This window comes from Variovorax sp., from assembly GCF_965279555.1.
Lineage (GTDB): Bacteria > Pseudomonadota > Gammaproteobacteria > Burkholderiales > Burkholderiaceae_C > Variovorax.
Window position 1 is genome coordinate 4541243 of the sequence record NZ_OZ257247.1, and the last position, 57260, is coordinate 4598502.

Below are 57260 nucleotides of genomic sequence, written 5' to 3' on the forward strand. Positions count from 1 at the left end.
CCGGGGCCGGGATATCCGCCCGGCGGCGGACTCACTTTCTTTTGCTTCGCCAAAAGAAAGTAAGCAAAGAAAAGGCGACCCCACTGTCTGCGACCCTCCGCTTCGCTACGGGCAACCTGCGGTGCTCGCGTTTCGCGGGGTCTCGCAGAACTCGCTTCGCTCAAACAGCTGCGAGCCCTGATCCGCGAAACGCTCCGCTCCTCGGCGCAGCCAGAGGGGTGGGAGCGGGAACCGACACGGGCCTTTGCTTCGCTCGGCCCTATGTGGCGCAGCCGCTGCGCGGCTGCGCCGTTCGCGCCGAGCGCAGCGATGGCGTGTTCGGTTTCCAACTCCCTTCTGGCTGCGCCGAGGAGCGCAGACGTAGGCGGGATCAGGGCCGCAGCTGTTTGAGCGAAGCGAGTTCTGTGGACCCCCGCCGTAGTCGAGCACCGCAGGTTGCCCGCAGCGAAGCGGAGGGACGCAGACAGCAGGGTCGCCTTTCTTTTGCCTACTTTTCTTTGGCGAAGCAAAGAAAAGTAGGTCGCCCGCCGGGGCGAGACCCGGCCTCGGAACACAAGACGAAGAGAGGCCTTCATCTCACTCCTCCTGCGCAAAGCCAAGAAAAAGCGCATCGAACTTTTCATCGACCGGCAGCCCGTCGCAAGCCATCCGTACCCCGGCTTCGCCAGCAGGATCACCAAGCCAAAGAGACGCCCCCTCCATCGGCAGCTCAAGCACCTCCACACGCACCGCGCGCACAGCCTCACCGGCAGGAAGAAACACCCGCTGCAGCACAGCATCGAACCGCAGCGCATCCAGATCTCCTTCAAGCCCTTCAAGCGCAGCCTGAGTAGCCCGAATCCACCACTGCAGCGCGGCAATCAACGCCTCGCCGCGGAGATCCGTCCCGGCGGATCCATCCAGCTCCACAGCCAGCGTGAAAGGAAAGTACCGCCCCACCCCATCCACGGAAGGCATCAACACCCCGATCCACCCACGCTCGCCAGCGACCCCAGGCCCCAGCGCAAAGCACCAGATCGGCGCCTCCAGATACCGCTCCATCCAATCGGCATGCCGGTCCTTCAGCCGCGCCAGCCCACGCTGCAGCCACTGGTCCCACACGGAACGAAACGCTTCGGGCAAACGACGATGCGCAAAGTCCCCCATCCCCGGCAACTTGCCGAACCACCCTGGCAGGTCCGCCGAGGCAAAGATGGAAGAAGCTGCGCTCACAGCCCCTCCGGACAAGAAAACTCCCGCAGCTCGCGCAACCGGATCGGATGCTGCACGCTGTTGGTGGTCACCTCGAATCGCGTCTTGCGAGCGCCGATCTGGAAGGTGATGAAAAATTTCTCCGGCGCATCGCCCGCTTCGAGCTGCCCGTCGTCGAGCGCACGGAACAGGGCCCAAGGTCCGTCCACAGCCGCGCCCGAACTGCCAGTGGTCGAAGGCGGGCTCACCTGGATGCGCACCTGGTTGCTGCCCTTCGGCCCCGGCCACTGCACCGCCATAGGCACCACGGGACCATGCGCGTACTTCACGAGCTGGCCGTCCACGTCGAGGATGAACTGGGTGATGCCTGCGTCCATCTCCACCGGCTTGAAGTCCAGCCGCATCGACGGGCCCCGGCCGCCGCCGCGGAAGAAGATGTCCTTGATGCGCGCCGCGCGTTCGAACTGCGCGAGCGCCTGCGTGGTGATCGCGCCGCGCTCGGCCACGGGCTTGTAGCGCCAGGGCCGGGTGCTGGTGTCGACCAGCGCGGCCAGGCGCTTCTGGAAGAAGTCGTCCATCAGGCCGCCGGGGCCGAACATCTGGCCGAAGTCTTCGGGCAGCACGTCGCGCTTGCTGTTGCCCACGAACGGGTAGCGGCCCGCGATGGCGCGCGCGCAGAACTCGGCCACGGGGCGCAGGTCCTGGCTCAGGTTGCCGCGCTCCGCCGTCTGCGCCTGCGCGGCGCCGGACTGGCTCAGGTTCTCGACCATCGAGCGCACGGGCTCGGGCAGCCGGCCCGCGTCCGACTTGAGCTTGCCCGCCACGTCGCCGGGCGGCGGCGAGGTGCGGCCCTTCACTGCCGTGTCGACCGCGTTGAGGTACACGTACACCTCGTTGAAGAGCTTGAGCGCATCGTCGATGGGCGCCGGCTGGTTGGGGCCGCCGGCGGTGACGAGGCGGCGCAGCGGCTCGAAGCGGTCGTCCACGATGCTCTCGATGCGCTTGCCCGGTGCCACCTGGCGGCCGGGGTCGCTGCCGAACAGGTCTTCCAGGCCCTTGCGCGTGTTGCGCACTGTCTCGGTCGCCTTGCTGACCACGTCCTTGTTGGCGTCGGCCGCCGGTATCAGCGTGGTCTGCCTGACCACCGCGCGCAGGAAGTTCGCGAGCGGGGAATCGACGCCCGAGAGAATGCGCGCGGTCTCGATGTTCTTCTCCAGGCCGGTGGCGCGAATCAGGCGCACGTCGGCGAGCAACGCTTCCCACTGCTTGACGTATTCCTCCAGGTAGAGGCGGCGCACGCGGTCGGTCAGCGCGCCGAGCGCGGCCACGTCGCGCAGGCGGTCGGCGGCGTTGCGGTCTTGCCCCAGCACCCACGGGTCTTCGTTGGCGAGCAGGCCGGTGAGCACGGTCACTTCGTTCTGGAAGCGCTTGTGATAACCGTCGTAGGTGAACATGCCCGGCACGCCCTCGGTCAGCGGCTTGCCGCTGATGCGCTCGAACACCAGCGGACCCGAGGGACCGGTGGCGGTGGCCACGCTGAAGGCCGGGATGTCCTTGGTGGCGCGCTGGCGCTTCAGGCGGCTGAACACGCGCTGCTCCAGCGGGTAGCTCGCGAGCACGGCGCGCACGCTGCGCACCAGGTTCTCGTCCATCTTCAGCGGCGAGCGCGGCGGGCCTTGGGCGATCAGCACGTCGAGCTGGTCTTCGAGCGCCTTGCGCTGGTCTTCGGGAATGCCGCGATCGAGGTTGCGCGACCAGTCGAGCGTGATCCAGGCCTTCAGCGCCTCGGGGTCGAAGTGCTCGGACTGGTAGAGCATCAGGTAGCTCTTGAGCGCCTCGTAGGTGTACTCGAGGTTGTCTTTCTGCGCGGTGCGCAGCTGGTCTTCGATGCGCTTGGCGATCTGCGGCAGGAAGGCGTCGTTGAGCGCGCGCTGGTGCGTGAGCATGGCGGCTGCGTCGAGCTTGTCGCCCTGGTAGAGGCCCAGCGTCATCGACAGCGGCTCATTGCCGTCGTGGTTGTCGGGCGTCTTCCAGATGTCGCGCAGGCTCTGCAGCACGGGCGCGACTTCCACCAGGTTCTGCACCCGCGCGGGCAGCGCCGCCAGGTTCTGCCGGGCGGGCTCGACGCGGGCTTCGACCGACTTCAGGTAGTTCATGTTCTGCAGCGTGCTGTAGCCCCAGGCCGCGAGCAGGCCGACGGTGACCAGCGTCATCGCCGTCACGCCGATCACGCGCAGCGTGTGGCGGCGGCGCTCCAGCTTCACGTCGGCACCGGCCAGGCGCTGCTCGGGGAACACCACCTCGCGCAGCAGCGAGGTGAGGAAGTAGCTGCGCCCGCTGCTTTTCTGCGGCGCGAGCATCGCGCGCTCGATGCCGAAGCTGCGCGCCAGGCTGCCCATCACGCGGTCGATCGGGCTGCCTTCCTGCGTGCCGCTGGTGAAGTACACGCCGCGCACCCACGGCGGCTGCGCGAAGCGCGAGCCGGTGAACACCTGCTCCAGCAGGTCGGACAGCAGCGGGCCGACGGAGCCGAACTGCGCCGGAAAACCGAAGATCGCCGCGCGGCGCGTGCCGTCGGTCTCGCGCTGCATGCGCGCGATGAGGCCGTCGTTCACGCGGTTGTGCAGCAGCGCGAACTCTCGGTTGAAGGCCGTGGAGAGACCCTTCTCTTCGACCTGCACGTTCTCGTCCGCCGGCAGCGTGAAGCCGAAGACCTGCGCGCGCTGTTCCTTGCCCAGGTCGTCGAAGTAGTCGGTGAAGCCGTAGAGCAGGTCGCTCTTGGTGACGAGCACGTACACCGGCAGCCGGGTGGTGAGCTTGCTGTCGAGTTCGAGCAGCCGCGCGCGGATCGACGCCGCGAGCTGGCTGCGCGCCTCCGGCCCCTGGCTCAGCAGGTCGGCCACGCTCACGGTCAGGAACACGCCGTTCAGCGGCCGGCGCGGGCGCGCCTTCTTCAGCAGGCCGAGGAAGCCTTCCCATGCGCTCTTGTCTTCCGACTGGTGGCTGTCCTGCGTGGTGTAGCGCCCGGCGGTGTCGATGAGCACCGCCTCGTCGGTGAACCACCAGTCGCAGTTGCGCGTGCCGCCCACGCCGCGAATGGCGCCGGGGCCGAACTTCTCGGCGAGCGGAAAGCTCAGGCCGGAGTTGACCAGCGCGGTGGTCTTGCCCGCACCGGGCGCGCCGATGAACACGTACCACGGCAGGTCGTAGAGGTAGCTGCCGCCCGAGATCGACATCCAGTCGCGCCAGCCCGGCTTCTTGCCGGCCGCATGCAGGCGCATCTGCTTGAGCGTGGCCACGGCTTCGCTGAAGCGGGTATCGAGGATCTTCTGCTCGCCGTTGACGGGCGCGTCGGTCTTGGCGGCGGGCGCCTTCATGAGGCCGTCTGTCAGGTGCTGGCTCGCACGGCGCGCACGCCAGCGGCGGTACAGCGCGCGCAGCACCACGACGAGCACGATGACGCCGATGACGATGGCGCGCGTCATTTCGCTTTCGAGCGGCGCGAGCGAACCGATCTTCACCAGCGGGCCGATCCACCAGACCAGCAGCGCGACGACGATGAGCGCGAGCAGTGTCAGCAGCAGCGGGCTGAACAGGAAGCCGAAGATTTTCTTGATCATTTCGTCGCTCCTGGAACGGGAGCAGCCGATGTGGCGGCAGCGAGCCGGTCGGGTTCGCTCAGCAGCACGATGTCGACGCGGCGGTTCTTCGCGCGGTTGGCGGGCGTGTCGTTGGCGGCCACGGGTTCGGCGTCGGCCTTGCCGTCGGAGCGCATGCGCGCCGGATCGACCAGCGTGCTCAACGCGCCCTTCACCGCGTCGGCACGCGCGGCCGACAGGTGCCAGTTGGACGGATAGCGCAGCGAGCGGATCGGCTGGTTGTCGGAGTGGCCGGTGATCAGCACCTCGCCCTTCACCTCGGCCAGCGCCTGCCCGATGCGGCGCAGCACCGGCAGCGACTGCGCCATCGGCTCGGCGCTGCCGGAGCCGAAGAAGGAATCGCCGCGCAGGCGCACCACGCTGCGATCGGCCTCGTCGGTCACGGTGACCAGGCCCTGCTTGATCTCCGGCTCCAGGAAGCGTGCCAGGCGCGGCGTCTTCGCCGGCAGGGCCGGCGGCGCGATCTGGATGTCGGGCGCGCGCAGGCTCGACACCGCGGCATAGGTGGTGTCGGAGCGGTAGTTGAGCGTGAGCCGCAGGCCGAACCACGCGAGCGCCAGCAGCAGCGCGAAGCCGGCCGCGAACACCCAAAGCGGCAGCGATTCGCGCAGCCGCACCGTGCCCGCGCCCTGCCCGCGCCAGTGCGGAGAAAGCTCGGGCTCGACGGCAGGGCGGTCCTTCGCGATCAGGTCGGCCAGACGCTGGCGCACCGAGTCGAGCTGCGCGCGGCCGTTGTCGACAACACGGTAGCGGCCCTCGAAGCCGAGCGCGAGCACGCTGTAGATCAGCTCCAGAAGCTGGCGGTGCGTGGGCACGTCCTGCGCGAGCTTGGCGAGTAGCTGGAACACCTTCTCTCCGCCCCAGGTCTCGTTGTGGAACTGCACCAGCAGGCTCTGCTTGTTCCAGCCGGCCTGCACGCCCCAGGGCGTGTTGGCCACCGCCTCGTCGAGCGCGGTGCACAGCACGTAGCGCGCGGCAAGCACCGATTCGTTGCTCACGCCGGCGCGGCGCGCATTGGCGTCGAACTGGTTCACCGCATCGGCGGTGGAGGCGCGCAGGGCCGGCACGTTGGGCGGCTGCGCGAGGTTGCGCAATTTGGCCGTAAGCACCAGCAGCTTGCCGGCGGCCGACACCAGCGGGTTGAGCAGCCCCAGTTCGCCGACCTCGGCCGCGGGCGTCGGATCGGCGCCGCCGAAGAACGGCGCAGGCGCGGGCGGCGTGCCACCCGGCGTGCGCGGCTTGGGCTTGATGACCGTGCGTTCGGACTCGAACGCCGAGAAGGGGTCTGGAGTGGTCATGAGCGTATCGCCCAAAAAGCGAGATCGAGGCCGGGGAAATCGCCGGCGATGTGCATCGCGATGCCGCCCGACTGCTCGAGCTGGCGCCACAGGTCGCTGTTGCGTGTTTCGAGCTCGAAGTAGTTGGCACCCGTGTGGAACGGAATCTGGCGCGGCGCGACCGGCATCGGCGTGAGCGTGACGCCCGGCAGCGCCAGGTTCACGAGGTCGCGGATGCGCTCCACCGGGCCGATCTTCACCTGCGTGGGAAAGCGCGCGCGCAGCGCCTCGCCGGGCATGTTCGCGTTCACCGCGAGCACGAAGGTCGCCTTGCGCTGCAGTTCCACGTCCGTCACCATCGCCACGCGCACGCCGTGCTTGCGGTCGTGCAGTTCGATGCGGATCGCCGACTGCTCCAGCACCATCGACAGGCTGCGGCGCAGGTCGTCCATGACCGGGCGGAAGCTCGTCGCGAGGTCGTCGTGGATGTACGGCCCGAAGCGCGCCACGCGGCGCGAATCGCGAAAGCTCGCCAGGTCGCCGGCCAGCCCGAGCGCATGCTCGAAGAAATGTTGCGGATGCAGCATGGCGCTTCTGGCCAGGTGCGCGAACACCGCCTCGTTGCGGTTGACGGCCTGCAGCAGCATGAAGTCGGCGATCTCGGCCACGCCGCCGGTGCCGCCCTGCGTCATGCGGCCGGCAAGCGCCTCGCCGCGCTGGCGCAAGAGGCCCAGCAGTTCGTCGAGCCAGGCGCGGATCACCGCATGGCCGGCCACGTCGAGCAGCGGCGGCAGCATCGCGCGGTCGAGCAGCACCTGGTTGTCGACGCGGCGCTCCAGCACGCGGGCGATGCCGAGCGTGGTCCAGGCATCGGTGGCTTCGCCGGCGCGCATCAGCCGCGTGTGGAGCTGGCCCAGCTGCAGCATGGCGGTGCGCTCGCCGGCGGTGTTGGAGTCGGGCACCTCCGACTCGAGCACGCGGTGGCGCACCAGTTCCTCGTAGTCTTCCGCGTCGGCCTCGCGCGCGCCGGCGCGGCGCAGCGGCAGCGCGAGCACCACGGCCTCGTCGCGCATGCCGGCGGGTATGTCGATGGGCTCGGGCAGCGGGTCGACCGCCGGCATGTCGAACACGGTGCCGTCGCCGAACACGCCCGCCGCCCGCACCAGCGCGAGCTTGCCGAGCGTGAGCGCGGCGGCATCGATCTCGAGCTCGGCAAAGCCCCAGGCGTAGGGCGTGGTCGCGCGCAGCAGCACATGCCGCGCATGGTCGGCATGGCGCTCGCTTTGCTGCAGGTGCTGAGGCTGCAGCAGCATCCCCTCGCTCCACACCACTTTTGTTCGCCAGCTCATCCACGCTCCGTCAACGGCAAGGGTGCCGGAAAAGAAGCACGGAGTTTCAGGCGCGGGACGCGGCGGGCAAATCCGCCTTAAGGCCTAGGCGCGGGGGTTTGGTGGTACGGCGAAGGGACTAGGGCCCGTCGCGGGGCTTCAGCGATTCGGCGCGCGCAATGCCTCGACCTGCTCCGCATAGGTCTTCTCGATGCGCTGCAGCCGCTGTTCGCGCGCGGCCTCGTTGACCCACGACGCGGCCATGGCGCGCTGCTTGCCCAACTGGTACTCCAGCCGGGCTTCGGGCAGCAACGCGCTGTCGTCGGCCTCTACGTAGCCGTAGCCCGCGCGCAGGTTCTTCAGCACCTCGCGCTCGGCATCGCCGCGCGGGCCCTTGGCCTTGCCGTAGCCGGTCAGGAAGTTCTGCAGCCGCGCCTGGAACTCGGGCGGGTAGCTGCGCCGCACCACCATCGGCGCGCCCGGCGGCGGCTCGGACTCCCACACCACCTGCAGCCGCTCGGCCTCCACCGGGAACTGCTGCCTGAAGCGCTCGAAGTCGGTGGTGTTGTTGGTGGCCACGTCGGCGTCGCCGTTGGCCACGGCGAGCGCGGTGGCTTGGTGGGTGCCGACGAACTCGCTGAGGAAGCGGGTTTCCATCTGGATGTTGTTAGGCAGGAAGAACTGGCTCTGCGGCACGATGAAGCCGGTCACCGAGCGGCTGTCGCCGCGCGCGAGCCGCCAGCGCTGCGGCTCGGCGAGCAGCCCGGCCAGCGTGTTGAGAGGCCCGGCCTTGCGCATGAGCAGCACCGCCCGGTGCTGAGGAATCCCGGGCTGCTTGGCGATCTGCGCCACCACCTTCATGCGCCTCTGCATCACGGCGTCGAGCGCCATCTTGGCCGACAGGAAGGCCATGTCGATCTCGTCGCGGCCGATGGCGCGGTCGAGCTCTTCATACGACGGCACCGAATACGCGCTGACGGGAAGGCCGAGCGAGCGGCTCATGTCGGCCATCAGCGGCGTCCACAGCGCCCGCGACTCGACGGTGCCGCCCAGCGGCAGCACGCCGAAGCGCACTTCGCGCAACACACCGGGCACGCCCTTGGCGGGCACCGGCGGGGCGGGCGGCGCCGCATTGGCGCCCTGCGCGGTGGCCGTGGCGGGCACTGCCAGCATCGCGGCCGACGCGGCGAGCAGCAGCGTCGCGGCAAGCAGGCGCACGGCCGGGCGGGACATCAGGGGGTCACGTCCTTGAGCACGCCGACCTGCTCGGCGTAGCCACTGTCGATGCGCTGCAGGCGGGCTTCGCGCGCGGCGTCGTTCACCCACTGCGCGGTCATGGCGTTCTGCCGGGCCAGTTGCCAGGCCAGCCTGGCGGCGGGCTCCAGCGAGCTGTTGTCGGCCGGCAGGAAGCCGGCCAGGTCGTGCAGCGACTTGAGCACCACCCGCTCGGCGTCGCCGCGCGGACCCTTGGCGCGGCCGTAGCTGGTCAGGAAGACCTGCACGCGCTTGCGCAGCTCGGGCGGGTATTCGCGCCGCACCACGATCTGCGCATGCGGAATGAGGTCCGACTGCCACAGCACCTGCAGCCGCTCGGCCTCGGCCGGAAAGCGCTGCTTGAAGCGCTCGAAGTCGGCCGTGTTGTTGGTGGCCACGTCGGCCTCGCTGTTGGCCACGGCCAGCGCGGTGGCCTGGTGGGTGCCGACGATCTCGCTGAGGAAGCGCGTCTCCATCGCGATGTGGTTCGGCAGGAAGAGCTGCAGCTGCGGCACGATGAAGCCCGACACCGACTGCTTCTCGCCGCGCGCCAGCCGCCAGCGCTCGGGCTGGGCCAGCAGGTCTTTCAGCGAATTGAAGGGCGGCGCCTTGCGCGCCAGCAGCAGCGCGCGGTAACCGGGCAGGCCGTCGTGCCGCACCACCTGCGCCACCACCTTCATGCGGCGCTGGGTGACGGCGTCCAGCGCCATCTTGCCGGACAGGAAGGCCATGTCGACCTCGTCGCGCTGGATGGCCTGCTCCAGCGCCTCGTACGAATTGACGGACAGCACGCTCACCGGCCGGTCGATGGCGCGGCTGAGTTCGGCCAGCAGCGGGTCCCAGTCGCTGCGCGACTCGAAGGCACCGCCCAGCGGCAGGATGCCGAAGCGCACCGGCGGCTCTCGCGCGGTGCCCTGGGCAGAGGCGAGCAACGGCGCCAAGCCAACGAGCAAGCCCATCGCCGCCGCGCGCAGGGCAACTGGAAACAGGGCAGTAAGGCGCAATGAAACCAGCATTTTCTTGACCGGATGGCATGGGTTCGCCGAAGGGCGGCGGGTCTGACATGGGCTGTGCGGACGCCATTAAATAGCAATTGCGAGCAACTTTCGTGATGTTTTTCCTGCTTCCCTGTTCGCTCCGGCACCCCTAAGCTCGGACCTCCATGCGTCCGAAGCCCTCATGAACTGGAACTTCCGCGTCCTCCGCGGGTTGGCCCGCCTCACTTTCGCGCAGCAGCTGATCCTGCTGGCGCTGGTGCCGGCGGCCCTGGCCACGCTGGCGGCCATCGCGGTGCTGACGCGCCAGCACCTGGGCAACCTCACCGAGCTGATGCGGGCCAACGCGCAGACGGTGGCGCTGCAGGTGGCCACGGTGGCGCAGGCCCCGCTGGCGCGCATGGACCGCCGCGCGCTGCAGCGCACCGCGCAGTCGGGCACCTACCAGCCGCACGTGCAGCAGGTGCAGATCTGGACCGAGGACGGCGAGATCGTCGCCAACTCCGAGACCACCGACCGCGCACGCGGCCAGGGCCTGCAGGTGGTGGTGCCGATCGTGGGCGACGACGGCCGCCACAACGGCAAGGTGATGGTCGAGATCAGCCTGGGTGCGGTGGAAAGCGCACGGCGCTCGGTCTGGCTCAACGTGGTGCTGGTGCTGGCCTTCAGCCTGGTTGGCGTGGGCCTGGCGGGCTGGTGGGCGGCGCGCCGCATCAGCGAGCCGATACGTGCGCTGGGCAAGGCGGTCGACCGGCTGGGCGCTGGCGAGGACGCGAGCGTGGTGGTCGAGGGCACGTCGGAGGTGCGCCACCTGCAGCACGGCTTCAACCAGGCAGCGCGCGCGCTGGCCGAGAGCCACCGGCTGCTGCAGAGCCGCATCAACGAGGCCACCGCCGAGCTGGCGCGCAAGAACCAGCAGCTGGAGGTAGCGAGCCAGGCCAAGACCCGGCTGCTGGCCGCCGCCAGCCATGACCTGCGCCAGCCGCTGCACGCGCTCACGCTGTTCTCCGACGGACTGGCCAACGGCGAGACCGACCCGGTGAAGCTGCAGCGCATCGGCCACATCCGCGAATGCGTGGATTCGCTCGACCGGCTGTTCTCCGAACTGCTGAACCTGTCGCAGCTCGACGCCGGCGTGCTGCAGCCGCAGTGGGCCGACTTTCCGCTGGACCGGCTGTTCGACGAGATCAGCCGCAACTTCCGCCCGGTGGCCGAACAGCAGGGCCTGCGGCTGGTGGTGCGCAAGACCGACGTGTGGGTGCGCTGCGACTACGTGATGCTCTCGCGCATCCTGAACAACCTGGTGTCGAACTCGCTGCGCCACACCATCGAGGGCGGCGTGCTGATCGGCGCACGGCGGCGCGGCAAGGGCGTGCGCATCGACGTGGTCGACACCGGCGTGGGCATCGCGCTGCAGCATCAGGCGCGGGTGTTCGAGGAGTTCTACCAGGTAGAGCCCACCGGCAGGCAGGCGGCGCGCGGCGCGCGCGGCATGGGACTGGGCCTGGCCACGGTGCAGCGGCTGGCGGACCTGCTGAACACCCGCGTCGAGCTCAGCTCGAAGCTGCACAAGGGCACATGCGTGCGGGTGCTGGTGCGCTCGGCGCCGGCCGCGCTGCCGGTGCCGGCCCTGTCGGCCGCCCTGGCCGGCGTAGAGGAGGAAGAAAGCCTGGCCAACGTGCGCATCCTGGTGATCGACGATGAGCGAACCATCCTCGAAGGCCTGGCCGTGGTGCTCTCCAACTGGGGCGCCGAGGTGCTGCCCGCGCAGACCCGCGCCGAGGCGCTGGCCATGGCCGACGGCTGGGCGCAGCCGCCCGACGTGGTCATCAGCGACCTGCTGCTGCAGGGCGGCGACAACGGACTCGACGTGATCGCGGCGCTGGAGCGGCACCCGCGCGGCATAGGCCCCGGCACCGCGCGGCTGCTGGTGACGGGCGAGACCAAGCCCGACCGGCTGCGCGAGGTGGCCAACGCGGGCATCACGGTGCTTTACAAGCCGGTGTCGCCGCGCGTGCTGCGCCAGGCCATCCAGGCGCAGCGCGCCGCCGCCGCGGCGCTGCTGGCGGACGTCTGACGACACACCCGGGGTAAGTGCGCGGGTAGTCCGTCGGACATAGGCCGAGCGGCTGCCGCACAGTGATATTCGTCACACGGGCAGGCCGCCGCGGGTACTGACATAAGCCCTCCGCCTTATCGCAAGAAGCAGGGGCGGTCCTTACATTGGATCATCGCCCCTTGCTGCGGAAGCAGTCCATGTTCGTTGCCGTTTCCCACATCTTCGCGCTGTTCCGCGGACGTCCAGGACGCCCCGCGAAGCCGCGCGCGGGCATGTGGCGCGCCGTGCTGGCGTTCATGGCAACGTCGGCCGCGTCAGCCACGGGCCTGGCGGCGGCCTCCAGCCTCACCGTGCTGATGGGCGACGACATACCGGCGTCCTCGGAGTTCGTGCAGCAGCTGCGCGCCGACCAGGAACCCGGCAGCCGCTTCGACCTGGTGCGGCTGCCGGCCGGCGGGGCCGCGCCATCTTCTGAACCACAGGTGGCGCTGGACGCCGGCACCGACCCCGATCGCGCCGCCAACGCGGGCGTGCGCACCCGCGGCCTGCGCGGCGCATCGGCCGACGCCCCATTGACCATGGCCGTCGGCCCGGCCGCCGCGCGCGCCGCCGTCGAGCGGCCCGGCCAGGAGCCGCTGGTGCTCGCGATGCTGAGCCGGCTCGACTACGAGACGCTCAAGGCCGCGAGCCCGGCGGCCCTGCGGCGCGGCGACCGCCGCGTGGGCGTGCTGCTGCGCGACCCGGCCATGACCGACCAGCTCGCGCTGATGAGCGCGGTGCTGCCGCAGAAGCACCGCGTGGGCGTGGTGGCCACGCCCGAGTCGGAGCCGCTGGTGCGCGAGCTGCAGCGCGCCGCGCAGGTGGCCAACCCGGCCTGGGACGTGCGCATCGAATACGCGCCCGACGCCCGCTCGCTGGCCGCCGCGCTGCGCATCGTGGTGCCGCAGAGCGATGCGCTGATGGTGCTGCCCGACCTGATCGGCGACAACCAGGCGGCCACGCTCTCGGTGCTGCGCGCGGGTGCCGGCGCGGGTCTTCCGGTGTTCGGCACCAGCGAAGGGCTGGTGCGCTCGGGCGGCCTGGCCGCGGCGGTGTCGACGCCGTCGCAGCTCGCCCATCAGGCACGGTTGCTCGGCCAGAAGGTGGCGGCGGCGAATGCGAACGGAAGCAACAACAACGGCCCGCTGGTGGAAGCGGCGACGCCCGCCAGCGTGCGCATCAACGCCACCGTGGCACGCGGACTCGGCCTGCGCCTGCCGGAGGAACGGGAGCTGGCCGAGCGAATCGCGGCGCCGCGATGAGCACCGCCGCGCAGCCCTCCGAAGGCACGCTGCCGGCCGTGGCGGCGGTCGACGCCGTGCCTTCCGGAACGGTACCGGAGGCGGCCCCTGCCCCATCGCCGCCGCCGACCCACACGCTCATCGTGCGCGGCAACCTGCAGAACGACCTGTTCCGCCTCGGCGTGGTGCCGTGCGCGGCGGTGGCGCTGGCGCTCACCGGCTGGTTCACGCACAGCCGGCTGCAGACGCTGGAGGCCGCGTTCGACGCCGAAGGCCAGGCCGTGGCGAGGCAGGTGGCGGCCATGTCCGACCTGAGCCTGTATGCAGGCGACCTGCCCGCGCTGCAGAACGTGGCCAATGCCGCGTTGCGCGGCGGGCAGGTGACGCGGGTGGAAATCAGCAACAGCGCGGGCGTGTTCGTCACGGCCGGGCCCAAGACCACCTCGCTCGCGCGGCTGCGCATGTTCACCTCGCCGGTCACGCTGCGCGAGGCCTCGCGCGCCAGCGCCTTCGCGCCCGCGGGCTCCACCGCGGCGGGCGACACGCCCATCGGCCTGGTGCAGACCTTCCGCGACACCACGGCCTACACGCGCGAGCGCAGCCGCTCGCTCATTGCCGGCATCGGCATCGCGATGGTGGCGCTGATCGCGGCCTGGGCCTCGGTGCGCCACATGGCGCGCACGGTGGCGCGGCCGCTGCGGCGCGTGTCGCGCACCGTCGCCGCGCTGGAGACCGGGCAGTTCGACGTGCGCTGCGGCGTGGTCGAGGGCGGCACGCGCGGCACGCACGAGTTGGCCGTGCTGGCGCACGACATCGACCGGCTCGCCGAGCGGCTGCAGCACAACCGCCAGGTCAGCGAGGAGCGCGTGCGCGAGGCCACCGCCGTGGCGCTGCAGCGCATGGCCGAGGCCGAGCAGGCGGCGCTGTCGCGCGCACGTTTCCTGGCCGCCGCCAGCCACGACCTGCGCCAGCCGCTGCATGCCATGGGCCTGTTCATCGACGGCCTGCTGCCGGGCGCCACGCCGGCGCAGCGCCCGGCCGTGCTGCGGCTGCAGGAAAGCACCGAGTTCATGGGCGTGCTGCTCGACGACCTGCTCGAGATCTCGCGGCTCGACGCGCAGGTGCTCACGCCGGCGATCGCCAAGGTTTCGCTGGACGCGCTGTTCGACCAGATCGATGCGCAGCATGCCGCCGCCGCTGCAGAGGCGCGCGTGCGCCTGCGCTGGAGCGACCGGGGCCTGGCGGTGCGCACCGACGCGGCGATGCTGCGGCGCATCGTCGGCAACCTGGTGAGCAACGCGCTGCGCCATGCGCCCGAAGGCGGCACCGTGCTGGTGGCCGCGCGGCGCTGCGCGGCGGGCGTGCGCATCGAGGTGCGCGACAACGGCGTGGGCATCGCGCCCATCCACCAGGGCCGCATCTTCGAGGAGTTCTACCAGGTGGCCAACACCGAGCGCGACCGCCGGCGCGGCTTCGGGCTGGGGCTGGCGATCTGCGCGCGCATCGCCACGCTGCTGGGCACGCGCATCACCGTGCGCTCGGCTCTGCAGGCCGGCAGCACCTTCGCCTTCACCCTGCCCGCCGCGCGCGCCGCCGACGCGGTGCCGCCCGAGCCGCCGCAGTTCGCGCCCACGCCGCTGGCCGGCCTGCGCTGCCTGGTGGTGGACGACGACCCCGCCATCCTCGACGGCACCCGCACGCTGCTGGCGCAATGGGGCTGCCAGGCCGAATGCGTGACCACCGGCGCCGAGGCCATCGCGCGGCTGGCCGGCGACGACGTGCGCTACGACGCAGTGCTGTGCGACCTGCAGCTGGCGGGCGACGACGACGGCGTGGACGTGCTGGATGCCGCCAAGCGCCTGCAGCCCGATGCGCTCGCGGTGCTGGTGTCGGGCGCGACCGGGCCCGAGGTGCTGCAGCGGCTGCGCCAGGGCGGCGTGATGCTGCTGACCAAGCCGGTGGCACCCGCCAAGCTGCGCGCACTGCTCACCACGCGTCGGCAGGTGCACGCGAGCTGAGCGAACGACCAGGGCAGCCGCTGGGCGGCTGCGTCAGAAGTCCGCGCAGCCGTTGCGCTTTTCGGTGTCGACGCAGCTCGAGAGATTGGGCCGCGAGCGCACGCGCGACCATTCGCGCGCCAGCACGTCGCCGGCCTGCGCCGCGCGGTCGCCGTCGAGCGGGCCGGTCGCGTAGCAGATCGGCGGCGGGCCCATGTTGCGGTCGTACAGCCAGGTGCTGGGCAGGTCGCGCACCGCATCGGGCAGCGGCAGGTTGGCCGGCGCGCTGACGAGCAGGTTGCCCGGCACCACATTGACCGCGTAGCCCTCGGCCGAGGTGAATGCGCCGTTGATCGGGTACAGGCCCGGCAGGCTGCCCGGCAGCGCCGGCGAACTCACGAAGCCGAAGAAGCCACGCCCGGTGTCGCCCAGGATCAGCCCGCCGATGCCGTAGCTGAACAGCGGGTTCGGAAAGCCGAAGGGCCGGCTCGCATTGCCGATGACCACCGTGGCCACCGGCTGCTGCGTGTAGATGAAGTGGTTGGCCCCGGCGGGAATGCTCACGGCGCACAGGCCCGAGTAGGCGCAGTGGTACAGGTTGGGATAGATGCCCGAGCCCTGCAGGCCGCCGCGCGTCTCGCCCACCCAGGTGTCGGCCCACACGCGCCACGGCGCGCCGGTGATGGCGTAGCCGCCGAGGTTCTGCAGGCGCGCGCCCGCCACCAGGTCGGTGCCGCCGGTGCTGCTCACGTTGGTGCCCAGCAGCAGGTCGCCGCTGAGGGTGCGCACGAACACCGTGTCGGCGGCCATCGAGGTGGCCGACGCCACCTGCGGCGCATTGCCCGCGGCATCGAAGCCGGTGACCGACACCGACCCCAGCTGCACGGTGTCGACATCCACATAGCGGAAGGCTCCGGCCGCGCCGCCGCCGACGGTGGCCGCGCTGACGTTGTTCGATGCCTGGTCGAGCAGCACGCTGCCGCCGGTGGAGCGCGCCATCAGCGTGCCGGCGGTGATCGGCGCGGCGGCGGTCTGCGTGATGTTGCCGCGCGAGAGCAGCCCGATCTTCGGTGCCGTGAGCGCGCCGCCGAGGTTGATGTTGCCGCCGCCCTCGTTCTGCAGCGTGAGCGCCGAAGACAGCGCCAGCGGGCCGACGACATCGATGTCCGCCGCATGCGCGTTGCTGCCCACCACGATGGTCGGCGCGTCGAGCCGGCTGAACTCGTCGGCCGACACCGCGAAGCCGGTGGCCGCCGTACCGCCGAGCGTGACCGTATTGGCCGTGCGGTCCACCGCGTTGCCGGTGGCCGCGTCCACGCCGCCGGGGCGCAGGTCGAGCACCCGGCCCGCATGTACGTTGCCGCCGATGACGACGGCGTCGCTCGTGCCGTCGTTGCTCGCGCGCAGCACCACGTCGCGGTTGCCGCTCACCTGCGCGCCCTTGCCGATGTTCACGCCCGTGCCGTTGGCCTGCGACTCGCCCGCGATGTCGATGTTGCCCACGCCCAGCGTCGTCACCAGCGTGTTGCCCGCGAGCAGCACGCCGCCCGACGGCGCATCCTGCGGGCCGGGCGTGACGAGGCCGCGGATGCCGATGTTGCCGTCCACGCTGCGAAGCGTGGCGCCGTTGATCTCCACGCTCTGCACCGCCAGCTGCGACTGGCTGTAGTTGTAGCTCGCGCCCACGCCCAGGATGTCGATGTCGCCGCTGGTCGTGAGGATCTGGCTGGGCGCCGTGCCGCCCTGGATGCGCACGCCGTCGCCGTGCTGGCCCACGCCCGAGATCGACACGTCGCCCGTGCTGCTCTGGATGCTGATGCCCGTGAGGTCGACCGTGGCCTGCGTGTTGAAGATGGACGGCGGCAGCGTGCGCCTGCCGCTGATCCGCACCGAGCCGCCGGGGCCGGCGTCGCCCAGCGCGGTGGTGCGCGTGTCGATGCTGGTGCCGTTCATCGTGACGGCCGGATTGCTGCTCGCGCCGGCATCCGCGTTCATCGTCACGTTGCCGCCGTTGGTGTTGATGACGCCGTTGTAGTTGATGGCGCCGCCCTGCCCGCCCACGCCCGCGTTGAACACCACGTTGAGCGCGCCCGAGTTCGACTGGATGCTCGCGCCGCCGCTGGTGCCGATGCTGTGCGCCGCATCGAGCTCGAAGGTCAGCGGCGCGGCGCCCTTGCTGCGCACGATGGCCGCGCCGGCCGCGAAGGTGATGTTGCCGTCCGTCGGGATGCCGCCGGTGCCGGTGGTGATGGTCACGCTGGTGCCGCCGTCCAGCGCGGCGTTGATGTCGCCGTCCTGCACGGTCGAGTTCGCCAGCGGATCGAAGGGATTGCCGGTGAGGCTGCCCGAGGCGGTGCCGTGCGCGATGTTGACGTTGTACGGATCGATCACCCAGGTGCCGGCCGTGCCCATGGGCGCGGAGGCGTCGACGCGCAGGCCCAGCAGCTCGAAGTGCTGCGCGGAGGTTTCGATGGTGCCCCCGTTGCCGCCCGCGCTGCCGCCGCGCGCCGACAGGCTGCCGTAGCCGCGCAGCGTGTCGCCCGCGACCACCCGCACCGTGCCGCCGTTGCCGGTGGCCGAGCCCGCATCCGCGCGCAGGCTGGCCGGCGCGTCGATGGCAATCGCGTTGCTGCCCCGGATGTCGATGGTGCCGGCCTGGCTCGCGCCGCCCGCGTCGATGGTGGTCAGGTCGCTGTAGACATCGCTCACCAGCACGTTGCGCCCGGTGATGCTGACCGTGCCGCCGGCACCGGTGGCGCTGGAGGTGTCGATGAACGCGTTGGTGGCGTTCGATGGAGCTTCGGAACGGCTGAACGTGCGCGCCAGCACCACGTCGCCGCCGCGGCCGTCGATCGACACGGTGCCGCCCTCGGCGCGCACGGTCTCGCCGGCCTCCATGGAAATGGTGACCGCCGAGGGCGCCTGCCCCTGCGTCACGCCTGCGTTGCTCGCACTGAAGCCCTGGCCGCCCGCGGTGCCCGCGATCGACACGTCGCGCCCCTTGCCGGCCGTGATGCTGCCGCCGTTGATGTCCACGCCGTCGCCCGCGCCGTAGCCGACTCCGGTGCCGTTGTTGGCGGCCTGTGCCGAGGTCAGGAAGGCGTCGCTCGCGGTCAGGCCCTGCAGGTTGGCGCCGGTACCGTCGATGCCCACGCGCCCGCCGGCGTCGATGACCGCGCCGCGCAGCGTCACGCCGGACGTGACGGCCACCGTCACGTCGGGTGCCGACATGCTGCCGTCGGGCCCGTAGGGCGTCACCGTGCTGCCGTACACGGCGCCCGGGTCGTCGGTCGTCCAGCTGCGCGAGCCGCCGATCACGCTGACGTCGCCGCTGCCGGTGCGCAGCTGCGTCGCTCCGCCTTCGGTGCCGGCGAGCAGCACGCCATTGGCGCCGATGCCGCCCTGGCCGTCGATGGCGATGCCGCCGGCGCCGGTGCCGAGGCTGCTGCCGCGCACCTCCACGCCGTCGGAGCTGACGTAGTAGTCGGCCGTGCCGCTGGCCTGCCGGCTCACGCCCTGCCCGCGCAGCACGATGGCGCCGCTGCCGCCGCATCCGCCCGCGCCGGTGGCGCAGGTCGAGAGCGAACTGTCGATGAGCGTGATGCCGGCCACGCCGCTGCTGTTGCCGCCGTCGTCGACGGACACGCCGCCCACCGCGCGGCCGGAGTCGGCGTTGCCCTGGCCGTAGAAGCGGATGCTGCCGCCGTTGGTGGCGATGCTCGCGTTGTCCATGCGGATGGCGCCGCCGATCTCGTTGGCATCGGCGTTGGCGTCGAAGTTCACGCCGAGCGCACCGGCTTTAGACATGATCGATGCACCGCTGTTCATGGCGATGCCGTTGGCCGAATCCACCGTGAGGCGTGCATCGCGGCCTTCGGACTTCAGCACCTGCACGCCGTCCTGGAACACCACGTCGGAGTTGCCTTCGGTGAGCGCCGTGCGCAGGTTGACGTCGGTCGAACGGCCCAGCGTGGTGCCGATGGTGGCCGCGCCGACGTGCGTGCCGTTGGCCGCTTCGCCATAGCCGTTCGGGTTGTAGGCGGCCACCTTGCCGTCCACGCTCAGCGTGCCGCGCGACAGCACGTTCCAGCTGCCGTTGGCGCCCGTGGCGCCGCCCGCCGCATCGATGCGCGCGGCTGGCGTCACTTCGAGCTGGCCGCCCGAGGTGCCGATGGTGCCGCCGTTGCCGCTGCCCGCACCGCGCGCGGAAAGGCTGCCCGAGACGTGCGTGAAGCCGCCGTCGATGTCGATAGTGCCGCCGGCGCCGTTCGCGCCCGTCGCATCGGCGGAGATGCTGGCGTCCGGCGCCATGCTCACAGCGCTGGCGCCCTGCACCGTTACCGTGCCGCCAGCGCCGCTGCCGCTCGCGTTCACGCTGCCGCCGGCCAGCCGGACGTAGTCGCCGCGCAGCGTGACCGAGCCGCCGGTGCTGCCCGAGGCGCCCGCCGCGCTCGCGCCGGTGCCGGCATCGATGGTGCCGCCGACCTGCATCTCGTTGTTGCTGCCCAGCGCGTGGCCGGCATCGAGCACGATCTCGCCGTTGCGCGTGGACAGCGAACGCGCCTGGATCACGCCCGTCTGGCTCACCACCAGTTGGCGCGCATCGACGTTGGCAGCCGCCATCAGCACCACGCGCCCGCCGTCGGCCGTGACCTTGCCGCTGTTCGCAAGCTGCGCCACAGCCGTCGGGTCGGCAGCCTGCAGGTCGGCGAGCTTGAACTTGGTCTGCCCGTCGGCAGGGATGTTGAAGGTGGTGAGGCCGTCGCCGTCGAAGTCGAGGTTCAGCGTCACCTTGCTGGCCGACACCAGGCCCACCGAGCCGCGCGCAACGTTGATCTCGCCCTCGTTGCGCACCACGCCGCCGAGCAGCGCCACCGTGCCGTTGGGCGAGGTGGTGGTGATCGACGCGCCGCCCTCCACCTTCACCTGGGCCATGCTGCCCTCGGGGCCGAAGAAGAGAAGCTGCTCGTTCCTGCCGATGGCCTTGTCCTCGGAACCGGCGGGCATGAAGTTGCTGTTGGCGATGTCGAGCGTCGAGGCCACCAGCCCGCCCACGCTCACCGACGAGCCCTTGCCGAACACGATGCCGCTCGGGTTGATGAGGAACACGCTGCCGCCCGGCAGGTTCGGGTTGCTCGCGAGCGTGGTGCGCAGCGTGCCGTCGATGCGCGACGCCTGGATGCTCATGCCGTCGCCCACCACGCGGTTCAGCAGCACGGCCGAGGTGCTCGGCTGCGAGATGCTGACCACGCCGTTCGCCCCTATCGAGAAGCTCTGCCAGTTGACGATGCCGCGCTGCAGCGGCTGCACGATGTTCATCACGCCGGTGCCCTGCGTCATCGTGACGCCGCCGGCAATGGGCGTGAAGCCCATGGGCAGCACCTGGGCCATGGCCGGTGCGGCGCCCGCGCACACGAGTGACAGCGCGAGCGGACGCAGCTGCAGCCGCCGTTGTCGTGAAAACCTGTTGCGTTGCTTCATGGTCAGAACGCCTTGATGAGCTGCACGTAGAGACGCGGGTTGCGGCCACCGCCGTCGGTCAGCGCGGGTGGCGTGCCGGCGCGCCAGGCCAGCGTCGCGTTGATCGAGAAATTGCCAGGGCGCGACCAGCTCAGGCCCACGCCGTAGCCGCGCAGGCTGTGGCTGTTGATGCCGTCGTAGGGCGTCGGGTTGCGCACGATCTTTCCGCGCGCGGCATCGTAGAAGACGAAGGGCGTGAGTTCTTCATTGAGCGACCAGCGCCACTCCACCGTGCCGATCAGGCCCTGGTCCACCAGCAGTTCGCCGGACGGGTAGGCGCGCACCGCGCGCGCGCCGCCGAGCGCGAGTTTTTCCGAGGCGTCGAGGTTCTTGCTGGCCCACTGGCCGCCCAGCGACAGGTACAGCGAATGGCGCGGCACGATGGCCTGCAGGCGCGAGAACTGGAAGCTCAGCTTGGTGAAGCCGCCTTCGGTGTTGTGGCCGGTGATGCTGCGGTCGAAGTCGCGGCTCTCGGCATCTCGGATCGACAGGTTGCCGTGATACAGCGTGCCCGAGCTGGCCCAGTAACCGCCGCCCAGCAGTTCGTCGCGCCGCTCCCAGGTCCAGCCCAGGCTCAGGCCGTTGACGCGCTTCTTCGAGGTGAAGTCGGCCGCGCGAAGCTCGTCGGTCAGGTCCTTCACGTCCACGCCCAGGCGCAGGAACAGGTTCTGCTGGCGCTGCCGGATGAGCGGATAGCTCAGCGAGAAGTCGAGCACGTTGGCGCGGCCCCGTGCGTCGAGGTCGGTGAACTGCCCGCCCAGCTCGTAGCTCACGCGCGACAGGCCCACGCCCGCGCGCAGCCCGCTGGTGCCGATGGGCGCTTCGTAGGCGATGCGGCCGAACTGCAGCGCGTTGCTGTCGGACACCATCACGCGCATGTCGAGGTTGTCGCCGATGCCGAAGGGGCTGAGCCAGCGGGCCGTGCCGCCCACGCGGTAGCGGCCCGATTCCTTGGTGCCGTGGTTGTCGCCCTCGGCGGTGAAGGCCCAGCGCGGCGCGGGTGCCACCTCGACGGACAGGTCGGTGGTGCCGGCCTGCGTGCCTTCCTGCAGGCCGGAGGAAACCTTGATGCCCGGTTGGTCGGACAACAGCAGCATCGCGCGTTCGTAGGCCGGCGCGCTGACGGCTTCGCCGGGCTGAAGCGGCGCGAGAAAGCCGCGCACGCGCGCCTCGGCGATGGGCGCGTCGGGCGCGACGACGACGTCGACCTTGCCGAGGCGGCCTTCGATGACGCTGATCTCGACGATGCCGTCGCGCACGGTCTGCACGGGCACCACGGCCTGGGCGAGGAAGTAGCCGCGTTCCTTGTAGCGGGCAGTGATGGCCTTGGCGAGTTCTTCGAGCTCGGAGAGCGTGACGTCGCGGCCGATGTAGGGCGAGGTGATGGCTTGCAGCTCTTCGTTGCTCAACGCCTTGACGCCGTTGAGGCGCAGGTCGTTGAGCCTGAACGATGCGCCGGCGGGTTTCGGCGGCGCGGGCAGGCTTTGCGGTGCGACCGTGCCTGGTGCTTGTGCCAGGGGCCGATCGCAAGTGCCGCAGGGGTCTTGTGTAGAGAGCAGCGTGCCGGGTTCGGCCTCTGCTGCGTGCGTGCGTTGGGCTGCCAGCAGCAGCGCCGCGCTCACCAGCGTCGTGACTGCGAAAGCCGTGGGGGTCAGGCGTTGGCGGGCTTGCATCTCAGTGCTCTGTCCTGCGTTGTGCTGCTGTTGTTCCGGGGCGTGTGCACAGGGCACGCTGCCGGTTCGCGGCTGATCAACAAGTGCTCTGAACGGTCACGACGGCGGGGTGCCTTGCGCAGCGAAATAAAGGAGGAGGCCGAAGGCCGGGGGACATTCGCGGAGCAAGGTACCCCGTCGGCGTGATCGCACCCCGAACCAGGAACGTCAAATGCAAAACAGGACTTCATGTCACCCCCCCACCGTAAGACGCCAGTTGCCGATCAGGTTGAACGGCGCCCAGAAGAAGGGATGGGACATCTTGGGGTCCTTCAACACGGCAAGCTGCCCCGCCTGCATCGCCTTCTGTATGTCGCGGCCCTTGGCAAGCTCGCCATAGAGCGTGCTCATGAGCACCGCAGTGGCGTCGTCGGACACCGGCCACAGCGAAGCGATCAGGCTCGAGCTGCCGGCCGAGAGAAACGAGCGCGTGAAACCCAGCACCTCGTCGCCCTGCGCGATGCGCCCCAGCCCCGACTCGCAGGCCGACAGCGTGACCAGCGCGGTGCCGTCCATCGGCAGGCCGAGGATCTCGTGCGCCTCCAGGAAATTCTGCTTGCCGCCCTCGTTCGCCAGCAGGATGCGCGAATACAGCGGATCGACCGCGTCGGCCTCCGCGTGCGCGGCCACGTGCATCAGCGGCGAGCGCGAGGCCACGTCGCGGAACTGCGTCTTGGTGGCGGCGGCGCCCATGTACACCGTGTTGCGCGGGAACAGCTGCGCGAGCTGCTTCACCTCGGTCTCGGCGCCGGGCAGGTCGTACTTGTCCTCGATGCGCGGATTGCCGAAGGCGGTGAGCGATGCGTTCACGCGCGGCGTGCGCTGCGCGAGCTGCACCGCGATGCTGATCGACGGCGCCACGGCCACCGGGTGCGTCTCGATGACGTAGCGGCCTTCCAGCCGCAGCGCCTGGAACGGCAGGTAGTGCAACGGCCCGTGCGGCACCACGATCAGCCGTTGTCCGGGTGCCAGGCCCAGCGGCCCGAGCAGCGCGGCGCCGAGCTTGTCGGCATTCGTGATGGCGGTGCGGCGGCCGCGCACGATGGAGTTGCGAAAGGTCTCGACCAGCTCGTTGAGTTCGTCGCGCTTCACCGCCACGGTTTTCTCGGTGATGCTGTTCGCGCTCACCACCCACACCACCAGCCGGTCGGGCAGCGAATGGAACTGCACCACGCGTTCGTCGGGCGCCAGCGTGGCCTGCAGCGCCGGCAGGTCGATGGTGTTGGCGGCCTGCTCGTTGATCTTCGCGCGGCCGCGCACCGCGTCGAGCAGCGCGCGCGAGCGGCTGTGCTCGCTCACCTCGAAGGCCTGGCGCGCATCGCCCGCGTCGCTGTAGACGGCCACGCCGCGCTCGAACACCGTCTGCAGGTCCGAGAACAGGCCCATCTTGAATTCTTCGCTGCGGAACTTCGCGCGCACCTTGTCGACGTCGCCGAGCGCGCGGCCCACGGCCTCGGCCGCGGCCTGCTTCTGGCCCAGCGCGAGCTCGCTGCGCGCCACGCCGTCCCACGCCCAGAGGCGGTAGTACTCGGTGTCGGCACCGACCTGGCGCGCGGTGAGTGCGCGGTAGGCATCGCGCGCCTCGGCCGGCTTGTTCTCGGCCAGCAGCAGGCGTGCGCGCGTGCGGTCGAGCTGCGCGGTGAGCGGCGCATCCTTCGGCGGCGCCATGGTGCCGATCACCTCGCGCGCCCGCGCGGTGTCGCCCGCTTCGATCAGCGCATTGACCAGCGAGGCCTGCACCAGCGGCGCATAGCGCGACGAGCTGTTGGCCAGCGCCTCGTCATAGCTGAGCACCGCGCCGGAAAAATCGCCGCGGCGCGTGCGCACGTCGCCGATCACCTTCTGCACCGGGCCGACCACCAGCTTGGGGTCGCGCGCCTGATGGCGCAGCGCCTCGCGCGCGAATTCCTCTGCCTTCTCGAGCTGGCCCGAGTAGCTGTAGACGATGGCCAGGTCGCGATTGGCCATGGCCATGAGGTTGGGGTCGTTGGTGGCGTTGGCCAGGTGCAGCGCCTTGCTGGCGGCACGCACGCTCTGGCGGAACTCGCCGGCCTCGGCCAATGCCACGGCCTGGCTGCAGTACTGGTAGCCGGAGAGCTTGACGCTGTCCTGCCCGTAGAGCACCGCGCCTTCGCTGGTCAGGGCCAGCAGGGTGTCGGTGTCGTCGAGGCGGGCCTGCTCCATGCGGTCGGCGGCGGCCTCGGCGTTGGTCGGAGCCTGGGCGCGTTGCTGCTGCGCCCATGCCGGGGAACCGAAGCCGGAGGCAAGAACGCCCGCAAGACCCAGCGCCACCGCAAGGCCCGCACGGCGACATGCGGGACGCTCCCATCCCCTACTGGAAAACCAAGCCATTGGACCCCCGCGTCGGGCCCATGCACCCGCTGAAAGCGGGCGACCGGCGCCTCGGAAGTGGGCGCCGTTCAGGCCTCGGGGCGGAGTCTAGGAGCGGCTACCTGCCGCGCCTATTCGCAATACGGTCTAGCGCAAACGAACTAGAACCAGTCGCTCAGGCAGGTACCGCATCGACGTTCGCGCGGTCCCAGTGCCGGTGCCTGGCGATGGCCGCGATGAAGTCGTTCGCCACCTGCGTCGCGGCAGTGGTGTCGCCCATGTTGGTGACGGGCGTCGCAGCCACCACCACGCCGGCGGGCGCGTCGGCCGGCGGCATGTCCGCCGCGATGCCCAGCGTGGACAGCAGCCGCACGCCCTCGCCCACGGTGCAGATCGCCTTGCAGTGCTTGTAGGCCTCGAGCACGAAGTGCACCGCGTCGCCGATGCCGCTCATGGCCGCGGCGCTCTCGCTGCCCGCGGGCACCAGCACGGCGTCGAACATGACCGACGGCGTGTTGGCGAAGGTCATGTCGACATCGATCTGCCGCTTCGACGCGCTTGCCACGGTGCCCAGCCTCGGGCCCACCGTCTTGCATTGCGCGCCGGCCTGTTCGAGCGCGTCGCGGATCGGCTTGAGCGAAGCCGAGTCGACGCCGTCGGCCACCAGGATCGCGATCTTGCGCGTGCGGATGGAGCCGTCGCCGGTGTCGGCCATGCTGAGCGCGCGCGACTCCTCGATCGGCAGCGTCATGCGGTGTTCGCGAAAGCCCGCGCGGCCTGCCGCCGCCTTGGCGTCGGGCTCGCCGATGCCCAGCGGCTCGGCCACGCGGCGCGCGAGCTTCTCGTCCACGTGCGCAAGGTTGTCGACCACGCGCTGGCGGATGGCCGGCACCTCCAGTTTCGAAAGCTCGAAGCGGAAGGCCGCGATGATGTGTTCCTTCTCGGCCGCGCTCTGGCTGTTGAAGAACAGGCGCGCCTGCGTGAAGTGATCGTCGAAGGACGCGCTGCGGCGGCGCACCTTCGGCGGATCGATTTCTTCAGGGAACGACTGGAAACCGTGGCTGCCGCCGTCCACGCGAAACTCGGCGCCGCTGCCCAGCGTGTTGGGCTCGTAGGCTACCTGGCCGCGCGCGATGGTCTGGCGGTGCATGCCGTCGCGCTGCATGTTGTGGAACGGGCACACGGCCTTGTTGATCGGCAGTTCGTGGAAGTTGGCACCGCCCAGGCGCGAGATCTGCGTGTCGGTGTACGAGAACAGGCGCCCCTGCAGCAGCGGGTCGTTGCTGAAGTCGATGCCCGGCACCACGTGGCCCGGGTGGAAGGCCACCTGCTCGGTCTCCGCGAAGAAGTTGTCGGGGTTGCGGTTGAGCACCAGCCGTCCGATCTTCTGCACGGGCACCATCTCTTCGGGAATGAGCTTGGTGGGGTCGAGCAGGTCGAAGCCCAGCGAGTGTTCCTTGTCCTGCGGAATCATCTGCACGCCGAGTTCCCATTCGGGGAAGTCGCCGTTCTCGATGGCTTCCCACAGGTCGCGGCGGTGGAAGTCGGCATCCTTGCCGGCAATCTTCTGCGCCTCGTCCCACACCAGGCCATGAATGCCGAGCTTGGGCTTCCAGTGGAACTTCACGAAGTGGCTCTCGCCGCGGCTGTTGATGAAGCGGAAGGTATGGACGCCGAAGCCCTCCATCATGCGCAGGCTGCGCGGAATGGCACGGTCGCTCATGGCCCACATCAGCATGTGGGTGCTCTCGGGCATGAGCGAGGCGAAGTCCCAGAAGGTGTCGTGCGCGCTCGCGGCCTGCGGCATCTCGTGGTGCGGCTCGGGCTTGACGGCGTGGATGAGGTCGGGGAACTTCATCGCGTCCTGGATGAAGAACACCGGAATGTTGTTGCCCACGAGGTCGTAGTTGCCTTCGCGGGTGTAGAACTTGACGGCAAAGCCGCGCACGTCGCGCACCGTATCGGCGGATCCGCGCGAGCCGGCCACGGTCGAGAAGCGCACGAAAACGGGCGTCTTCTGGTCGGGGTCCTGCAGAAAGTCGGCGCAGGTGAACTGCGACATCGACTTGTAGACCTGGAAGTAGCCGTGCGCGGCGGAACCGCGCGCATGCACCACGCGCTCCGGAATGCGCTCGTGGTCGAAGTGGGTGATCTTCTCGCGCAGGATGAAATCTTCGAGCAGCGTGGGCCCGCGCACACCCGCCTTGAGCGAGTTGTGGTTGTCGGGAATCTGCAGGCCCTGGTTGGTGGTCAGGGTCGGCGGATGCTCGACGGTGAAGCCTTCGAGCTGCTGCTGCTTGGCGCTGCTGCCGTCGCCCGCCTTGGCGGCGCTTGCGCGGCGGCCGGCCGCGGCCTTGTTCTGTGGCGTCATCGGGGATTTGCTGGAGTCTTTCATGGGAAGGGCGCTCAGCCCATTTCGTTGTTGTCCAGGAACATGTCGAGCACGTTCACCAGAGCGATCAGGCATATGCATCCGGCCACCGCGGCGACGGCCCACACAAGGATTTCGTCCCCCCACACACCGGTGAGCGAGTCGAACAGCGTTGAAAACTCCATGATTCCCTCCGAGGAACAAGTACAGCCGTACACACAATGCAAGCTGTTCGCAAGGTTATGTTTGGTGAGCGCAGTAACCCGTAGTGGCCCCCCGCCCCCCTCTGTGGGAGAACAAGCGCGCAGGCGGTAGGAGCGCGCCGACAGCGCATGGCGGCGGCCTACGCCGGGTCGCGCGTCCTGGATGCGTGGCTGTGCAACCTGCGTCGCATAGCATGCGCAGAGGTGGCACTCATCGTGCTTGTCACCAGTGCCCGGGCCACTCCAGGGAAGAAAGAACTCCATGCAGATCAGGATCGGTTTCGACATCGAGCTCGGCGTCACTGCCCCCACGGCATTGATCTACATGCTGCAGGTGCATCCGTCGCGCGCCGGCGACTTGCAGGACGGCGAGCACATCACCATCAGCCCGCCGCTGGTGACGGACCACTACACCGACAGCTTCGGCAACCAGTGCGCGCGGGTGCATGTGCCCTTCGGCGTGAGCAGGGTGCGGCTGCGCAACCATGCGACGGTGTACGACACCGGCTGGCCGGATGCCGTCGACTTCGGTGCGGTGGAGCACGCAACGGCCGACCTGCCCGTGGAGACGCTGCCTTTCGTGCTGCCCAGCCGCTACTGCGAGGTAGACAGCGAACTGCTGGCATTCGCATGGGCCAACTTCTCGAGCGTGACGCCCGGCTGGGCGCGCGTGCAGGCGATCTGCGACTTCGTGCACCGGCACCTGCGCTTCGACTACCAGAACGCGCGCGCCACCCGCACCGCGCTGGAGGGCTACCGCGAACGCACGGGCGTGTGCCGCGACTTCGCACACCTGGCGATCACGCTGTGCCGCTGCATGAACATTCCCGCGCGCTACGTGACGGGCTACCTCGGCGACATCGGCATTCCGCCGGTTCGCTACCCGATGGACTTCAGCGCCTGGTTCGAGGTGTACCTGGGCAACCGCTGGCACACCTTCGACGCGCGGCACAACACGCCGCGCATCGGGCGCGTGGTGATCGCACGCGGCCGCGACGCGGCGGACGTGCCCATCACGATGGTGTTCGGTGCGAACACGCTGGAGCGCTTCGATGTGACGACGGAAGAAGTGCTGTAGCCGGCTTGTCTTCCTTCGCTGGGCGCTACTTGCCGCTGTAGCCCAGCAGCTTCATCGCAGCCGCCAGCCCCTTGCGGCTGCGCTCCATCGCAGCCCACGGCTTGTTGCCCGTCGCGAAGCGTTCGGCCGCGTTGCCGACCTTCCATTGGTCGGCGGCCGTAAGCGTGGGCAACTCGTCCCACGCCACCGGCACCGACACTCCGAGCCCCGGCCGCGAGCGCGCCGACCACGCGCTCACCGTGGTGGCGCCGAAGCCGTTGCGCAGGTAGTCGACAAACACCTTGCCCACCCGGTTGCGCGGCCCGCTCTTGGCCACGAAGCGCGACGGAATGGTCTCGGCCAGGTGCGCCACCACCGCCTGCGAGAAGCCCTTGACCATGTCCCAGTCGTACTGCCGGCGCAGCGGCACCACCACGTGCAGCCCCTTGCCACCGCTGGTCTTCAGGAACGAAGGCAGGCCCAGTTCGTCGAGCAGGGTGCGCACCAGAATGGCCGCCTCCTGTATCTGCGGCCATGCGACGCCTTCGCCGGGGTCGAGGTCGAAGGTCATGCGGTCGGGCTTGCCGATGGCGCGCGAGGTGGCGTTCCAGGTGTGCAGCTCGATCACGTTCATCTGCGCCGCGCCTAGCAGCCCGGTCTTGGTGTCGATCTGCAGCAGAGGCTCGTGGCCGGGGTCGAGCGCGGGATCGAGCAGGCGCACGCCGGGGATCTCGCTGTTCTGCAGATGCTTCTGGAAGAACAGCTCGCCGCCCACGCCCTCGGGCGCGCGCACCAGCGACACGGGCCGTCCGCGCAGGTGCGGCAGCATGAGCGTGGCCACGCTGTCGTAGTAGGCCGCGAGCTGGCCCTTGGTGATGCCGCTGTGCTTGTCGATCACGCGGTCGGCGTGGGTGATCTTCTGGGCCATGGGGGTGCTCTTTCTTTCCTCCGGCTGCTCACGGCGGATATCGCGCGCGGGCTTGTCGGCGCGCAGGCCCTGGAACACGGCGTGCCGCACGCGGTCTTCGCGCGTCCACTCGCCGAACGAGACCTCGGCCACGAGCGTGGGCTTGACCCACTGTGCCTTGACGCCGCGCGGCTGGGGCGAGAACGGGCAGTCGTCGGTCGCCAGCTTGTCGAGCCTGGCCTTGATGTCGGCCAGGCGCCTCGCGTCGAAGCCGGTGCCGACGTTGCCGCAGTAGCGCAGCCGGCCGGTGGCCTCGTCGTGCACGCCCAGCAGCAAGGCGCCGAAGCCGGCACGCGTGCCCTTGGGCGCGGTGTAGCCACCGATCACGAACTCCTGGCGCTGCTGGTTCTTGAGCTTGATCCAGTCGGGCGAACGGCGCGACACATAAGGCGAGCCCTTGCGCTTGCCGACGATGCCCTCGAAGCCGATGCGCGCGGACGACGCGAGCAGATCGCCCGGCGCGGCGTCGAAGGCCTCGCTCAGGCGCAGCGGCGGGGGTGGTTTCTTGCCGAGCAGCTTGGCGAGCCGCGCGCGGCGTTCCTCGACCGGCATGTCGCGCAGGTCTTCGCCGTCGAGAAAGGGCGCGTCGAACAGCCAATAGACGATGGCCGATGTCGTGCCGCTGTCGAAGGCGTTCTGCAGGGCCTGGAAGTCGGGTGCGCCGTTCTTGCCTTCCACCGTTATCTCGCCGTCGAGCCATGCCGCGCCGGTGGGCAGCTTCGCGAGCGCCTCGGCGAGCGCGGGCAGCTTCGCGGTCCAGTCGTGGCCGTTGCGGGTGAAGCAGCGGACCTTGCCCTTGTCGATGCGTGCTAGCAGGCGGTAGCCGTCGAATTTCAGCTCGTAGAGCCAGTCGCCGGGCGATGCGGGCGGCGACGCCGCGAGGGTGGCGAGCTGGGGCTGCAAGCTGGCGGGAAGCGCTGCCTTCTTCACCGCCTTCTTCGCTGGCTGCGCCACCTCGTCCACGCCGCGCCCGCTCAGCACGCTCGCCGGCTGCGCTTCGAGCACGTCGTAGTCGGCGAGCGGACGCGCCTCGGCGTCGCGCTCCTTGATGAGCAGCCAGGGCTCGTGCGACTCATCGCCCTTGCCGTGCATGCGCACCAGCGTCCAGTGGCCGTGCAGCTTCTCGCCGCGCAGCTCGAACTTGAGCTTGCCGGCCGCGAGCGACTTGCGCGCGTCGCCCTCGGGCAGCCAGTCGCCGCGGTCCCAGACGATGACGCTGCCCGCGCCGTACTGCTTCGGCGGGATGGTGCCTTCGAAGCCGGCATAGGAAATCGGATGGTCTTCGACGTGCACCGCCATGCGCTTCACGGTCGGGTCGAGGCACGGCCCCTTCGGCACCGCCCAGCTCTTGAGCGTGCCGTCGAGTTCGAGCCTGAAGTCGTAGTGCAGATGGCTCGCGTGGTGCTTCTGGATCACGAAAGAAAGCACGCCCTTGCCCGCCTGGCCGCCGGCCTTGGGCTCCGGCGTGCGCGAGAAGTCGCGCTTGCCGTGGTAGCGCGCCAGAGCCTTGAGCGCTGTCGATGCCGTCGTGCCCATGGCCGCCGTGCTCCGTCGATCAGGCCGCGCGGCGGTGGCGCACCGGCGCCTTGCGCGCGGCCTTGGCGGCCGGCTTGCGCTTCTTCGCGGCGGCCTTGGGAGGCGGTGCTTCTTCTTCCTCGTCGTCCTCTTCGTCGGCTGCCGCCTTGGCCGTCTTTGCGCCCTTGCCGCGCAGGCTGCGCTGCAGCAGTTCGGTCAGGTCGATGATCTTCGCGCCGCGCCCCTCGGTGGACTGCGATTCCTCGGGCTGCGGCTGCGTCACGGTCTCGGTCTGGCCGGCCTTCACCTTCTTGTCGACCAGCCGCAGGATCTCGTCCTTGAACTCGTCTTTGAACTCGCCGGGGTCCCAGTCGGTGCTCATGTCGTCGACCAGTTCCTTGGCCATCTTCAGTTCGCGCTCGCTCAGGCCGGCCTTCTTCACGTCTTCGGAAGGCAGCGGCAGGTCGGCCCAGGGGCGGATGTCGGCGCCCCAGCGCAGCAGGTTCAGCACGAGGCCGGGACCCGAGGGCACCAGCACGGCAAGGTGCTGCTTGGTCTGGATGACGACGCGCGCCACGCCCACGCGGCCGCTGCGCTGCAGGGTCTCGCGCAGCAGCGCGTAGACCTTGGCGCCGCGGTTGATGGGCGCCACGTAGTAGGGCCGCTCGAGGTAGACGAAGGGAATGCCGTCGGCCGGCACGAAGGTCTCTATCTCGATGGTCTGCGTGGTCTTGGGGTAGGCGTCGGCAATTTCCTTGTCGCTGAGCACGACATACTCGCCGTCCTCGTACTCGATGCCCTTGACGATCTGCTCGCGCGCGATTTCCTTGCCGGTCTTCTTGTTGATGCGCTTGTAGCCGACCGGGTCCATGGTGCGCTTGTCGAGCCAGTCGAAATCGATGCCGTGGTCGGTGGTGGCCGAATACAGCGCGACCGGAATGTGGACGAGGCCGAAGCTGATGGCGCCCTTCCACAGGACGCGCGGCGCGGGGGCTTTTTTAGAGACGGGCATGGGCACACTCCTTCAGGCTTGGAATGTGCGCCCCCCGGGTGCGCGGGCGGTGTAGGAGCGCGGCCCCAGCCGCCGTCAGGCCGCGCCGGCCAGGGGGCCCAGCTGGCGCTCGCTGGGGCGTGCGAAGTAGAACCACTCGGTACCGGGCAGCGCGAGCGCGTTGGGAAACACGATGAAGCCGTCTTCGGGCGCGCTGAGCAGCGTGCCGTCGTGGCGCATGCCGATGGGTTCGCCGCGCGCCACTTCGTCGAAGGTGGCCCAGTCGCGCACGAAGCTGTCGTCCTCGTGCAGGCGGTCGGTCACGCTGGCCAGCCGCAGCAGCCTGGGCGGCTTCGCCGGGCCGGCCGACAGACCCGGCGGCAGCGCGGCCATGCCCAGCAGCGCGAGCGTGCGGCGGATGGCGCGCCAGGCCACCTCGGGCGCCTGCGGGTCCAGGTGCTGGCCGCATTCGAGCGTGACGCCGTAGCCGCCGCGGCTGCGGATGTATTCGTTGGTGCCGCGGCCGAAGTCGAGCGCGGCCTCGTCGGCCGGGGTGCCGCCCGCGCGCTGCGCGAGGCCGGCGGCGTAGATGTCGAGCCAGCCTTCCACCACGATGGGCGTGCCGATGTGCAGCGCGAGCTGGCCTTCCTCGAAGGAGCGGGCAAAGGGCTCCAGCGTGCCGGTGTTGTCGCGCGGGCCGATCATGGCGAAGGCCTCGCCCTCGCTCTGGAAGGAGTGCAGGTCGAGCAGCACTTCGTGGCGCGCGATCAGCGGGGCCAGCACGTTGGTCACGCGGGCTTCGTAGTCGGCCGGCGCCTCGGTGGGGCGAAACAGGCGGTTGAGGTTGCGCTCGCCTTCGCGCTGCAGGAGCCGGCGCGCGAGCGGATTGGCGACCGGCACCAGGGTGAGTTCGCCGCGCTGCAGGCGCAGCGTGCCGTCCTCGAATTCGGCCAGGATGCGCTCGATGCCCAGCGTGCCGGAGACTTCGTCGCCATGCACGCCGCCCAGCACGAGCAGGCGGGGCCCGGGATTCAGCGAGGCGAAGGAATGGATGCGCAGGCTGTCGGTGGCTGCGCCGTCGAATGGATCGGAGGACATGCGGGGATTATTGCGGAGCCCCTTCCCTGTGCGCAAAGGCGCTATTCATTCCATAGCACCACGGCCTCCCATGTCCGCCTACAGGGGCTGCCTTGCGTGTCCTACCGGAGCGGCAACGGACGCGGCCCAGGCTCGAAGTTCATCGAAGCGAAGGAGCCCACATGAACAAGAACAGCAAGGCCCAGCCGGCCGCGCCCCGGAAGAGCACGGACGGCGGCAAGACCAAGGTGGCGCAAGAAGGCGAATCGTCGCCGCGACTGCCGCATGAGCGCGACCAGTCGTCCGACAGCCAGCAGACGCCCGACGGCCGTCCGACCGAAGTGGGCCGCCAGGCCCATGAAGACGTGGAACGCGGCCTGGTCGACACCGACCGCGGCCTGGAGGCCAACCGCGTCTACAAGGACGGGAAGCTCAAGCGCTGACCACGCCGGCCAGCTGCTTGCGCATGTCGCCGATGACGGCGCCGTAGTCCTTGGCGTTGAAGATCGCGCTGCCCGCCACGAAGGTGTCGGCGCCGGCGGAGGCCACGCGCGCGATGTTGTCCACCTTGATGCCGCCGTCCACCTCGAGGCGGATGTCGCGGCCGCTCTGCTCGATACGCTTGCGCGCCATCTCGATCTTGCGCAGGGCCGAGTCGATGAAGCTCTGGCCGCCGAAGCCGGGGTTCACGCTCATGATGAGGATCAGGTCGATGTCGTCGATGGCCCAGTCGAGCGCTTCCAGGCCCAGGCCCGGGTTGAACACCAGCCCCGCCTTGCAACCGGCCGCCTTGATGGCCTGGATGCTGCGGTGCACGTGCGGCGACGCATCGGGGTGGAAGCTGATGTAGTCGGCACCCGCCTGCGCGAAGGAGGCGGCCAGCGCGTCGACCGGCTGGATCATCAGGTGCACGTCGATCGGCACCGGGGTGCCGTCGGCAGTCTTGGCGTAGGGCTTGAGCGCCTGGCAGATCATCGGGCCGAAGGTCAGGTTCGGCACGTAGTGGTTGTCCATCACGTCGAAATGGATCCAGTCGGCGCCGGCCGCGATCACGTCGGTCAGTTCTTTGCCGAGGTGCGCGAAGTCGGCGGACAGGATGGAGGGCGCGATGCGGAACGGGGTGCTCATAACCCCTGATTCTCGCAGCCGCCGGAAGTCCGACCAAGGGCCTCCGTTACCATGCGCCCCATGTCACTCAGCCCCTTCAGCGTACAGGTCGAACCGCGCTTCCTGGCCGACCAGTCGTCCGCCAAGGACAATACCTACACCTTTTCCTATACGGTGACAGTCACGAACACGGGTTCTGTGGCCGCCCAGCTGATCGCGCGCCACTGGCTGATCAACGATGCCTCGGGCCATGCGCAGGAGGTCAAGGGCCTCGGCGTAATCGGCCAGCAGCCGCTGCTGGCGCCCGGCGAATCTTTCCGTTACACCAGCGGCTGCCGCCTGCAGGCACCCAGCGGCACGATGCACGGCAGCTTTTTCGTGGTGACCGAGGAAGGCGAGCGTTTCGACGTTCCCATTCCCATGTTCGTGCTGGAAGCCGACATCGGCGGTGCCCCCGTCTCCCGTGTCCTGCACTGAGCACGGCGCCGCCCTCTTCTCCTTTTTCTCTCCCCGCCCCCCGACATGGCTGCCGCATCGCGCGACTTGCAGGGGCTGCTTGCCGGCCTCGACCCGACGGCCGATGTGGCGCAGCGCCACATCTGGCTCATCAACATCTTCGACTGGCTGCGCGGTGACCGCGCCTCGCCGCAGGCGGCCATGGGCCGCGTCCAGCTGCTGCTCGACGCCATCGAGGCGCGGCCGGAGCTGCGCGAGCGGCTGCGCGCCTGGTGGCGCGCATTCACGCAGTCGGTCGACCTGACCACGCTGCTGGCGGACTACGGCTTCGCGCCGCGCACCGCCTTCGCCAGCGAATTGGGCGAGCGGCTGCGCCGCAAGATCCTGCCCGGCACGCCCGAGACCACCGATGCGTCCGACCTGTTCCGCATGGTGCTGCCCGGCGTGTTCGACGCCGGCTGGATCGCGCTGCTCGACGAAACGCAGCTCGCGCGCATCGGCGCGCTGCTGGCCACCTCGGCCACGGATGCCGCCATCGACGACGACGGCGCGCCGCGCTGGCGCCACACGGTGATGGACGCCGTGACCTACTGCGCCAGCCAGGTGGTGGCCACCGGCTTCTCGCCCGAGCTGCGGCTGCGCATGAGCCCCGAGCTCGTCGCGGCCCGCCCGTTCCACGCGTTGATGGCCGACCTCGACGGACTGCGCGAGCAGATGTTCGCGCAGCCGCGCGACGACGCCGCGCTGCAGGCGGCCTTCGTGGTCTTTCGCGACCGGCTCGACGCCTGCCGCGCCGTGACCTCTTCGGTCTACACGCACCTGGAGGACAACGGCATCTCGGTGGGCCTGGTGTTCCGGCTGCGCCAGTTGCGCGAGCGCGTGCTGCGCATCCGCGAGCTGCTCGACTGCCTGATGTCGCCCAGCCCCGCGCCCAGCGTGGCGCGGCTGATCGGCCGGCTGGTGCTGGCGGGCGGCGAGCGCAACAGCATCCGCGCGCTGATCGCGTCCAACTCGTCGATGCTGGCCGCCAAGGTGACCGAGCGCAGCGCCGAGACCGGCGAGCACTACATCACCCGCGACCGCGCCAGCTACGCGCAGATGGTGAAGAAGGCCGCGGGCGGCGGCGCGCTCACTTCCATCACGGTGCTGCTGAAGTTCGGCATCTATGCGCTGGGCCTCTCGGCCTTCTGGAGCGGCCTGGCTGCGGGCCTGATGTATGCGGCGAGCTTCGTCGCCATCCAGCTGCTGCACCTGACGCTGGCCACCAAGCAGCCCGCGATGACCGCGCCGGCGCTGGCGGCGCGGCTGCGCGACATCAAGTCGGACGAGGCGGTCGACAGCTTCGTCGACGAGGTGGCCAACCTGGTGCGCTCCCAGGTGGCGGCGGTGCTGGGCAACGTGCTGGTGGTGGTGCCGGCGATGGCGGCAGTGGCGCTGCTGATCCAGCTGGCAACCGGCCGGCCGCTGCTCGACGCGGCGCATGCGGCGGCCACGCTGAATTCGCTGTCGCTGGCCGGCCCGACCGCGCTTTATGCGGCATTCACCGGCATCCTGCTGTTTTCGGCAAGCATCATCGCCGGATGGACAGAAAACGCCTTTGTCCTGCACAGACTGGACTCCGCCATGCGTTACAACCCTCGCATCGGCGCTTTTCTGGGTGCCGCACGGGCTCGCCGCTGGGCCGACTTCATGCGCACGCACATCTCAGGCTTCGCCTCCAATATTTCGCTGGGACTCATGCTCGGACTGCTGCCCGCGTTCGCGGGTTTCTTCGGGCTCGGGCTGGATGTGCGCCACGTGACACTGTCGGCCGGGCAGATTGCCGCGGCTGCGGCGTCCACCGGGCTGTCGGTGCTGCAGCAACCCGCGCTGTGGTGGGCGGTGGCGGCCATTCCCGTGATCGGCGCGCTCAATGTGAGCGTGAGTTTCTACTTCGCTTTCCGGCTGGCGCTGCGCGCGCACAGCGTGAGCCTGAATGACCGCGCGCGCATCCGCAGCGCGATCTGGGCGCGCTGGCGCAGCCGGCCGGTGAGCTTCTTCCTACCTGCATGAACCTGACGAGCTTCCTCAACGACCTGCTGGGCTTCTGGTCCGAATGGGTACGCCCCTCGGCAGGCCTGCCCACCGTGCTGTGGTCGCTGCTGCTGGCGGCGGCCGCGGCTTCCGGCCACCTGGTGCAGCGCTACCTGGGCCTGCCCAAGGTGATCGGCTACTCGCTGGTGGGGGCAGTGGTCGGCTTTGCCGGCTTCGAGGGCGCGATCTGGCCGCTGCGCGGCATCAGCCTCTTTTTGCTGGAGCTGGGCGCGGCCGTGGTGCTGTTCGAGGCCGGCGGCCGGCTGCCGTTGCGCTGGTTCCGCCACAACCCGATGGTGCTGGTGCAGAGCCTGCTCGAAGCCACGCTCACCTACTTCGGCGTGTACTGGATATTGACGCTGCTGGGCCTGCCCGAGCCAGTGGCCAACCCGATCGCGCTGATGGCCATCGTGGCCTCGCCGGCGGTGCTCAGCCGCGTGATCATCGACACCCGCGCCGCCGGCCCGGTGACCGAACGCGCCATGACGCTGGCCACGCTCAACACCTTCTACGCGCTGGCGCTGGGCTATGCGCAGGCCGGGCTGATCGAGCGCGCGCCGCAAACGGTGCTGCAGCAGCTCTATCCGGTGGCCGTGGTGCTGGGCCTGTCTTTCGTGGTGGGCGGCATCATGGCGCTGGCGCTGCGCTCGGCGCTGCGGGTGATGAGCCCGACCAGCGAGAACACGTCGATCCTGCTGCTGGCGATCATCGCGGCAGGCGCGGCGCTCACCGCGCACATCGGCGGATCGGCGCCGCTTGCCGCGCTGATCGGCGGCGTGCTGCTCAAGACGCTCAATCCCAAGCCCTGGGCCTGGCAGCGCCAGCTGGGCACGGCGGCGTCGCTGCTCACCATGCTGATGTTCGTGCTGGTGTCGATCGTGGCCGCGCAGGCCGACTGGACCCTGCCGGTGGCCAGCGTGGTGCTGGCCGTGATCGGCGTGCGCCTGCTGACCAAGATCGCGGGCGTGGCCATCGCCAACCCCGGCAGCGGCGCAAGCTGGAAGCAGGCCTTCTGGGTCGGCTGCGCGATGTCGCCGCTGTCGTCGATAGCGCTGCTCATCGCCTCCAATTTCGCCACCGCCTCGCCCCTGCTGGGCACCATGATCACGCAGGTGGCCCTGCCTTCGATCCTGCTGATGGAAGTGGTGGGCGCGGTGCTCGCCACCGTGGCCATCCACGCGGTCGGGGAGAGTTCGGTGCCCTGGGCGCCCCAGGCCTTCAGCACCACCGAGGACACGCAGCGATGAGCATCGGCAACAACGCAGCCACCCCCATCGATCCGGACAGCGACGACGTGCGCTCCGCCCCGCTGCCCTCGGATCCCGAGAGCCGCATGGTCAAGCTGGAGCCCTTCAACAAGTCGCAGGCGCTGTCGCTCGGCGTGGAGCTGGAGCTGCAGCTCGTGAACACGCACGACTACGACCTCGCGCCGTACGCCGAAGACATGCTGCGGCTGATGGCGCAGACGCCGCTGCCCGGCAGCGTGGTGCCCGAGATGACCTCGAGCATGATCGAGATCTCGACCGACATCTGCCATTCGGCGCAAGACGTGATCACGCAGCTTTCGCCGATTCGCGAGGCGCTGATCCGCAATGCCGACAAGCTCAACATCGCGGTGGTGGGCGGCGGCACGCATGCCTTCCAGCAGTGGCACGAGCGCCGCATCTACGACAAGCCGCGCTTTCGCGAGCTGTCGGAGCTGTACGGCTACCTGAGCAAGCAGTTCACCATCTTCGGCCAGCACGTGCACATCGGCTGCCCCGACGCCGACGCGGCGCTGCTCATGCTGCACCGCATGTCGCGCTACATCCCGCACTTCATCGCGCTGTCGGCGTCTTCGCCCTTCGTGCAGGGGCAGGACACGCAGTTCGACTCGGCACGGCTGAACTCGGTGTTCGCGTTTCCGCTGTCGGGCCGCGCGCCCTTCACGCTGAGCTGGAAGGAATTCGAGGCGTATTTCGAGCGCATGACCCGCACCGGCGTCGTGCGCAGCATGAAAGACTTCTACTGGGACATCCGCCCCAAGCCCGAGTTCGGCACCATCGAGATCCGCGTGTTCGACACGCCGCTCACGGTGGAGCGCGCCGCCGCGCTCGCGGGCTACGTGCAGTCATTGGCCGCGTGGTTCCTGCAGGAGCAGCCCTTCGAGCCGACGGAAGACGACTACCTCGTCTACACCTACAACCGCTTCCAGGCCTGCCGCTTCGGCCTGGACGCGGTGTACGTCGACCCCGCCAGCGGCCAGCACATGCCGCTGCGAGACCACATCCTGATGACGATGACGCAGCTCGAGTGGCACAGCGAGGCGCTCAACGCCACGCAGGCACTGGGCGAACTGCGCACCAGCGTGGAAGCCAACCGCAACGACGCGCGGTGGCTGCGCGAGAAGCAGGGGAAAGAGCGGCTGCTGGCGGAGGTGGTGCGGCAGGCGGCGCTGAGGTTCCGGGGCGAGGCCTGAGGGAGCCCGCCTGCGCACCCCTTATGCTCACCCCCCATGGGTGAATTCGACCTGATCACACGCTACTTCAAGCGCCCCGCCATGCGCTCTCCGCTGGGCGTGGGCGACGACTGCGCCTTGCTCGCGCCCGCGGCGGGCATGCAGCTCGCGGTGTCCTCCGACATGCTGGTCGAAGGCCGGCACTTTCTCTCCACCGTCGATCCGGCGCGGCTCGGCCACAAGGCGCTGGCGGTGAACCTCAGCGACCTGGCCGCCTGCGGCGCAAAGCCGCTGGCCTTCACGCTGGCGCTGGCGCTGCCCGGCGTCGACGAACCCTGGCTCGAAGGCTTCTCGCGCGGCCTGTTCGCGCTGGCCGACGCGCACGGCTGCGAGCTGGTGGGCGGCGACACAACGCGCGGCCCGCTGAACATCTGCATCACGGTGTTCGGCGAAGTGCCGGCCGGCGCGGCGCTGCTGCGCTCCGGCGCGCGCGCGGGCGACGACATCTGGGTCAGCGGCACGCTGGGCGACGCGCGCCTGGCGCTCGAAGTGTTCCGCGGCACGGTGTCGCTGTCGGCCGAGGCTTTCGAATCGGCGCGCGCGCGCATGGAGCAGCCCACGCCGCGCGTGGCGCTGGGGCAGGCGCTGCGCGGCATCGCGTCTTCGGCGGTGGACGTGAGCGACGGGCTGATCGGCGACCTGGGCCACATCCTCGCGTCGAGCAAGGTGGGCGCCACGCTGGACGCCGATGCGGCCACCGGCCTGATCGCCGCCGAGGTGCCGGGCCTGGGCACCGCCATCCTGCGCACCTGCGCGCTCTCGGGCGGCGACGACTACGAACTGGTCTTCACCGCGCCGCCTTCAGCGCGCGCGGCGGTCGAGCAGGCCGGCCTCGACAGCGCGACGCCCGTGGCGCGCATCGGCCGCATCGAGCCCGAAGCGGGCCTGCGCATCGTCGACGCGGCCGGCGCGCCGGTGCCGCAGCGCTTCGGCTCCTTCGATCATTTCGTCTAGCGCCTGCTTCGAACAATAGCTACAGCGAGCGCTTCAATGCCTCGATGAAGGCGCGCGCCGCAGCCGAGAGCGAGTGGCCGCGCTTGGTAACGATGGAAATGTCGCGCGACACACGCGGCGCGCTGAGCATCTTGATGACCAGCGACGGATCGGACTGCGCGCGCGCGAAGGCCGAGGGCATGATCGACGCGCCCATGCCCGCAGCAGTCATCCAGATCGCGGTCGACAGGAACGACACCTCGTTCACCACGTCGAGCGTCACGCCCGCTTCGGCCGCGGTGCCCTCGATCAGCGGGCGTACGCCGTAGCCCGGCCGCACCGTGATGACGGGGTGCCGGCCCAGGTCGTTCCAGCGCACCACGCGGGCCTTGGCCAGCGGATGGTCGTTGCGGCACACCAGTGCCAGGTGGTCGCGCATGAGGCGCTGCACTTCGACCTCGGCACCGGGGCGCTCTGGCGTACCAATACCGAAGTCCACATGCTCGCCGATGATGCGCGAGATGAACTGGTCGGGCGCGCAGTCGTTCACCAGCACGCGCACGCCCGGATGCTGCTCGGCGAAGGCGCGGATCGCGTCGGGCAGCAGGAAGCCGGCGAGCGTGGGCGTGATGGCCAGCGTGACGCGGCCTCGCTCCAGCGTGGCCAGTTCGCGGAAGTCGGCCGAGAGCGAATCGACGTCGCGCAGGATGCGCTCGACGGTGACCATCATCTGCTCGGCCGCGGCGGTCGGCTTGAGCGAACGGGTGGTGCGATCGAACAGGCGTGTGTCCAGGCCGTCCTCGAGTTGGCGGATCAGCATGCTCACCGCCGACTGCGTCACGAACAGCCGCTGCGCCGCCGTGCTGAGCTTGCGCAGCTGGTAAACCGCGAGAAATGCGCGCAGCTGGCGGATCGTAGGACTGAAGTTCGCATTCATCAGCAAAGATGATATTTGATTCGAAATTTCTTGATTTACGAATGAATCCTGCCATCGTTCAATTCGTGACGACCACCATCGCACCCAAGGAATCTCGATGCCAGCATCCATCGCCCGCGGGCCCGGAGTGCTTCGTCGGCAGTTGATGCTGACCGCCGCCTGCGCCCTGCTGGGCGGTGCGGCCCTCGCGCAGGCGCCGGCGCCGTCTGCCACTGGTGACTTTCCCAACAAGCCGATCCGCATGGTCGTGACCTTTCCGCCCGGCGGCAGCGCCGACGCGGTGATACGCATGCTGGTGCCGCGCCTGAACGAGAAGCTGGGCCAGCCGGTGGTGGTCGACAACCGCCCTGGCGCGGGCGGCAACGTAGGCCTGTCGCTGGTGGCCAAGGCGCCGGCCGACGGCTACACGCTGGGCCTGGGCGCGGCCGGCGCGCTGGCCGCCAACGTGAACCTCTATCCGCAGATGCCCTTCGACCCGGTCAAGGACTTCAAGCCGGTGGCCATGGTCGCGGCCACGCCTTTCGTGATCGTGGGACACCCTTCCACACCGGCGCGCACGCTGCGCGAGCTGATCGCGCTGGCCAGGGCCAAACCCGGCATGCTGTCGATCGGGCACGGCGGCAACGGCACGGCCATGCACCTGTCGGCCGCGCTGTTCGCGCAGATGGCCGACGTGAAGCTGGTCGAGGTTCCCTACCGCGGCTCGGGGCCGGCGGCGCTCGATGCCATCGCGGGGCAGATTCCGCTTGCGCTGGTCGACCTGCCGGCTTCGCTGCAGCAGATCAAGGCGGGCAAGCTGGTCGCCTTCGCGGTGACCAGCGCGCAGCGCGTGCCGATGCTGCCCGACGTACCCACGGTGGCCGAGGCCGGGCTGCCCGGCTACGACTCGACCGGCTGGTTCGGCGTGGTTGCGCCGGCCAGCACGCCCGCGCCCATCGTGACGCGGCTCAACGCCGAGATCAACGCCGCCCTGGGTGACGAGCAGATCAAGGCCTCGATTCGCAACCTGGGCGCCGAGCCCGCGCCGGCCTCGAGCGAGGCCTTCGAGGCGTACATCCAATCCGAGACGAAGAAGTGGGCCAAGGTGATCCAGGCCGCCCACATCCGGCTCGACTGACACGCTCTTCTTTTTGCCGTGAACATGACAGACAACACCGCAGCCGCACTGACTGCCGACGTGATGATCGTCGGCGCGGGCCCCGTGGGGCTCACGCTGGCCATGGACCTCGCCTCGCGCGGCGTCTCCGTGATCATCTGCGAGACCCGCAGCTTCGCCGAGCCGCCGAACGTGAAATGCAACCACGTGGCCTCGCGCACGATGGAGCAGTTCCGCCGCCTGGGCGTGGCGCAGAAGCTGCGCGATGCAGGGTTGCCGGCCGACTACCCCAACGACGTGGTGTTCCGCACCACCGTGACCGGCACCGAGCTCACGCGCATTCCGATCCCGTGCCGGCGCGACCGCTACACCGACACCGCGGGCCCCGACGGCTGGTGGCCCACGCCCGAGCCGCCTCACCGCATCAACCAGATCTACCTGGAGCCCATCCTGCTGAAGCACACGGCGGCGCTGCCGGGCGTGCAACTGCTGAACCGCACGCAGTTCGCGGGCTTCACGCAGGACGACGACGACGTGACGGCGATCGCCACCGACATGGACAGCGGCGTCACCCGCACTATCCGCTGCCGCTACATGGTGGGCTGCGACGGCGGTGCTTCCGGCGTGCGCAAGCAGATCGGCGCCAGGCTCGAGGGCACGGCCGTGATCCAGCGCGTGCAGTCGACCTTCATCCGCGCGCCGCAACTGCGCGCCATGCTGCCCGGCAAGCCGGCGTGGTCTTGCTACGCGATGAACCCGCGCCGCTGCGGCACGATGTTCGCCATCGACGGCCGCGAGACCTGGCTGGTGCACAACCACCTGAACGCCGAGGAACCCGAGTTCGATTCGGTCGACCGCGATGCGTCGCTGCGCGCCATCCTCGGCGTGGGGCCCGACTTCGAGTACGAGATCATCAGCAAGGAAGACTGGGTCGGCCGCCGCCTGGTGGCCGACCGCTTCCGCGAAGGCCGGGTGTTCCTGGCCGGCGACGCGGCCCACCTGTGGGTGCCGTATGCGGGCTACGGCATGAACGCCGGCGTTGCCGACGCGCTGAACCTCTCGTGGCTGCTGGGCGCGGTGCTGCAGGGCTGGGGCGACGAGGCCATGCTCGACGCCTACGAGGCCGAGCGCCTGCCGATCACCGAGCAGGTGTCGCGCTTCGCGATGGACCACGCGCAAAAGATGATCCGCGCGCGCCGCGCGGTGCCGCCGAACATCGAGGAACCGGGCCCCGCGGGCGACGCGCTGCGCGCCGAGATCGGGAACGAGGCCTACGAGCTGAACGTGCAGCAGTTCTGCTGCGCCGGGCTGAACTTCGGCTACTTCTACAGCGGCTCGCCGATCATCGTCGCGGACGGCGAGCACACGGCGCCGGACTATTCGATGGGCGCGTTCACGCCCTCCACCGTGCCGGGCTGCCGCGCGCCGCACTTCTGGCTGGCAGACGGCCGCTCGCTGTACGACGCCTTCGGGCCGGGCTACACGATGCTGCGCTTCGACCGCAGCGTCGATGTGCGTCCGCTGGAGCGCGCCGCGGCCGCCTACAGCATGCCGCTCACCGTGCTGGACATCGAGACCGAAGAAGTGCCCAGCGTCTACACCCACCGCCTGGTGCTGTGCCGCGCCGACCAGCATGTGGCCTGGCGCGGCGCGCACCTGCCGGCCGAGGTGTACGACCTGGTGGGCACGCTGCGCGGCGAGGGGCGCCGGATACTCTCGCGCCGGCGGGCCCTGGCCTGGGAAGGCGTGGTCGCCTGAACCAGCCTCACTACCAGCCGCGCCCGGCAGCCACCGCGCGCCAGGCCAGCCACACGGCCAGCGCCGGGGCGAGCGCGAAGCTCGCGAACAGCCAGACCGCCGCCGAGCGCGCGCCTTCCACGCCGCCGGGCGTGGTGAGCCCCGCCGCGTTCGCCACCAGGCCCGCCACCGCCGCGCCCACGGCCATGCCGTAGAGCTGCACCGTGGTGATCGAGGCAGAGGCCAGGCCTTCCTCGCCCTTGGGCGCCAGCGACATCACGCGCGTCAGCAGGTGCGGCCAACCGATGCCCACGCCGAGCCCCACGGCCGCCAGCGCGACCGCGACGACCAGCGTCTCCAGGCTTGCGCCGAACATGCCCGCCGACGGCAGCAGCCATGCCAGCGCCACCAGCCCCAGCGTGCAGATCACCGGCCCGGCGCGCAGCATGCGGTCGGCGCCGGCACCGCTGCGGCCCGAGGACAGCAGCGAGCCCGCGCTCCAGCCGCCGGCCATCGCCGCCGTGAGGTAGCCCGCCGCAAGCGGCGTGTGGCCGTGCAGCAGCTGCAGGAAATAAGGCACGAAGATTTCGGTGGTGGTGCCGATCAGCAGCAGCGCCACGCTTGCATAGATGGCACCGAGCGGCGCGCGCATGGAGTAGGCGCCGCTCGGCAGCACCCGCACCGCGGCGCTGCGGTCGATGCGCGTGGCGACAAAGCCGATGGCCAGGCCCAGCGCCACGCCGACGGCCTGCCAGAGCAGGTCGGACAGCAATCCGCTGGCCGCGATCACCAGAACCGAGGTAGCGAGCAGCCCGATCTGTGGCGCCGGCACACGCGGCATGGTGGCGGGCCGCGTGTGCGTCACGCCGGCCGAGGGGCGTAGTTGCACCAGCACCAGCACGGCCTGCGCGGCCGCTACCGGCAGCAGGAACCAGAAGGCCCAGCGCCAGTGCCCGGCCTGCGCGAACAGCCCGCCCACGGCCGGCCCGCAGAGCGTGGCGACGCCCCACATGCCCGACACCAGCGCCACCGCGCGCGGCCACAGCCGCTGCTCGAACACCAGCTGGATCAGCCCGTAGCTCAGCGCCGCGAGCAACCCGCCGCCGAGCCCCTGCACCGTGCGGCCCGCGAGCATCCACGGCATGGCCGGCGCCAGTGCACAGCCGATGGAGCCGGCGCTGAACACCGCCAGCGCCGCCAGGCATGCACCGCGCGGGCCGAGTACCGCCAGCAGCCGCACCGACAGCGTGGCGCCCAGGATCGAGCCGACCACGAAGAGCGTGGTGCTCCAGGCGTACCAGTCGAGCCCGCCGATCTCGCGCACCACGGACGGCAGCACGGTGGTCACGATGTGGACGTTGACGGCATGCAGCGCGACACCGCCGGTCAGCGCGAGCGCGCGCCAGCCGTTGCGGCCGCTGAAGAGTTCGCCCCACCCGGCAGTGGGCGGCGCGGGCCGCAGGGCGGCGGAAGAAGAAGACATGACAAGGATGCGAAGGACTGGAAGAAGCCTGGATGGTAGGCCGCGCACCCCGATTAAACAAGCTATTGCTTTGATAAATAAAACGACCGGCGCGCGGGCCGGCGAACAGGCCGCGGCGCAGATGCGCGACACTCCTGCCCCTGATGCAAGCCGCTTCTTCTTCCTCCTCATCTTCCTTCAACGCCTCCCCGTCCGGCGCCATGCCCCTGCCCTCCATGCGCCGCGCCACGCTGCGCTTCATGCTCTCCCACCCCGCGCACTTCATCGCGCTGGGCTTCGGCTCGGGCCTGCCGCGCTTCGCGCCCGGCACCGTGGGCACGCTGTGGGCCTGGGTGGCCTTCGCGGTGATGCAGCTGTGGTTCACGCCCGCGACCATCGGCTGGATCATCCTGGCGTCGCTGCCGGTGGGCTGGTGGGCCTGCACCGTGACCGCGCGGGACATGAACGTCGCCGACCCCGGCGCCGTGGTGTGGGACGAGGTGGTCGCCTTCTGGATCGTGCTCTGGCTGGTGACGCCGGCCGGGCTGCTGGCGCAGGCCGTGGCCTTCGCGCTGTTCCGCTATTTCGACGCCGCCAAGCCCGGCCCGGTGGCCTGGGCCGATGCGCTGTTCAAGCAGCGCGATGCGGCACAGGTGCGCTGGTGGCGCGCGGGCTTCGGCATCATCCTCGACGACTTGGTGGCGGCCTTCTGCACGCTGCTGGTCATTGCGCTGTGGCGCGCCTGGTAAGCATGGTGAAAGCGATGGATTCTTCTTCGACCGCGACGACAACTACAACGGCTGCGACGACAACGCTCGCGGACTTCGACACGCCCGCGCTGGTCGTGGCCGCGGCCGGCCTGCTGCAGAAAAAGGGCTGGATGCTGGCCACCGCCGAGAGCTGCACGGGCGGGCTGATCGGCGCGGCCTGCACCGAGCTTGCGGGCTCCAGCGCATGGTTCGAGCGCGGCTTCATCACATATTCGAACGAAGCCAAGACCGAGATCCTGGGCGTGGACGCGGCGCTGATCGCCGCCAACGGCGCGGTCAGCGAGCCGGTGGCGCGTGCCATGGCCGTGGGCGCCATCGCCCGCTCGGCACCGTCGCGCGTGGCGCTGGCCGTGACCGGCGTGGCGGGCCCGACCGGCGGCACGCCCGACAAGCCGGTGGGCACCGTGTGGTTCGGCTGGTCGGTCGACGGCCAGGTGCGCACCGAGCGCCGCCGCTTCGACGGCGACCGCGCCACGGTGCGCGCGGCCACGGTGCACTACGCGCTGCAAACGCTGGTCGAACTGCTCTCGGCCCGATAAGACGCGACCGGACACACCAGGAGACCCCATGACCGCAGTGACCAACGCCCAGACCATCGAGCGCTTCTACAGCGCATTCGCCAAGCTCGACGCGCCAACCATGGAGGCCTGCTACGCGCCCGATGCCGAATTCGACGACGAGGCCTTCTCGCTGCGCGGGCGGCGCCAGGTGGGCGGCATGTGGCGCATGCTGGCAAGCGCCACGCAGGCCAAGGGCGCCGACGTGTGGCGCCTGACCTGGCGCGACGTGCAGGCCGACGAGCGCACCGGCGGCGCCCACTGGGACGCGCACTACCGCTTCAGCGCCACCGGCCGCATCGTCGACAACAGCGTCGACGCGCGCTTCACCTTCACGCCCGAAGGCCTGATCGCCACGCACCACGACAGCTTTGCGTTCTGGACCTGGTCGCGCCAGGCGCTCGGCGCGCCCGGCCTGCTGTTGGGCTGGACGCCGATGCTGCGCAAGAAGGTGCGCGCCACCGCAGCCGCCAATCTCGCAACCTACCTCGCACGCCAACCATGACCGACAACACCACCGCCCTCGTCTTCTCGAACAACGAGGCGCAGCACCGCTACGAGGCCGCGCTCGACGGCAAGCTCGCGGCCTATGCCGAATACAACCTGCTGACCGACGCGATCATGTTCACCCACACCGAAGTGCTGCCCGAGCACGAAGGCAAGGGCGTGGGCTCCGGCATCGCGAGGCATGTGCTCGACGAGGCCCGCGCCAAGGGGCTGCATGTGATTCCGGTGTGCCAGTTCATCGCGGGCTACATCCGCAAGCACCGCGAGTACGCCGACCTGGTGCGGGCCGACATCCAGCGCGCCTTCAAGATCTGATTTCGCAGGCCTTCGGCGCCGGCAGCCAAGCGAAGGCCGCGATGCCCAGCACCAGCAGCACGGCGATGGTCGCCAGCACGGCGGTCAGCGGATCTGCGCCGTGCGCAGAGGCCACCGAGGCAGCGACGCCGGTGCCCCACTGCATGAGCGCCACGCCGAGGAACATCGCCATCGTGAACACGGCCATCGCACGGCCGGTGAGCGCGGCGGGGTAGGCACCGCGCACGTCGGCGTACTGCCAGACGATGAAGCCCGAGAGCACGCCGATCAGCACCATGCCCGCGATGTCGAGCCAAGCCGAGTGCAGCACCGCGATGAGCGCGAAGAGCCCCGCATAGCCGAGCCCGCAGATCACGATCCAGCGGCGGCGCCCGGCGCCGTCGCGGTCGAGGCGCCCGAACAGCGGCGCGCCGAACAGCGAGATCACCGACACCGCCAGGGCGACGTTGCCGCTCTCCACCAGCGAATAGCCGTGCCGCCCCATCATGAGCGGGCCGAGCCACAGCCCGCGCAGCGAAATGAAGGCCGCATACGTGACCGCGCCCAGCACCACGATGCCCAGCGTGTGCGGCATCGCGAACAGCGCGCCGAACTGGCGGATGGCCTCGGGGGTCGATTCCTTCACCTGCGGCACGGCCGCGGCCGGCTCGTGCACCCAGTACCAGATGGCGAGCCAGGCCAGCGCAGCCGCCACGGCCAGCACCAGGAAACCCGCGCGCCATGAATAAGCCTGCACCAGCCACGCCAGCGGCGTGCCGGTGGCCAGCATGCCCAGCCCGCCGATGGCCAGCACCATGCCCGACACGGTGGCGAAGCGCGCCGCCGGAAAGTGCCGCGCGATGAACACGGTGCACACGAGGAAAGCCGGCGCGCAGCCCACGCCGATCAGCGCCTGCCCTGCCACCAGCACCAGATAGCTCGGCGCCACCGCCGACAGCAACGCGCCCGCGATGGCGATGGGAAAAGCCACCAGCACCGTGCGCCGCACGCCGTGCAGGTCGATGCCGATACCCATGAAGAGCTGCATCGCGCCGAACGCAAAATGAAAAGCCCCCGAGAAAATCCCGAGGGCCTGGGCCGACAGCCTGAAGTCGGTTTGCAGCGGACTCGCCATGATGGCGCCGACCGTACGGAACGCCTGGCTCAGCGCGACCCCGGCGCACAACGCCAGGACCATGACCCATGCAGCGCGGGGCGTCAGGGGTTCTGCGGCGGAGCGCTGTGCCAGGAGGGAACTCATTTCAGGAATACCGCGGAACCGGCTCTGCCGGGCCGCAGGTATTGCCCCCTGCAAGGGGGTTGGCACAGCGACACGAAGTGCGCGAAGCCTGGGGGTGAGCCCAGTTACTCACCGTGGCACTTCTTGTATTTTTTCCCGCTGCCACAGGGGCAGGGGTCGTTGCGGCCGGGCGTGGCCTCCTTGCGGATCGTCTCGGCCTTCGGGCCCAGGCTCTTCCAGAGCTGGCGCAGGTCGTACACGGCCCAGATGGCGGCGCCGAAATCGTCCAGGCGCTGCTGGCTCACGCTGGGCGGGCCGTCTTCGCTGTACATCGAGACCGTGGGCTTGGCGTTGTCGTCCTCGGTCAGCGCGACGATGTTGTCGAGCGCATCGTTCAGCATTTGCGCGGCGTCCTTGTCGCGTGGTGCGGCCCAGTCTTCGGGCCAGTTCTCCACCGCGTACATGAAGCCCAGCGCCCAGACCTGGGCGAACGAGGGAATGGCTTCGCCGGCGACTTCGGCGCGCTCTTCCTCGGGCAGCGATGCGATGGCGCCGCGGGTGTCGAGCACCTCGGGCTGCCAGCTGCGTTCGTCGTCGAGCGTCTCGACGGGAGCGTCGAGGCCCTCCTCGATCTCGATCCAGCGGCGCTTCCAGTTCCAGACGAACTCCATGTGCTTGGCCGACGAGAAGCTGTCGCCCAGCAGCACGGGCCAGTACTCGGAAGGCATGATGGGGCGGCGGGTGCAGATCAGCGCGGCCATGAAGCCCTCGCAGAATTCCCACTGGGGAATTTCCTCGTCGTGTTCGCGCATGGCGTCGAGCGCCTGGTCGAGTGCGTCGAAATCGTCGGGGCCGAGGGGTGCGGGAGTGGCCGAAGCGGCCGGTGTGGGGTCGGGAATGGTCGTCATGGCAAGGTGGGGACAGCCCTCTATGATGCAGCAGGCTCCGGTCGACACTACTTCTATGCCCACGATTATTCCGTTTCCGGCGCGCTACAGCGCCTTCGCCCTGTGCGTGGCCAGCCTCGTGGCGTGCCTGGCATTCGTGCTGGTTTCGCCGCATCTGTGGCTCGCCTGGGTCGGGGTGGTCGTCTTCGCGGTACTTTCCGGTACCGGCGTACACGACCTGCGGCAGACGCGCCACGCCATCCTGCGCAACTACCCGGTCATCGGCCACCTGCGCTTCCTGCTGGAGTTCATCCGGCCCGAAATGCGGCAGTACTTCATCGAGAGCGACTCGGAAGCCGCGCCCTTCTCGCGCGCCCAGCGCTCGCTGGTGTACCAGCGCGCCAAGGGCGACCCAGACAACCGCCCCTTCGGCACCCAGCTCGACGTGACCGCCGCGGGCTACGAGTGGATCAACCACTCGATGCAGCCCACCAAGCTCGCCAACCACGATTTCCGCATCGTCATCGGCGGCACGCCGCAGCCGGCAGACACCAATCCGGCGCAGGTCTGCACGCAGCCCTACAGCGCCAGCGTGTTCAACATATCGGCCATGAGCTTCGGCGCGCTGTCGGCCAACGCCATCCTCGCGCTCAACCAGGGCGCCAAGATGGGCGGCTTTGCGCACGACACCGGCGAAGGCTCCATTTCACAGCACCACCGCGTGCACGGCGGCGACCTGATCTGGGAAATCGGCTCGGGCTACTTCGGCTGCCGCAACGACGACGGCACTTTCAGCGAAGAACGCTTCACCGCCAACGCGCGCGACCCGCAGGTGAAGATGATCGAGATCAAGCTGAGCCAGGGCGCCAAGCCCGGGCACGGCGGCGTGCTGCCGGCGCCCAAGGTCACGCCCGAGATCGCGGCGGCGCGCGGCGTGCCGGTGGGCGTGGACTGCATTTCGCCCGCCTCGCACAGCGCGTTCTCCACGCCGACCGAGATGATGCATTTCGTCGCCAGGCTGCGCGAGCTGTCGGGCGGCAAGCCGACCGGCTTCAAGTTCTGCCTGGGCCATCCGTGGGAGTGGTTCGGCATCGTCAAGGCGATGCAGGCCACGGGCATCACGCCCGACTTCATCGTGGTCGACGGCGCCGAGGGCGGCACCGGCGCGGCGCCGGTCGAGTTCAGCGACCACGTGGGCGCGCCGCTGCAGGAAGGCCTGCTTCTGGTGCACAACACGCTGGTGGGCGTCAACCTGCGGCACCGCATCAAGATCGGCTGCGCCGCCAAGGTGATCACCGCCTTCGACGTGGCCCGCATGATGGCGCTGGGCGCCGACTGGTGCAACGCGGCGCGCGGCTTCATGATGGCGCTGGGCTGCATCCAGGCTCAGAGCTGCCACACCGGCCATTGCCCCACGGGCGTGACCACGCAGGACCCGCTGCGCCAGCAGGCGCTGGTGGTGCCCACCAAGGCCGACCGCGTGCGCAACTTCCACCGCAGCACGCTGCATGCGCTGCAGGAACTGGTGCAGGCCGCGGGCCTCGACCATCCGCAGCAGATCACCGCGCACCACATCGTGCGCCGCATTTCCGACACCGAGGTGCGCCTGTTGAGCAACCTGGTGATGCAGGTGCAGCCGGGCGCCCTGCTCGGCCCGCTCGATGCGCAGCACAATGTTTTCCGCACCTACTGGCCGCTGGCCAGTGCAGAGAGTTTCCAGCCCGTGACGCAGGGCCCGCAAGGGCTGGTGACGGGCTTCGCAATGGCCGCATGAATCCACTGAAACGAGGCGCGAACGCGCGCCTGCAATCGCGCAAGGGCGCAGCTTCGGCGCCCGCGCCCCTCGACGCGCTTGCGCGCACACCGGCTCCCGGCGACTACGCGGAGTTCCTGCGCGTCACCCTGCCCCGGCAGGAAAAGAACGTGGCCAGCCATCGCTTCGGCAGCGAACGCGTGTGGCTCAAGAAGGCCGGCCCGCGGCACGGCAAGTGGGGCTACCGCGTGATGGCTGCAGTGGCGCGCATGGCGCGGCTGGACATCATCAAGCCGGTGCCCAACCCGGGCGGCGAAGCGGCCATCGCGACCGAGGCCCGGCGCCTGAAGACGCTAGCGGCTGCGGGCCTGCGCGTGCCGACCGTGCTGGCGCAGCAGGCGGACGGCCTGCTGATCTCCGACCTCGGCGAAAGCGGCCGTGCAACCGTGGTGCTGCAGGAGCGGCTCGACCAGGCCGCCGCCGCCGGCCCCGCCGCGCTGCTGGCGGTATGGCGCGAGGGCCTGGCCGCCATTGCCGCCGTGCACGTGCGCGGCCAGCACCTGAGCCAGGCCTTCGACCGCAACCTCGTGCAATGCCCTGATGGCGTGATCGGCTACATCGACTTCGAGGACGACCCGGCCGAAGTCATGACGCTGGCGGAATGCCAGGCACGCGACTGGCTCAGCTACCTGCACTCCACCGCCATGATGCTGGAGGCCGCCGCACCGCAGACCGCGGGCCAGCACTGGCACGCGGCGCTGGCCGGGGTGAACGAAGAAGTGCGCGAGCGCATCGCGAACGCGGCACGGCGCATGAAGTGGGCGCAGAAGCTGCCGGCCAGCCGGCGCTGGGGGCGGGATACGCAGCGGGTGCGGGCGGTGGCGCGGTTGCTGGGGCGGTGGCATCTGCAGCCTGCCAACGGGGTGCAGCACTAGCGGCGATCGAGCCGCTTCCGCCGCTGTCGCCATCTGCGAAACACCAGTTCGCCGAGCCAGCCTCCCGCAAACAGTGCTACTACCTGAACGGTGAGCGCGACCATGTACGCGCGACCCAGATCGTCGTCGCTCTTCGCCAAGTTGGACTCATACCAGTGGCTCACAGGGCCGATGAGTTTGTAGAAAACGAAACCTGGCCCGATCGCTCCGGCAATGACGAAGAAAACGCGAACGACAAAGCTCATGTCACGAGAAATCAGGAGAAATTGTTGGCGGGCGACAGAAACGGTAACGAATGCGGGAAAACCTACTGACGGTCGATCCGCTTTCGAAGCCATTTGCGAAGCAGCCAGTCGCCAAGCCAGCCCCCAACGATGGCGCAAAGGGCTTGTATTGCAAGGGCGATTACGAAGGCTTGCGTCAGATCGCTCTCGCTTTGAGCCTTGTTCATCTCGTACCACTGACCAATGGGTACCAGGAGTCCCTTGGTCACAACGAAGCTGAGCGCGAGTCCGCCCAACACAATACATATGAGGCGAAATAGGATCTTCATTGGACCTGCCAGAACCATATGGCTTGCGCCAGACGCATGTCGGTGAAAACCCCTTCCAGGGAGAGGTGCCATTGAATGCGGAAATAGGACATGCGCTCCGTCATCCGCGAACCATTCCAGAGATCGATATGGTCACCCTGTCGCCCTTCGCCCCAGTAGTTCTGGACGAACACAATTCCCGTGCGCTTGGCGATTTTCTCGAACCCTTCCTTGCCTGAGTATTTCTCGGTGCGAGACATGAAGCCGGACTTGCCGGAATCCAGCCAGTTCGCCAACTCCTGAGCCCTTATCGGGTACTTCGGCCTGTCCTTCTGCCAGGAATAGACACCGGGGAAGCTTTCGAGGCTCAGGCTGGAGCGGATGAATGCCGCTCCCACGTTGATGGCACATTGATCCTTGTAGACGTCCTTGTCCAGCAAGGCGTCGTTGCCCTTGATCGTCGGATGGTTCGCCCAGAGGGTCGCAAAGGAAGGCTGCATGATTTTCCAGTTGCTCAAGGCAAGCAGAAGCCTGCGATGCCATCACCGCAACCCCTCGCCTTGCTGAAAATGTAGAGCCGCTTTCAAAGAATTCGGTGATGGAAAGGTTGTCAATTGATTCCTGACGCCAGGAACCAACGTCGCTGCTAGCCTCCGAACGCCGCCCGCACCGCCACGCCACGCAACGCCAGCCGCTTCTTCATCGACAGCACCGCCTTGTCCTTGCTCAGCAGCAGGGCGCCGTGCGCCACGGCCAGGTCGATGAACACCTGGTCGTCGGGGTCGCTGCACACGCAGGGCGCGCGCGGCGGAACGCCCTCCACCATGCGCACGCGCGCGTCGAAATCGGCCAGCACCGCCGGCACCTGCAGTTCCCGCTGCGCCATGCGCCTGGCGATCAGCGGGTAGCCCAGCACGCGTTCTAGCTCCACACGCATGGGGGCCGTCGCCAGCCAGCGCAGCTCGCCCGCAGCCAGCCGCTCGGTCAAAGGGGCCCAGGCGGGGTCTTCGAAGACGAGCAGGTCGAGCGCGATGTTGGTGTCGATGACGACGGGGCCGGGTTCTGTCAACGTCATGGAATGTTCAGGGAATATGGCTGATGTTGCACCATGCGGGATCGGTGTCAGGCCCGCGTCGGCTCGGTACGCGAGAATTCCCCCCGGCACACGCCTTCCCCTCGACCACGCCCTTTTTCATGAAACGAATACCGCTGCTTTGCTTTGCCCTGCTCTCCTCGGCGGGCGTACGGGCCGAGTGGCTGACCCTCACGGGCACGCCCGGGGACGCCGCCAGCAGCTATGTGCAGGTCGATCCAGCCGCCATCGAGGTGGACGGCTCGCATCGCATCGTGGCGCTGCGCATGAACATGCAGACTGACCGCCTCAACCGCGACGGCGTCAGGTTCCGCTCCTTCCAGGCCCGCGCCATGGTCGACTGCGACGCCCGCAGCGCCCGCTATGTGAGCGCGAGCTACTTCGCACAGCCCAATTTCGTGGGCGATCCGGTCCTGGTGAAGCAGTTCGAGGAAGGCGACGTGCGCCCTGTGACCTTGCCCGGGGCGCCGCCCGAGCTGGCCGCGCGCACTGTCAATGCAGCCTGCGCCGTACGGCCGAAGCAGGCGCCCAGGCCCGAGGGCGCCGGCGAATCACTTCCGCGCTGAGCCGGCGACCATGTCGAAGCGGAACAGCCGGCATTCGATGGGGCCGTTCCACATCGGCACGCGGCGCGACTCCTTCAGGCGCATCTGCTTGGGCAGCTTCAGGTCGGGCGTGAGCACCCAGGCGGTCCAGCCGGCGTAGTTTTTCTTCCAGTGGGCCGCGAGCTGGGGAAAGAACTCCCCGCCGTCGCCCTGCTCGGTCTGCGCCGATTCGCGGGCGCCGAAGCGGCCGGTGCCGGCCACGCCGCCCACCTCGATGCGCTCGCCGTACGGCGGATTGAGCATGATGACGCCGGCCTCGACCGGCGGCATGCGCTGCAGCGCATCGCCGCCGCGGAACTCGACGGCCTGCGCCACGCCCGCGCGTTCGGCGTTGCGCTCGGCAAAGTCGACCATGCGGTGCGACACGTCCGAGCCGAAGATGGCGACGCCGTTGTCCCGCGCGCCGGCCTCGGCTTCTTTCTTGATGGCGGTCCAGACATGCGCCTGGAACGGCAGCAGCTTCTCGAAGCCGAAGCGCCGCAGCGACCCGGCCGCGATGCCGCGCGCAATCTGCGCCGCCTCGATGGCGATGGTGCCGCTGCCGCAGCAGGGGTCGTACAGCGGCTGGGCCGACACTTCGCCGGTTTCGGGGTTCCACCAGCCGCTGGCGGCCAGCATGGCGGCGGCCAGGGTTTCCTTCAGCGGGGCATCGCCCTTGTCCTGGCGCCAGCCGCGCTTGAACAGCGGCTCGCCCGAGGTGTCGATGTACAGCGTGCAGGTGTCGGTGGTCAGGTGGGCGAACACGCGGCAGTCGGGCCACTGGGTCTCGATGCTCGGGCGCACGCCGTTGGCCTTGGCGCGGAAGCGGTCGGCAATGGCGTCCTTGATGCGCAGGGTGGCGAAGTTCAGGCTCTGCAGCGGGCTGTGCTGGGCCGTGGTCTCGATCTTGAAGGTCTGCTTCGGGGTGAACCAGATCTCCCAGGCCACGCCGTTGGCGATGGCGTAGAGATCGTTTTCATTGCGGTAGGGCGCATGGGCCAATTCGACCAGCACGCGCTGCGCGAGCCTGCTGTGCAGGTTGAGCTTGAGGGCGTCGCGCCAGTCGGCGCGCACTCGCACGCCGCCGCGCAGCGTGAGCAGGTCTTGCCCGACGCGGCCGGTCAGGGCGTGCACCTCTTGGGCGAGGAATTCCTCGACGCCGGCGGCGCAAGGCAGGAAAAAGGAGAGATCGTTCACTGAAAGTTGGCCATCGGGAAGCCCGACTAGGGGACTCCATTGTCGCCTTGTCACAGCCCTTCTCTATATAGTCGATTCGCCGATGAACCCCATCCTCGTTCCACCGACAGCATCCGCCGCCCCGCCCGCCGCCGGAAGCGACCGCTTCGCCATCGAATGCGAGGTGCTGCGGCTCTCGGTGCGGCCGATCGGTCCGGTGCTGCTGGTGCAGTACCTGCTCAACTGCGGCGTGGCGGCGCTGTTCGCCTGGCAGTACTCGCTGGCGCGCGCGCTGGCGTGGATCGGCCTGATCACCATGGTGACGGCGCTGCGCGGCTTCTTCCCGCAGCGCCTGCCGGAGCCTTTCATCCCTCTCACGCTGCGCGCGGCGCAGCGGCTGCACACGCTTCGCACCGGCATCTGGGAGCTGGCTCACGGCCTGGCCGGTGTTCTTCTTTTCAATCCCGCGCGCGCCGACCAGCAGCTGCTGCTGGGCCTGATCCTCATGGGCATGACGCTGTCGTCGGCCTTCTCGGTGTCGTTCTACACGCCAGCCACGCAACTGGCGATCACGCTGCTGCTGGCGCCGGTGATCGTCACGGGCCTTTGGATGGGCTCGCCGGAAATGATGGCCGTGGCCGTCATCGGCATCGGCCTGACCGCGATGATGTGGAAGCTGGTGGCCGAGCGCTCCCGCCAGCTCGAGGAAAACATCGGGCTGCGGCTCAACGAACGCACCCTGCGCGAACAGGCACTGGCAGGGCTGCGCGCCTCCGAACAGGCGCAGGCCGAGCGGCTGCGCTTCTTCTCGGCCGCCAACCACGACCTGCGCCAGCCGGTGATGGCCATCGGCCTGCAGGCCGAGGTGCTGCGCCAGCAGCTGGAAAGCGGCGCCGACATGCCGGCGGTGCAGCACACCGTGGCCTCGCTGGCACGCGCGCAGCAGGCGCTCGAGGGGCTGACCAACCAACTGCTCGAAATCGGCCGCATCGAGGCCGCGGTCGATCCGCTGCGGCCCGAGGCGGTGGCGCTGGCCCCGCTGCTGCAGGAACTGGCGCGGCAGGCGGGCAACGGCCGCGTGGGCGTGCGCTGCCCGGCCGGCGCGGCTGCCTGGACCGACACGGTGTCGCTGCGCCGCGTGCTGGCCAACCTGGTGGACAACGCGGTCAAGTTCACGCCGCGCGGGCGCGTACTGCTGGCGGTGCGGGCGCGCCGGCGCGAGGCCGGCCCCGCCTGGCGCATCGAGGTGCGCGACAGCGGCATCGGCATCCCGGCGGATGCGCAGGAGCGGGTGTTCAACGACTTCGAGCAGATCGGCAACGTGGAGCGCAACCTGCAGCGCGGCCACGGGCTGGGCCTGGCGATCGTGCGGCGGCTGGCGGCGCAGCTCGGCATCGAGGTGGCGTTGCGCTCGGCACCGGGCCGGGGCTCGGTGTTCAGCTTCGAGCTGCCGGCGGCGCCGGACGGCGCGGCGGTGACGCGCGCACTGCCCTCGCCGCAGGCCGGCAACGGCGCGGCGGCACACAACACGCTGCCGCCCGGACTGGCCGTGCTGGTGGTGGAAGACAACGCGGTGGTGGCCGACAGCCTGCTGGCGCTGCTGCGGCAATGGGGCGTGGCGCCGCGCGTCTACGCCAGCGCGGCCGAGGCGCTGGCGCTGGCCGACCTGCGCGCGCTCGACGCGGCGCTGTGCGACATCCGCCTGCCCGGCACGCTCGACGGCATCGCGCTGGCCGAGCGGCTGCAGCGGCAGAAGCCGTCGCTCACCATCGCGCTGATCTCGGCCGACATCAACGAGGCCACCCAGCGCCTCGCGCTGCAGCGCGGCTGGCATGCGCTGCGCAAGCCGG

Annotated in this window: 43 protein-coding genes (1 of these 43 cut by a window edge); 20 read left to right on the forward strand and 23 right to left on the reverse strand. The window is 69.6% G+C overall.

What is annotated here, in order from left to right:
• Positions 1-576: 576 nt before the first annotated feature.
• The 6 genes from tagF to phnD all read right to left on the reverse strand — a co-directional run bounded on the left by tagF (position 577) and on the right by phnD (position 9725).
• Complete coding sequence (tagF, locus tag ACQY8B_RS21305) at positions 577-1212, reverse strand: type VI secretion system-associated protein TagF (protein WP_422088524.1); 636 nt, start codon at positions 1210-1212, stop codon at positions 577-579.
• On the reverse strand, positions 1209-4811 hold the full coding sequence (gene tssM / locus ACQY8B_RS21310; RefSeq protein WP_422088525.1) for a type VI secretion system membrane subunit TssM: 3603 nt from the start codon (positions 4809-4811) through the stop codon (positions 1209-1211). The genes tagF and tssM overlap by 4 nt, the downstream gene beginning before the upstream one ends.
• Entirely contained in the window at positions 4808-6148 is a 1341-nt protein-coding gene (locus tag ACQY8B_RS21315) for a DotU family type VI secretion system protein (protein ID WP_422088526.1), read from the reverse strand. The genes tssM and ACQY8B_RS21315 overlap by 4 nt, the downstream gene beginning before the upstream one ends.
• Positions 6145-7476 carry a type VI secretion system baseplate subunit TssK gene (gene tssK / locus ACQY8B_RS21320; RefSeq protein WP_422088527.1) on the reverse strand — a complete coding sequence of 444 codons (1332 nt, stop codon included), beginning with the start codon at positions 7474-7476 and terminating at the stop codon, positions 6145-6147. The genes ACQY8B_RS21315 and tssK overlap by 4 nt, the downstream gene beginning before the upstream one ends.
• 138 nt (positions 7477-7614) lie before the next feature.
• A complete protein-coding gene (locus tag ACQY8B_RS21325; RefSeq protein WP_422088528.1) occupies positions 7615-8688 on the reverse strand; it encodes a phosphate/phosphite/phosphonate ABC transporter substrate-binding protein in 1074 nt (357 codons plus the stop codon).
• Entirely contained in the window at positions 8688-9725 is a 1038-nt protein-coding gene (gene phnD, locus ACQY8B_RS21330) for a phosphate/phosphite/phosphonate ABC transporter substrate-binding protein (protein ID WP_422088529.1), read from the reverse strand. The genes ACQY8B_RS21325 and phnD overlap by 1 nt, the downstream gene beginning before the upstream one ends.
• A gap of 163 nt (positions 9726-9888) precedes the next feature.
• On the opposite strand from phnD, the gene ACQY8B_RS21335 reads away from it, so the two are divergent.
• The 3 genes from ACQY8B_RS21335 (at position 9889) to ACQY8B_RS21345 (ending at position 15061) form a co-directional block, all read left to right on the forward strand.
• Positions 9889-11781 carry an ATP-binding protein gene (locus ACQY8B_RS21335; RefSeq protein ID WP_422088530.1) on the forward strand — a complete coding sequence of 631 codons (1893 nt, stop codon included), beginning with the start codon at positions 9889-9891 and terminating at the stop codon, positions 11779-11781.
• A 179-nt stretch (positions 11782-11960) separates the two neighbouring features.
• Positions 11961-13064, forward strand: coding sequence for an ABC transporter substrate binding protein (locus ACQY8B_RS21340; protein ID WP_422088531.1), 1104 nt, complete (start codon positions 11961-11963; stop codon positions 13062-13064).
• Positions 13061-15061: a hybrid sensor histidine kinase/response regulator gene (locus tag ACQY8B_RS21345; protein WP_422088532.1), complete on the forward strand. Its 2001-nt coding sequence runs from the start codon at positions 13061-13063 to the stop codon at positions 15059-15061. Before ACQY8B_RS21340 ends, ACQY8B_RS21345 begins: the two co-directional genes overlap by 4 nt.
• Before the next feature lie 33 nt (positions 15062-15094).
• Here ACQY8B_RS21345 and ACQY8B_RS21350 read toward each other — a convergent pair whose 3' ends face one another.
• The 5 genes from ACQY8B_RS21350 to ACQY8B_RS21370 form a co-directional block, all read right to left on the reverse strand.
• Complete coding sequence (locus tag ACQY8B_RS21350) at positions 15095-20521, reverse strand: filamentous hemagglutinin N-terminal domain-containing protein (protein ID WP_422088533.1); 5427 nt, start codon at positions 20519-20521, stop codon at positions 15095-15097.
• A 2-nt stretch (positions 20522-20523) separates the two neighbouring features.
• Complete coding sequence (locus tag ACQY8B_RS21355) at positions 20524-22233, reverse strand: ShlB/FhaC/HecB family hemolysin secretion/activation protein (protein ID WP_422088534.1); 1710 nt, start codon at positions 22231-22233, stop codon at positions 20524-20526.
• A gap of 231 nt (positions 22234-22464) precedes the next feature.
• Positions 22465-24564 carry a CHAT domain-containing protein gene (locus ACQY8B_RS21360; RefSeq protein ID WP_422088535.1) on the reverse strand — a complete coding sequence of 700 codons (2100 nt, stop codon included), beginning with the start codon at positions 24562-24564 and terminating at the stop codon, positions 22465-22467.
• 214 nt (positions 24565-24778) lie between these two features.
• Positions 24779-26974, reverse strand: coding sequence for a catalase HPII (katE, locus tag ACQY8B_RS21365; protein WP_422088536.1), 2196 nt, complete (start codon positions 26972-26974; stop codon positions 24779-24781).
• 35 nt (positions 26975-27009) lie between these two features.
• Positions 27010-27159, reverse strand: a complete 150-nt coding sequence (locus ACQY8B_RS21370) for a hypothetical protein (RefSeq protein WP_422088537.1) — start codon at positions 27157-27159, stop codon at positions 27010-27012.
• 280 nt (positions 27160-27439) lie between these two features.
• On the opposite strand from ACQY8B_RS21370, the gene ACQY8B_RS21375 reads away from it, so the two are divergent.
• Complete coding sequence (locus ACQY8B_RS21375) at positions 27440-28255, forward strand: transglutaminase-like domain-containing protein (protein ID WP_422088538.1); 816 nt, start codon at positions 27440-27442, stop codon at positions 28253-28255.
• 25 nt (positions 28256-28280) lie between these two features.
• Here the strand turns inward: ACQY8B_RS21375 and ligD are convergent, their stop codons facing one another.
• From ligD to ACQY8B_RS21390, 3 genes are all read right to left on the reverse strand, one after another.
• Positions 28281-30737 carry a DNA ligase D gene (gene ligD / locus ACQY8B_RS21380; RefSeq protein ID WP_422088539.1) on the reverse strand — a complete coding sequence of 819 codons (2457 nt, stop codon included), beginning with the start codon at positions 30735-30737 and terminating at the stop codon, positions 28281-28283.
• A gap of 19 nt (positions 30738-30756) precedes the next feature.
• Positions 30757-31728, reverse strand: coding sequence for a Ku protein (locus ACQY8B_RS21385; RefSeq protein ID WP_422088540.1), 972 nt, complete (start codon positions 31726-31728; stop codon positions 30757-30759).
• A 75-nt stretch (positions 31729-31803) separates the two neighbouring features.
• Positions 31804-32805 carry a succinylglutamate desuccinylase/aspartoacylase family protein gene (locus tag ACQY8B_RS21390; protein ID WP_422088541.1) on the reverse strand — a complete coding sequence of 334 codons (1002 nt, stop codon included), beginning with the start codon at positions 32803-32805 and terminating at the stop codon, positions 31804-31806.
• 161 nt (positions 32806-32966) lie between these two features.
• Between ACQY8B_RS21390 and ACQY8B_RS21395 the strand changes: the two genes are divergently transcribed.
• On the forward strand, positions 32967-33227 hold the full coding sequence (locus tag ACQY8B_RS21395) for a hypothetical protein (RefSeq protein ID WP_422088542.1): 261 nt from the start codon (positions 32967-32969) through the stop codon (positions 33225-33227).
• On the opposite strand, the gene rpe is transcribed toward ACQY8B_RS21395, so the two are convergent.
• Entirely contained in the window at positions 33217-33912 is a 696-nt protein-coding gene (gene rpe, locus ACQY8B_RS21400) for a ribulose-phosphate 3-epimerase (protein ID WP_422088543.1), read from the reverse strand. The two genes, ACQY8B_RS21395 and rpe, sit on opposite strands and share 11 nt — an antisense overlap.
• Positions 33913-33972: 60 nt before the next feature.
• Here rpe and apaG point away from each other — a divergent pair, with 60 nt between their 5' ends.
• From apaG to thiL, 5 genes are all read left to right on the forward strand, one after another.
• Positions 33973-34368 (forward strand): Co2+/Mg2+ efflux protein ApaG, encoded by a 396-nt coding sequence (apaG, locus tag ACQY8B_RS21405; RefSeq protein ID WP_422088544.1) that lies wholly within the window; start codon positions 33973-33975, stop codon positions 34366-34368.
• Positions 34369-34413: 45 nt separating this feature from the next.
• The gene (locus ACQY8B_RS21410; protein WP_422088545.1) at positions 34414-36399 is read left to right on the forward strand and encodes a site-specific recombinase; all 1986 of its coding nucleotides are present in this window, start codon (positions 34414-34416) and stop codon (positions 36397-36399) included.
• Positions 36396-37667, forward strand: coding sequence for a cation:proton antiporter (locus ACQY8B_RS21415; RefSeq protein ID WP_422088546.1), 1272 nt, complete (start codon positions 36396-36398; stop codon positions 37665-37667). The genes ACQY8B_RS21410 and ACQY8B_RS21415 overlap by 4 nt, the downstream gene beginning before the upstream one ends.
• Positions 37668-37753: 86 nt before the next feature.
• A complete protein-coding gene (locus ACQY8B_RS21420) occupies positions 37754-38878 on the forward strand; it encodes a YbdK family carboxylate-amine ligase (RefSeq protein WP_159053750.1) in 1125 nt (374 codons plus the stop codon).
• A gap of 36 nt (positions 38879-38914) precedes the next feature.
• Complete coding sequence (thiL, locus tag ACQY8B_RS21425) at positions 38915-39871, forward strand: thiamine-phosphate kinase (RefSeq protein ID WP_422088547.1); 957 nt, start codon at positions 38915-38917, stop codon at positions 39869-39871.
• A 19-nt stretch (positions 39872-39890) separates the two neighbouring features.
• Here thiL and ACQY8B_RS21430 read toward each other — a convergent pair whose 3' ends face one another.
• Entirely contained in the window at positions 39891-40787 is an 897-nt protein-coding gene (locus tag ACQY8B_RS21430; RefSeq protein ID WP_422088548.1) for a LysR family transcriptional regulator, read from the reverse strand.
• A 97-nt stretch (positions 40788-40884) separates the two neighbouring features.
• On the opposite strand from ACQY8B_RS21430, the gene ACQY8B_RS21435 reads away from it, so the two are divergent.
• Both ACQY8B_RS21435 and ACQY8B_RS21440 read left to right on the forward strand, forming a co-directional pair.
• Positions 40885-41904 (forward strand): Bug family tripartite tricarboxylate transporter substrate binding protein, encoded by a 1020-nt coding sequence (locus ACQY8B_RS21435; RefSeq protein WP_422088549.1) that lies wholly within the window; start codon positions 40885-40887, stop codon positions 41902-41904.
• A gap of 24 nt (positions 41905-41928) precedes the next feature.
• On the forward strand, positions 41929-43641 hold the full coding sequence (locus ACQY8B_RS21440; RefSeq protein ID WP_422088550.1) for an FAD-dependent oxidoreductase: 1713 nt from the start codon (positions 41929-41931) through the stop codon (positions 43639-43641).
• A 10-nt stretch (positions 43642-43651) separates the two neighbouring features.
• On the opposite strand, the gene ACQY8B_RS21445 is transcribed toward ACQY8B_RS21440, so the two are convergent.
• A complete protein-coding gene (locus tag ACQY8B_RS21445) occupies positions 43652-45103 on the reverse strand; it encodes an MFS transporter (RefSeq protein WP_422088551.1) in 1452 nt (483 codons plus the stop codon).
• A gap of 200 nt (positions 45104-45303) precedes the next feature.
• Here ACQY8B_RS21445 and ACQY8B_RS21450 point away from each other — a divergent pair, with 200 nt between their 5' ends.
• From ACQY8B_RS21450 to ACQY8B_RS21465, 4 genes are read left to right on the forward strand one after another with little or no spacing between them, the layout of a single operon-like run.
• Positions 45304-45831: a phosphatidylglycerophosphatase A gene (locus ACQY8B_RS21450; protein ID WP_422088552.1), complete on the forward strand. Its 528-nt coding sequence runs from the start codon at positions 45304-45306 to the stop codon at positions 45829-45831.
• A gap of 14 nt (positions 45832-45845) precedes the next feature.
• Positions 45846-46391, forward strand: a complete 546-nt coding sequence (locus tag ACQY8B_RS21455) for a CinA family protein (RefSeq protein ID WP_422088553.1) — start codon at positions 45846-45848, stop codon at positions 46389-46391.
• Positions 46392-46419: 28 nt separating this feature from the next.
• Positions 46420-46914, forward strand: a complete 495-nt coding sequence (locus ACQY8B_RS21460; protein ID WP_081267835.1) for a nuclear transport factor 2 family protein — start codon at positions 46420-46422, stop codon at positions 46912-46914.
• Positions 46911-47231, forward strand: coding sequence for a GNAT family N-acetyltransferase (locus tag ACQY8B_RS21465; protein ID WP_422088554.1), 321 nt, complete (start codon positions 46911-46913; stop codon positions 47229-47231). The genes ACQY8B_RS21460 and ACQY8B_RS21465 overlap by 4 nt, the downstream gene beginning before the upstream one ends.
• On the opposite strand, the gene ACQY8B_RS21470 is transcribed toward ACQY8B_RS21465, so the two are convergent.
• Complete coding sequence (locus ACQY8B_RS21470) at positions 47221-48408, reverse strand: MFS transporter (RefSeq protein ID WP_422089090.1); 1188 nt, start codon at positions 48406-48408, stop codon at positions 47221-47223. The two genes, ACQY8B_RS21465 and ACQY8B_RS21470, sit on opposite strands and share 11 nt — an antisense overlap.
• A 167-nt stretch (positions 48409-48575) precedes the next feature.
• Complete coding sequence (locus ACQY8B_RS21475; RefSeq protein ID WP_422088555.1) at positions 48576-49358, reverse strand: UPF0149 family protein; 783 nt, start codon at positions 49356-49358, stop codon at positions 48576-48578.
• 55 nt (positions 49359-49413) lie between these two features.
• On the opposite strand from ACQY8B_RS21475, the gene ACQY8B_RS21480 reads away from it, so the two are divergent.
• Together ACQY8B_RS21480 and ACQY8B_RS21485 are read left to right on the forward strand one after the other, a co-directional pair.
• On the forward strand, positions 49414-51111 hold the full coding sequence (locus tag ACQY8B_RS21480) for an FMN-binding glutamate synthase family protein (RefSeq protein WP_422088556.1): 1698 nt from the start codon (positions 49414-49416) through the stop codon (positions 51109-51111).
• On the forward strand, positions 51108-52025 hold the full coding sequence (locus ACQY8B_RS21485) for a hypothetical protein (protein WP_422088557.1): 918 nt from the start codon (positions 51108-51110) through the stop codon (positions 52023-52025). Before ACQY8B_RS21480 ends, ACQY8B_RS21485 begins: the two co-directional genes overlap by 4 nt.
• Here ACQY8B_RS21485 and ACQY8B_RS21490 read toward each other — a convergent pair.
• The 3 genes from ACQY8B_RS21490 to ACQY8B_RS21500 all read right to left on the reverse strand — a co-directional run bounded on the left by ACQY8B_RS21490 (position 52022) and on the right by ACQY8B_RS21500 (position 53632).
• On the reverse strand, positions 52022-52363 hold the full coding sequence (locus ACQY8B_RS21490; protein WP_428744985.1) for a hypothetical protein: 342 nt from the start codon (positions 52361-52363) through the stop codon (positions 52022-52024). The genes ACQY8B_RS21485 and ACQY8B_RS21490 overlap by 4 nt on opposite strands.
• 211 nt (positions 52364-52574) lie before the next feature.
• Complete coding sequence (locus ACQY8B_RS21495) at positions 52575-53075, reverse strand: type VI secretion system amidase effector protein Tae4 (protein ID WP_422088559.1); 501 nt, start codon at positions 53073-53075, stop codon at positions 52575-52577.
• Between the two features lie 128 nt (positions 53076-53203).
• A complete protein-coding gene (locus ACQY8B_RS21500; RefSeq protein ID WP_422088560.1) occupies positions 53204-53632 on the reverse strand; it encodes a PIN domain-containing protein in 429 nt (142 codons plus the stop codon).
• Between the two features lie 119 nt (positions 53633-53751).
• Here ACQY8B_RS21500 and ACQY8B_RS21505 point away from each other — a divergent pair, with 119 nt between their 5' ends.
• Entirely contained in the window at positions 53752-54216 is a 465-nt protein-coding gene (locus ACQY8B_RS21505) for a surface-adhesin E family protein (RefSeq protein WP_422088561.1), read from the forward strand.
• On the opposite strand, the gene ACQY8B_RS21510 is transcribed toward ACQY8B_RS21505, so the two are convergent.
• Entirely contained in the window at positions 54202-55431 is a 1230-nt protein-coding gene (locus ACQY8B_RS21510; protein WP_422088562.1) for a THUMP domain-containing class I SAM-dependent RNA methyltransferase, read from the reverse strand. The two genes, ACQY8B_RS21505 and ACQY8B_RS21510, sit on opposite strands and share 15 nt — an antisense overlap.
• An 82-nt stretch (positions 55432-55513) precedes the next feature.
• Here ACQY8B_RS21510 and ACQY8B_RS21515 point away from each other — a divergent pair, with 82 nt between their 5' ends.
• Positions 55514-57260, forward strand: partial view of a hybrid sensor histidine kinase/response regulator gene (locus ACQY8B_RS21515; RefSeq protein WP_422088563.1) — the 5' portion only. The gene runs 53 nt beyond the window's last position; 1747 of the gene's 1800 nt are visible here — the first part of the coding sequence; it begins with the start codon at positions 55514-55516; the stop codon falls past the right edge of the window.

Excerpts from the sequence above, each read along its gene's own strand:
- tssM (WP_422088525.1), bottom strand. The coding sequence starts at position 4,811 with ATGATCAAGAAAATCTTCGGCTTCCTGTTCAGCCCGCTGCTGCTGACA.
- ACQY8B_RS21315 (WP_422088526.1), bottom strand. The coding sequence starts at position 6,148 with ATGACCACTCCAGACCCCTTCTCGGCGTTCGAGTCCGAACGCACGGTC.
- tssK (WP_422088527.1), bottom strand. The coding sequence starts at position 7,476 with ATGAGCTGGCGAACAAAAGTGGTGTGGAGCGAGGGGATGCTGCTGCAG.
- ACQY8B_RS21325 (WP_422088528.1), bottom strand. The coding sequence starts at position 8,688 with ATGTCCCGCCCGGCCGTGCGCCTGCTTGCCGCGACGCTGCTGCTCGCC.
- phnD (WP_422088529.1), bottom strand. The coding sequence starts at position 9,725 with ATGCTGGTTTCATTGCGCCTTACTGCCCTGTTTCCAGTTGCCCTGCGC.
- ACQY8B_RS21335 (WP_422088530.1), top strand. The coding sequence starts at position 9,889 with ATGAACTGGAACTTCCGCGTCCTCCGCGGGTTGGCCCGCCTCACTTTC.
- ACQY8B_RS21340 (WP_422088531.1), top strand. The coding sequence starts at position 11,961 with ATGTTCGTTGCCGTTTCCCACATCTTCGCGCTGTTCCGCGGACGTCCA.
- ACQY8B_RS21345 (WP_422088532.1), top strand. The coding sequence starts at position 13,061 with ATGAGCACCGCCGCGCAGCCCTCCGAAGGCACGCTGCCGGCCGTGGCG.
- ACQY8B_RS21350 (WP_422088533.1), bottom strand. The coding sequence starts at position 20,521 with ATGAAGCAACGCAACAGGTTTTCACGACAACGGCGGCTGCAGCTGCGT.
- ACQY8B_RS21355 (WP_422088534.1), bottom strand. The coding sequence starts at position 22,233 with ATGCAAGCCCGCCAACGCCTGACCCCCACGGCTTTCGCAGTCACGACG.
- katE (WP_422088536.1), bottom strand. The coding sequence starts at position 26,974 with ATGACGCCACAGAACAAGGCCGCGGCCGGCCGCCGCGCAAGCGCCGCC.
- ACQY8B_RS21370 (WP_422088537.1), bottom strand. The coding sequence starts at position 27,159 with ATGGAGTTTTCAACGCTGTTCGACTCGCTCACCGGTGTGTGGGGGGAC.
- ACQY8B_RS21375 (WP_422088538.1), top strand. The coding sequence starts at position 27,440 with ATGCAGATCAGGATCGGTTTCGACATCGAGCTCGGCGTCACTGCCCCC.
- ligD (WP_422088539.1), bottom strand. The coding sequence starts at position 30,737 with ATGGGCACGACGGCATCGACAGCGCTCAAGGCTCTGGCGCGCTACCAC.
- ACQY8B_RS21385 (WP_422088540.1), bottom strand. The coding sequence starts at position 31,728 with ATGCCCGTCTCTAAAAAAGCCCCCGCGCCGCGCGTCCTGTGGAAGGGC.
- ACQY8B_RS21390 (WP_422088541.1), bottom strand. The coding sequence starts at position 32,805 with ATGTCCTCCGATCCATTCGACGGCGCAGCCACCGACAGCCTGCGCATC.
- ACQY8B_RS21395 (WP_422088542.1), top strand. The coding sequence starts at position 32,967 with ATGAACAAGAACAGCAAGGCCCAGCCGGCCGCGCCCCGGAAGAGCACG.
- rpe (WP_422088543.1), bottom strand. The coding sequence starts at position 33,912 with ATGAGCACCCCGTTCCGCATCGCGCCCTCCATCCTGTCCGCCGACTTC.
- apaG (WP_422088544.1), top strand. The coding sequence starts at position 33,973 with ATGTCACTCAGCCCCTTCAGCGTACAGGTCGAACCGCGCTTCCTGGCC.
- ACQY8B_RS21410 (WP_422088545.1), top strand. The coding sequence starts at position 34,414 with ATGGCTGCCGCATCGCGCGACTTGCAGGGGCTGCTTGCCGGCCTCGAC.
- ACQY8B_RS21415 (WP_422088546.1), top strand. The coding sequence starts at position 36,396 with ATGAACCTGACGAGCTTCCTCAACGACCTGCTGGGCTTCTGGTCCGAA.
- ACQY8B_RS21420 (WP_159053750.1), top strand. The coding sequence starts at position 37,754 with ATGGTCAAGCTGGAGCCCTTCAACAAGTCGCAGGCGCTGTCGCTCGGC.
- thiL (WP_422088547.1), top strand. The coding sequence starts at position 38,915 with ATGGGTGAATTCGACCTGATCACACGCTACTTCAAGCGCCCCGCCATG.
- ACQY8B_RS21430 (WP_422088548.1), bottom strand. The coding sequence starts at position 40,787 with ATGAATGCGAACTTCAGTCCTACGATCCGCCAGCTGCGCGCATTTCTC.
- ACQY8B_RS21435 (WP_422088549.1), top strand. The coding sequence starts at position 40,885 with ATGCCAGCATCCATCGCCCGCGGGCCCGGAGTGCTTCGTCGGCAGTTG.
- ACQY8B_RS21440 (WP_422088550.1), top strand. The coding sequence starts at position 41,929 with ATGACAGACAACACCGCAGCCGCACTGACTGCCGACGTGATGATCGTC.
- ACQY8B_RS21445 (WP_422088551.1), bottom strand. The coding sequence starts at position 45,103 with ATGTCTTCTTCTTCCGCCGCCCTGCGGCCCGCGCCGCCCACTGCCGGG.
- ACQY8B_RS21450 (WP_422088552.1), top strand. The coding sequence starts at position 45,304 with ATGCCCCTGCCCTCCATGCGCCGCGCCACGCTGCGCTTCATGCTCTCC.
- ACQY8B_RS21455 (WP_422088553.1), top strand. The coding sequence starts at position 45,846 with ATGGATTCTTCTTCGACCGCGACGACAACTACAACGGCTGCGACGACA.
- ACQY8B_RS21460 (WP_081267835.1), top strand. The coding sequence starts at position 46,420 with ATGACCGCAGTGACCAACGCCCAGACCATCGAGCGCTTCTACAGCGCA.
- ACQY8B_RS21465 (WP_422088554.1), top strand. The coding sequence starts at position 46,911 with ATGACCGACAACACCACCGCCCTCGTCTTCTCGAACAACGAGGCGCAG.
- ACQY8B_RS21470 (WP_422089090.1), bottom strand. The coding sequence starts at position 48,408 with ATGGTCCTGGCGTTGTGCGCCGGGGTCGCGCTGAGCCAGGCGTTCCGT.
- ACQY8B_RS21475 (WP_422088555.1), bottom strand. The coding sequence starts at position 49,358 with ATGACGACCATTCCCGACCCCACACCGGCCGCTTCGGCCACTCCCGCA.
- ACQY8B_RS21480 (WP_422088556.1), top strand. The coding sequence starts at position 49,414 with ATGCCCACGATTATTCCGTTTCCGGCGCGCTACAGCGCCTTCGCCCTG.
- ACQY8B_RS21485 (WP_422088557.1), top strand. The coding sequence starts at position 51,108 with ATGAATCCACTGAAACGAGGCGCGAACGCGCGCCTGCAATCGCGCAAG.
- ACQY8B_RS21490 (WP_428744985.1), bottom strand. The coding sequence starts at position 52,363 with ATGGCTTCGAAAGCGGATCGACCGTCAGTAGGTTTTCCCGCATTCGTT.
- ACQY8B_RS21500 (WP_422088560.1), bottom strand. The coding sequence starts at position 53,632 with ATGACGTTGACAGAACCCGGCCCCGTCGTCATCGACACCAACATCGCG.
- ACQY8B_RS21505 (WP_422088561.1), top strand. The coding sequence starts at position 53,752 with ATGAAACGAATACCGCTGCTTTGCTTTGCCCTGCTCTCCTCGGCGGGC.